Genomic DNA, 57,671 nt, shown 5'->3' with positions numbered 1-57,671 from the left:
CGAGGGCAAGGTGGTCGTCGAGATCGACGGCTACAGCTTCCATTCGTCCCGCGCCTCCTTTGCTACTGACCGCGACCGCGATTACCACCTGCTCATCAGCGGCTTCCTCGTCCTCCGTCTCCCTCACGATGAGGTTGTTCAAGACAGCTCTCTCGCCCTCGACAAGATCCGCGACGTCGTCCGATTCCGCCAATCTCAGCAATCGCCCAGGAGGACCCAGGAATGAGCTATGCACCGGAACCGAGCGACCGAGCCCTCCTCTGGCGCCTCGCGGTCATCGGTGGCGAATCTCCACTGAACGGACTCGACAAGCCCAAGGTCGACCCCAAGGTCCGCAAACGACTCAAAGCGGCAGGGTTCACGGAAGAAGAAACACGAAAACCACCAACAGGCGGTCGCGGTATCCTTCATATCTCCATTTCAGAGAAAGGCTGGAATTACCTCGCCGAACACACCACCGCCCCTCTTTCTTCCCGCGCCAACGTCGTCCCCGTGTTGCAGGGCTTTCTCGCCCAGCTCGACCGCTTCTTGACAGCCCACAACCTGAGCCTCGCCGACTTCTTCCGCCTCAAACCCCAGTCGAACCCTCCCTCTGAACCCACCGCTGATCCTCAACGGAACGGCACTCCCCCCCCAACGATCGCCCTCACGCAACGCATCCTCGACGCCTACAACCGGCTCTCCGGCGGTCGACTCAACGTCCGCGTTCGGTTGGCCGATCTGCGCGAGGCGCTGGCCGATATCCCTCGCTCCGCGCTCGACAACACCCTTCTTCAACTGGCAACCAGCGGCCAGGCCGCACTCTACCGGCTCGACAACCCTCTTGAGATTCACGAGCGCGACCGCGAGGCCGTCCTGCTGACTCCCGCCGGTGATCCCCGTCACGTCATTTATCTGGGAGGACAGGGGTCATGACCACCCCCGCAACCGCGACGGCCGAGTCTCCCCTCCAACAGAAAAAACGCGACGTCCTCCGCCAGGTCGACTTCGACTGGGCCATGCACCTATCCAGTATCTGGCGCGATTCGGAGAGTGATGTCCCCGGTTTGCATGAGAACCTTCGCCGCGAATTCACCGCCAAGATCGACGCGATCGCCCACTCAAAGCTGTCACACTCTCCACTCGGCTGGGTCATCACCGGCAGCGCGGGCACTGGGAAAACCCACCTGCTCGGATCGTTCCGTCGCAAGGCCGCCCATCGACGCGCCGGATTCGTCCTGGTCGACATGACCGACGTCCGAGACTTCTGGGAAACCGTCCTCCAGGGCTATGTCCTCTCCCTCCAGGTCCCCTACGAAGACGAGACCTTTCAGCATCAATGCCTGCTGCGCAATTTGATCAGCCGACTCGGACCCGATAAGCCCGTCAGCGAGGTCCTCAAGCTCATGGCCGATCGCCCCTCGGCCAACCTGAAGAACGACATCCAGAAGATCCTCACGGTCCTCCACAAAGTCTACCCGCAAGAAATCCTCAAATATCAAAATACGATTCGAGCGCTCGCCTGTCTCAACTCGACCGACTTCCACATCGTCAACCTCGGGATGACCTGGCTCCAGTCTCAACCCCTCGACCCCGAGGAACGCACCCCCCTCGGCTACACCACCGATCGCGAGGAGCCGAAAAAGATCGTCGAAGCCATCTCCTGGATCATGAGCCTCTGCGGTCCCACCGTCCTGGCCTTCGATCAGCTCGATCCCATCGTCACCGAACTCGCCTATCGAGAACGCTCCGACGAATCCCCCGAAGGATTCAACAAGGCCCGCGCCATCATCTCACACATCGGCAGCGGTCTCGGCGCCATCCGAGACACGACCCGCCGAACCCTCGCCATCGTCAGTTGTATTGAGGCCACCTGGAAACACCTGGAACAGACCGTCCTCCTTTCCGCGATTGACCGCTTCGAACCCCCCAGACGCCTCGACGTCGCCCCATCCGCAGCCATCAACGAGGCCATCGTCCGCAGCCGCCTTTCCCTCGCCTTCCAGACCGTCGGCTACACTCCCTCACCCGGCGACTCCTGGCCCTTCCATCCCAAAGCCTTCGCTTCAGTTGGCGCAAGCACCCCCCGCGAAGTTCTTCAAAAATGTGAACAATGCCGGATTGCTCTGTTGCATTCCGAGAGCCTTGCAGAAATCACCGACCTCGGCCAATGGTCCAATTCTGTCGAACCCCCAGACGACCTGAAACAGATTGACGATCACTTTGCTCAAGCTTGCTCGACCATCAACCTCCGCTCCCTCACCGACGACGAATCCCTTGCCCCCTTGTTCCAGACGGCGCTCCAGTGCTTGCTCTGGGAGCGCGAGCCAGGTTGGCCACCCGAGGTCGACACGATCATTGACACCGACTTCGCTGGCGGCAAAACCACCAAACCGCTCCACGCCCGCTTACGACTGATCTTTCAAAACGAAAATGGCCGAGAAGAACACTTTTGCATGCGTGTGATTCAACATGAACGTGCAATCGCCTACCAATCACGCCTTCAGCTCGCCATGACCCAATCGGGCATCGATCGCGATCTCCCATTCCGCCACCTGCGAATCATCCGCACCCATCCCTTCCCCGGAGGAGAAAAAACCACCAAATTAACCGAGTCGTTCGAAACGACCGGCGGAAAATTCCTCAAGCCGACCGAGAACGACCTCCGCACCCTGGCCGCACTTCATCAGCTCAAACGCAAAGGAGTCGAACACTTCCGACCCTGGCTCCAGAGCCGCAAGCCCCTCTCCTCTCTTGATCTGATCAAGAAACTTGTGCCAAGCCCACTTCTTCTCGGCATCCCCGTTTCCAAGGAATCCTCACCTGAACCATCCAAGCCCCTCGACACTCCAGCCCAGAGAATCCCACCCAAGATTCCAGGAACACCGCTCATCTCAGCAACAGAGAATGGCAGGTGTTCCCAATCCAGGCCTGACTCAACCACCGTTTCGTCCCATGCTCGCGTTCCAGAGCCGAAACCTCCCAGCTCGAAGCAGCAAATGGCCACCGACACCATCCCGCTCGGCTGGCGTGTGCAGGGGGATTCGACGACCGATCCGGTGACGATAGCGCTCGGGAGCCTCTCCAAGCATACGGTCATCCTCGCCGGCGCAGGTTCAGGGAAAACAGTCCTCGTCAAGCGGCTCGTTGAGGAGGCCGCCCTGGCGGGCATCCCGTCAATCGTCATCGATTGTGCCAACGACCTGGCCGCTCTTGACCAACGCTGGCCGTCACCTCCCGAAGGCTGGCGTCCCGACGACCCCGACCGGGCCAATCGCTACCATCAATCCACCGAGGTCGTCCTCTGGACCCCCGGCAAGGAGTCCGGCAATCCCGTCGCCTTCGAACCGCTCCCCGACCTCGCCGCCGTCGCCGACAACCCGGACGAACTCGAAAGCGCCGTCGCTATGGCCGCCGCCGCGCTCGAACCGATCGTATGCCCCGGGAACACTCTGAAAGCCAGGAACATGCGAGGCATCCTCTATCACTGGCTCCGGAATTTCGCCGCTCAGGGGGGCGGGCGGCTCGAAGCCTTTATCGCACTCTTACAGGATCTCCCGATCGATGGCGGGCTGGGACTGAACCGCGAGGCCGATCTGGGAATCGAGATGGCCGACGCCCTCAGGGTCGCGATCGCCACCAACCCCCTCCTGCGATCCCAGGGCACCCCGCTCGACCCAGCCGTTCTGTTCGGCGACGATCACCCCTCTGAGAAGGTCCGTATCTCCGTCCTCAATTTCATTGGCCTTGCCCATCTCGACGCACAGCGCCACTTCCTCAATCAGCTCGCCATGACCCTCTTCTCCTGGATCAAGCTGAACCCGAACCCCGGCTCTCGACCACTTCGCGGCCTGCTCGTACTCGACGAGGCCAGAGACTTCGTCCCTTCTGTCAAGGCATCGTCATGCAAGGATAGCCTGATTCGCCTGACCGCTCAGGCCCGCAAGTACGGACTTGGTCTGGTCTTCGCCACTCAGAATCCCAAGGACATCGACAATAAAATTATCGGCAACTGTTCCACCCACCTCTACGGCAAGGCCAGTTCACCGACGGCCCTCGACGTCATCCAGGAGCAAATCTCTCTGCGGGGCGGCGGCGGCAACGACGTCGCACAACTCCCAAAGGGACGCTTTTATGTTCACAATGCAGATCTTGGCCTCAAAGCTCCCATCAAGGTCGCGATCCCCAACTGCCTCTCTCAGCATCCTCGTAACCCGCTCGACGAAACCCAGATCCTCAGCAAAGCCTCTGCCAGCCGGCGAATCCTTGGTCGTTGAGCCGAGCTTCGGCCGCTTGCCGAGGGACTCAACGCCTGCACCAACTGAAGGCTAGTCTCACACGTCCCTTGGCGCTACAATCGTTGGAAGAAGTTGTCCACGCGGAACTTGAACCTCGGGAGTGTCTCCGAGAGCAATCCCCCGTGAAACACAATTGCCAACGAAGGAACTCGCACTAATGACCCGTCTGATTGCCCCCTGGGCTGCTTTGGCCCTGATGTTCGCCCTGGTCGCGGGATGCGGCCCGACCGAGGAGGCTCCGGTCGAACCGGCCGCGACGACGGACATGCCCGACGCCCCTGCCGCAGAGACAGCCGAGCCCGCCGAGGGCGAGCTAACCGCCGAGCAAATCGAGACGATCCGCCAGCTTCCGGAAGCCGATGCCGAGCTCGCCCTGGTCCAGAAGATGTGCCCCGTGTCGGACGAACCGCTCGGCTCGATGGGCGTGCCCATCAAGGTCACGGTCAAGAACCGAGACGTCTTTGTCTGCTGCGCCGGCTGCCAGGGATCGGTCGAGGACGACCCCGACACCTATCTCGCCAAGGTTCCCCAGGGCGGTCCCGAACTTCCCGCGATGGGCGGCCCTCGCTAAAGCGTCTTTCGTTTGTCTGTGGAGGGGCAGGGAAATGGGGACTGGCTCCGCGAGGTGCCTGTCCCCCATTTCCCTGACTCTTTCACCGGCCGATGCAACGCACGAACGAACAACGGCCCGGCTTCGATCCTGTTGGGGGGAATCGAAGCCGGGCCGTTGCGTTCTGGTCACGACACGCGGATCGCCCGGCCGAGGGCTCGATTGCCATCGGCCGGGGAGCAAGCAAGCGCGGACGGCCTTGCGATCAAATGTCGTAGTAGAGGTAGAACTCGTAAGGAACGGGTCGAAGGTTGACCTGTTGGAGTTCCCGCTCGCGCTTGTAGCTGATCCAGGTCTCGATCACGTCGGGGGTGAACACGTCTCCCTTGAGCAGGAAGTCGTGATCCTTCTCCAGGCTGTTGAGTGCGTCTGCCAGAGAGTGCGGGGTGCTCTTGATCTTCACGGCCTCTTCGGGTTCGAGGTCGTAAAGGTCGCGGTCCATCGGCTCGCCCGGATCGATCTTGTTCTGGATGCCGTCGAGCCCGGCCATCAACAACGCCGGGAAGGCGAGGTACGGGTTGCACGACGGGTCGGGGCAGCGGAACTCGATCCGCTTGCCCTTGGCGCTCTTGCTGTAGAGCGGAATCCGGATCGCGGCCGAGCGGTTCCGCTGGCTATACACCAGGTTGACCGGGGCCTCGTAACCCGGGACGAGCCGGCGGTACGAGTTGGTCGTCGGGTTCGTCAGGGCCAGCAAGCTGTCGGCGTGCTTCAACAGGCCGCCAATGTAGTAGCGGGCCGTGTCCGAAAGGCCGGCGTACTTCGTCTCGTCGAAGAAGAGGTTCGTGCCGTCCTTCCAAAGGCTCTGGTGCGTGTGCATTCCCGAGCCGTTGTCGCCAAACATCGGCTTGGGCATGAACGTCGCGGTCTTGCCGTGCTTCCGAGCCACATTCTTGATGACGTACTTGTAGTAGAGGACCTTGTCGGCCATCTCCCGCAAGGTGTCGAACCGCATGCCGATCTCGCACTGGCCGGCGGTGCCGACCTCGTGGTGGTGCAAGTCGATCGGAATGCCCAGCTCCTCCATCACCAGAATCATCTCGGAGCGCACGTTCTGCAACGTATCGGCCGGCGGTACGGGGAAGTACCCTTCCTTGTGCCGCAGCTTGTAGCCGAGGTTCGGCCCTTCGTCCTTGCCTGAGTTCCAGATCGCTTCCTTCGAGTCGATCTTGTAGAACCCGGTGCTGGACGATTGCTCGTAGCGCACGTCGTCAAAAACAAAGAACTCGGCCTCGGGACCCCAGTAGCTGACGTCGGCAATGCCGGTCGTCTTCAGGTACTCCTCGGCCTTGCGGGCGATGTAACGCGGGTCGCGGTTGTACGGCTCAAGCGTTACCGGGTCGTACACGTTGCAGATCAGGCTCAAGGTCGGCGCGGCCATGAACGGATCGAGCTTCGCGGTGCTCGGATCCGGCCGCAGCAGCATGTCGCTTTCCTGAATCTGCTGGTAGCCACGGATGCTCGAACCGTCGAATCCCAGGCCGTCCTCGAACAGGTCGTCGGTGAGGTTGCGCACCGGGATCGAGAAGTGCTGCCAGATGCCGGGCAGGTCGATGAACCGCAGGTCCACAATCTGGATACCGGCGTCCTTGGCCATCTTCTGAACGTCGGCGGGGGTCATAGCCATCGCTGGGAGGGACTCCGTGAGAGAGAGGGGAGAGGAGCGGGTCGGTCTTGAAGTTGGGGACGGTTATTTTCGAAAAGCGTGGCATTCTCCCTGCACGGTCGACAACGCACCGCGCGCAACCATGCCGTTTGGATTCGATCCTGGCTTGGAGCAATGAGATACCCGATCCGACCCGCCCAACGCAAGCACCTAGATTTCTGAGAGCCCCAGCCCCCCCCAAAAAACCGTTTGGAAAAAGAAGAAATTGTCCTGGCAGCGTCTTGACACCACTCGATCACTCCCGCTAGTCTCTCCTGAGATTGAGTCTCAGTTTCTTTTCGATCACCCAAGCCGCGATCGAATCCCGATTCAAGGGGCTCCACCCTGGCGGTGAACAAACACCACCAGGGTCCAATAAGCCCAACGCCTCACGCCCTTTTCGGGAAATCGAGAGAATCTCTCGGTCAATGTCCTCGACGTACGCTGGACGTGCTTGCAACCCTCGCGATGAGACTGAGTCTCAATATCACGCCATTCTTGATTGCAGGCGACGCGGTCCTGGTCCCACCGAGTCGTTGCAGAAGCCTTTCCCAATTCCACCCTTGAGGGACCTGATGCTTCCGACCACCTCCCGCCGAGCCTTCACCCTGATTGAACTGTTGGTGGTGATCGCCATCATCGGTGTGCTCATCGCCTTGCTATTGCCCGCCGTCCAGAGCGCCCGAGAGGCCGCCCGGCGAGCCCAATGCCTGAACAACCTGAAGCAGATCGGCCTGGCGCTGCACAACTACGAGTCATCGCAGGAGGTCTTGCCGGCCGCCATCCACGGCGGCATCGGCCGGGTCTACATGAATTTCACCGGGTTCCATTCGCTGCTGCCCTATGTCGAGCAGCAAACGCTCTTCAACGTCTTCAACTTCGACCAGTCGAGCTTCTCTCCGAGGTTCGGTCACTTCTACGGCTGGTCGACGGCGGCCCAGACGACCGGAATGGCCACCCAGGTCGGTCTGTTCCTTTGCCCGACGAACCGAACCGGAGGCGGCCAGGTCGGCATGTCCTTCCGCGGCTGGATGATCAACCGAGGGGCCGTGACCGACTACGTCTTCAGCGGAGGGGCCGACAACTACGTTGCCCCTCCCTTCCTGAACCGCAATCGTCGCGGGGTCTCCGGCATCGACGTCTTCAGCCAGATCTCCGAAATCCGTGACGGTCTCAGCCAGACGATCGCCTTCGGCGAGGCGTCCGGAGGCAATGAGGCCAACCCGTTCGTCGCCGAGGGCTTCGCCCAGGACCGGGTCTGCGTTCCTCTGGATCTCTATAGCCAGGCGAACCATTACGACAACTTCATGTTCATGGCTTACGGACGTCGGCGTTCCTGGGGCTCGGAGCATGTCGTCGGCGGCATCATCGGTACGACGACCGACCGGCTGGGTTTCTTCTATCCACTGAACGACTGCGGCTATTCCACGAACTCCGACCACTGGGGAGCGGCCATACCCTCCTCGGGCCAGACCCTGCCGAACTTCCGGAGCCTCCATCCGGGCGGCGCCAACTTCCTCTTCGCCGATGGCAGCGTCCGCTTCCTGAAGAACACGATCGCGCCGGAGCCCTACATGGCGCTCTCGACGGTTGCCGGGGGCGAGGTCGTCTCGGCCGACCAAAACTGATCCGCCCTTGTGAGGGGGGACCGGCCCGTCCGCCGTCCGCGCCTCGGGAGGCCGACCGGGCCGATCCGCCCGTCCCCCCTCATTCCTCCCTGATCGCCACTCGCTGTCCCGAGTTCATCCCCGATTGAGGACTTCGATGTCGCCACGAACTGATCAATCCTTCCGATCCCTTCTCTCCGTCGGTTTGCTCGTCGCCACCCTCTCACCCGGCTGTGGAGCCCCATCGAACGACAACCTCTCCACCTCCTCCAAGGCCAACCCCGAGCAGGCGGCCCGAGCCCGACAGGCCGCCGACGCCGCCCGCGATGAGGCAATCAAGGCGGAGCAAGCCGCGATCGGCGACCTGGGCATCGAAGAACAACCCTGAGACACCACAAACCCATCGAATGAGCACCATGTCACACCACCGTTCCAGAAGAATACTCGCAGTGAGCCTGCTGCTCGTCGGCTGCGAACCCTCTCCGAGCAACCGATCGCCAAGTGCCCAGGACAACCCTGAGCGAGCGGCCCGGGCGCGTGCCCAGATGGAGGCCGTCGAGCAAGCCAATCGCGAGGCCGAGGCGGCCTTCTACCGATCGCTCCGCGTCGAAACCGTGCCCGAGTTTGAGGAGGCCGTACCCGAGCAGGAAACGGCCGCCGAGGCTCCCGGGTAATCCCAATCCATTCCGCCTCCATTTGACCCCCTCAGTTCCACCGACGCGAGCACGAGGACCTTGCCGCCGATGTCTCCTGCCAATCACCTGTCTCGACTTTGCCTGACCTTGCTCGAGGAAGGCCGATCCGACGAGGCCGATTCCCTAGTCTCCGCCACGCTTCACTCGAACCCGAACCTTGGCGTCCTCTGGCAGCTCCGAGGGCTCTTGCGACGCCAGCGAGGCGAGCTGATCGCCGCCAGGGGCGACCTGGAGACGGCATCGGCCCTGATCCCGCTCAATCCCGCGGCCCGCTGCGCCCTGGCCGACTGCTACGTCGCGGCCGAAAAGCCCGACCTCGCCGGCCTGCTCTATCTCGGTCTGGCCGAGGACCCCCGCTGCCCGACCGATCTGCTCGCCCCAGTGGCCGCCGGGCTCGGAACCGTGGGAGCGTTCGCCGCCGCCCTCGCCACCTGCCGAGAACTGGCCCGCCGCGAACCGGAACGCCATCAGGCCCACTTCGGCATCGCCTTTTACCTCCGAAAACTCGGTCATCCCGTCGAGGACGTGCTGGAACCCATCCACCGCGCCTTCGAGCTCGCCCCCGGCTCGACGCTCTACCGGGTCACGCTCTCGGCTCTGCTCGACCATCTCGGCCGCCGCGCCGAAGCCTGCTCGCTGATGCGAGACGTCGACCCGGCCTCGATCGAATGCTCCTGCTGCCTCCGACGCGTCGCTACCCTCTTCCGCCAAGCCGGCGACCAGGGCCGGGCCGAGCAATGGACCGAGGCCGGCTGACCCCCACCTCGATCGGGGCGGGGCAGCTCGCCCTGCCACCCTTTTTCTATGATCAGATTATCGGAATTGAGTTCATAAGAAACTTTTTTCAAGCATATGTTTTCGAAGAAGATTCGCCCCTGTGCTGCCTCGCCCAGGAAGACAGGAGGACCCGATCGACTCCACCTTCGAGCCAGGCAGAACGCCCGGTCCCACGCCGCCCCGCCCGGTCCCCCAACCCCACCTCGGGTTTCAGGAGTGATTTCGGATGAGCGTTTCGAACGACGTAACGGCACCCGCCCGATCACCTGCGCCGAAGGCACGACTTCGGACTCGATACAACGCCGCGATGAAGGTTGCCCGCCGCATTCATTTGTATGCCGGGCTGTTCATGACGCCCTGGGTCCTGCTCTATGGCGTCTCGGCCATGCTCTTCAACCATCCCGACGCCTTCCCTGACCGCGAGATTCGGCACTTCGGGCCGGAGCAGGGCATCGGCACTCCTCTGGAAAAGTTCCCCGGGGCTGTCCAACTGGCCGAGCGCGTCGTTGCGGCCATGAACGCAGACCACGGCGGTGAAGCACCGTCCGCCAGGGCTACCCAGCCCTATCGACTCGTCCGACCCAACGAGGCCCGATTCACCCGAGACCTTTTCGGTACCGTCGCGGGAGAGCACGGCGCGGAGCACTCGATCCGGGTCGATCTTCTCTCCGGCAAAGGTCGCGTCCGGCTCGGAGAACCCGAGGAGCCCTCCTCCGACCAGGCCGAGGCCCCGTTCTCGACCGACACACCCCTGCCCATCGACCCGTCTCCAAGGCAGCTCCTGAAGGATGGGCTGCCGCTGGTCCTCTCTCGACTCGGCCTGCCGGGAGAGGTCACGATCTCCCCCCGCCTCAGCCCCGACCTGGAGTTCTTCGCCGAGGCCGCCGACGGCACCGTCTGGAAAGTGTCCTATCCCATCACCCGAGGAACCCTCTCCGGCCGACCCGCCGACGCCCCGGGCAACTCCCTCTCCACCCGAAGCTTCATGCTCCGCCTCCACACCGCCCACACCTACCCTTCTCGCATCGACGCCCGATGGTTCTGGGCCCTGGCCGTCGACGCCATGTTCCTCTCAATGGTCGGATGGGTCGCCACCGGCCTGTTGATGTGGTGCCAGATGAAAAACGTTCGGCGCGTGGGAGCCTTCGTGCTGGTACTCAGCGCGATCGCCGCAACAGCCGTCGCGCTGGGAATGCACCATGCGTTGACCTCGTGACCCCGTTCGATCGGTCGATCGGTCAATCGGTTCGGCTCCGAGGCACCCCGCCCGCGCAAACTTCCGTTACTCCAGCGTCTCGAGCACCCGATCAACCGCCGCCTTGACCGCATCGAGCTGACGCCGCAACGTCGACTGAAGCGCCTCGGCCGAGTCCAGCCGCATCCGACGCGCCAGTTGAGCAAAGTCATCCGATTGAGCAAGCGGAACCGTCAAATCCTCCGCGTTCCCCCGCACCACCCGCAAGGCTCCAATCAACGACCGGAAGAACCGGCAGCCCTCGCTCAGGGTCTTCGCCGTCGCTCGGTCAAGGTGCCCGGCCTCGCAAAGCGCTTCGATCGCCTCCAGCGTGCTCGGACATCGCAGGGCTGGATTATCCCGACCGTGGGTGATTTGCAGCGCTTGCACGGCATATTCAATATCGACCAGGGCACCCGGACTGAGCTTCGCGTTGATCGTCCCCGGTCGGATGAGCTGCCGGAGCTGCATCGACCTCATTTTTCGCAGGGCCTCGTGATCGAGCGGCTCGGGACCGTACACGAAGGCGTCGCGATGCCGTTCGAGCAAGTCCCCCAGCTCCCGATCACCGGCCACCGCTCTCAGCCGAATCAAGGCTTGCCGTTCGTAAGCCCAGGCCGCTCCTCCGGCCCGGTAGTACGACTGGAAGAGCGACAACGCCGTGGCCGGCGGACCTCCTTTGCCATACGGCCGGAGCCGAAAATCAGGCTCGAAGGTCGCCCCGTGCCGCACGCCGAGCACCTGCCGAAGCGTCGTTACAATCCGGTCGAAATACTCCGAGGCCGGCGTCGCCTGGGACGAAGCGTCAAGATCGCGGTCATCCCAGACGACCATCAGCTCCAGATCCGACGCAAACCCGAGCTCTCGGCCGCCCAGCTTCCCCAGCGCGCAGATTGACACAGGAACCGGGCTCCCATCGCTCCGCTGAGGCCGATCCGTTCCCAGGCGTTCAACGCTCAGCTCCAGGGCGGCGGCGATCACCACCTCGGCCACATCCGTCAGCTCGTCGGCAAACCCCTCCGGGCCGCCACTCAGCCCGAGGATCGTCCGCACGTCGGCCCGGAAAATCTCGCGGTCCTTGAAGCGTCTCAGGGCTCGGATCCGATCATCGAGGTCGGCGTCTCGGGCCAGGCGATGAGACAGATCGCGGGCCAACTCGTCGCGGTCGGGGCTGCTCCGCCATCGCAGCGGATCATCGATCAGGGGCAGGATATTTTCCGGCTGCGACTGAAGAAAATCCTCCCACAAGAACCGGCTCTCGCCCAAGACCCGAACCAGGGCATCGAGCACCTCCGGCCGATCCAGCGCAGCGAACTCCTTCGCCCGATCCGGCCGGGCCATCAGGTCGTTCGCGAATCGGCTGAAGTGGATCAAGGCCGACTCGGGATCGGTCGCTCGGGGCAATCGGGTACTGAAGTGCTCAATCAGAATCAAGGCATATTTCAACGCCAGCAGCCGATCGGGATCGAGGATCGGCCGGCCCGATCGGTCGATGATCCAAAGCGTATCCTCGGCCCAGCCGTAATCGGCCACCGTGCACACGTCGGCCCGGACGATCCGAAAGCCGCTCAACGCCAGCGCCGAGGCCGTCAGCGACAAAAAACCGAAACTATCCCGTGCCCTCACATCAATTCGGGTCGGCTTATCCGGCCCTTCGGCCGAGATCTCCAGCAAGATCGAATCAAGCGGCCCGCCGATTGTCCGACGATCCCCCAGCGCCGCCGCAAACCGCCGAATGAGCCGATGATGCACCTCGTCATGCTGCCCCTGGCGCAACAACTGGGCCAGATCCGACAGCTCCTGCTCAAACGCCTTCCAGTCCGGAGACTCGCTCCCGGCCGTCGGCCTGACCGTGAAAACGTCCAGAATTTTCCGCCTGCGATCCGGGGCGCCCGACGATCGCTGCGGCCGAGACACCCCCGGCCTCCAGAACCCCGATCGGCCCGCCCCGGCCATCGTCGGCCTCGGTCGAGACGCCGCGGAAACCGGCTCCTCGGGAGGCGGATCCGACGTGAAGATGCTCGCCTCGACAATCGACAGTCGAGCCACCGTCAGCAACATGCAGACGGTCGAGAACAACTGAAACGCGTCGTAACCGGCAATGTCAACCCGCCAGGTCTCCGGTTCCTCGGGCAGTCGCTCCGCCCGTAACCGTACCGGACGATCGACTTCCAGCTCACGGATCAATCCCAGATGTCTTGAGATCGCCTCGGCATCGAACCGTTCACAATACTCCGGCGGGAACGACCCGAGCAGATGATCCACCCAGGCTTCGGGATGCTCCCGTACCAGAGACCGGCGCAGCTCGGCCGGGATTGGCGTGGCCATGACTGAGGTCCCGGACGATAATGATTCCTGAGATCATCGGCCTTTCCCCGCGCACGATCGGGGGCCGGCGAACGACGAGTCCCTTGGAGTTTACCAGGAATCCGCCCCGACCGAATCGGGGAGGTCGTGGTCAGTGAACGGAACACGATGAAAATCGGTCTGCTCGGCGACATTCACGGAGACACCCGAGCCCTGGAGTCGGCCCTGCGGCACCTGGAAGCACTGCGCGTCGATCAACTGCTCTGTACCGGCGACCTGATCGGCTACGGCTACCAGTCCGATGCCGCCGTCGCTCGGGTCCAGAGTTTGGCCATCCCCTGTGTCCGAGGCAACCACGATCGCTGGGCCCTCGAACGCCGACAGCTCATCGGCCCTCGGGGCTGGCGACCGGCCACCCTCCACGACACCACCTGGGACTTTCTTGAACACCTGCCGGCCTCACTCTCCTTGACCGTCGAGGGAATCACCATCGAGGTCCACCACGGCTCTCCCGCCAGCGATACCGAGTTCGTCACTCCTTACCGCCCATTGCCTGACTCCGTGACGCAATTCTGGGACCATTCCGACGCCTCGGTCCTCGTCCTCGGCCATACCCACCTGCCCATGATCGACCGCCAGCTCGGTCGGGGAACCGTCGTCAACCCCGGCTCGATCATGGGAGTCCCCGGCATCCAGACCTCCTACAGCTTCGCCGTCCTCGAAGTCCCTTCGCTCGCCGTCCGCGTCTTCGAGGTCCGCACCGGTCGCGAAATCCGCCGCGACCCCGTCTTCCTCAATGGCGATCCTGTCTAACCGTTCTGTCCGACCCTGCCCAAATCCTTCCAACCCGCACTTCCCACCTCAAGTCTGCAGCCCGCGCAACCGATCCTTAGGATCTGAGGCATTTTGTGATCCTCGCCCTCAAAGATCCGAGACCCCTTCCCATGGGATCGGCGCGTTGATGGTTGATCGCTCTGTCCTGATCTGTCTGCTGATTCTGGGACTCCCTGGCCTGCCCGCATCGGCCTTGCAGGACGACGATCCGGCTGCTGATCCCCCCGTCTCCGACCCCTCGCCCGTCCCGATCCCCGAGTCCGAACACCTTCCCCCCATCGACCCCTCCGCCCAACCCGTCACCACCCCTCCCCAGACCGACCCAATCGACCGCCTCGAAGCCATCGAGGCCCGCCTCCGCGCTCTCGAAGATCAGAACCGAAAGCTCACCGAGGAAAATCAGGAACTCCGACGCCTCATCGCCACGCCCTCCCCAACACCTCCCGATCCGAACCCCGCCCCGGTCCAGCCCCCCAGTTCGGGCACCCGATCCCTCGCCGATACCGTCGGACCCACCTCGCCCTCAACTCCCAGCCGCACCGACGCCTCGCTCGGCAACCCTCCCGATTCCCCTGTCCCCGGCAACGTTGCCGTCTCTCCCGGCCGGCCCGGAGCGCGCATTCCCATCCTTGGCAGCTTCGGCCAGGGTTTTCTGTTCGAGAGCGAGGACGAGGAGTTCCAGCTCCAGATCCATCTCGAAAGCCAGAGTGATTACCGCGCCTTCAATCCCAGCGGCGACGGCCTGGCCCGAGACGGCTTCTACCAGCCTCGAAACCGAATCATTTTCGGCGGCCGGATGACCCGATCGGTCGAATATCTCTTCTCGATCAACCGCGGCTTCAGCGATCTGAACCTCCTCGACAGCTTCATCAACGTCGGCTCCGACGAACGCCTGATGTTCAAGATCGGCCGCTTCCAGTCGCCGCAAAACTACGAGCAGTTCGCCATCCAGAACATGTGGCTCATCGCCCCCGAACGCTCCCTGTTCACCTCCAACCTCGGCCTCAACCGCCAGGTCGGCGCAATGTTCTGGGGAACCGTCCTCGACGATCGCCTCGACTACGCCCTTGCCGCCGTCAACGGTCCCCGCAACTCCTACGAGGATTTCAATGATGACAAGGACTTGATGACCTATTTCAATCTCCGCCCTTTCCAGGACCAGCCCCGCGGCAGCCTGTTTCGCCTCCTGAACCTCGGCGGCTCGTTCGTCTATGGCACCCAGGACAACCCCCTCGTCCCCCGATCCTTCCGCGTCGCCACCAACGCCTCGAACGCAGGCACCGCCGACCGCGCCGCCCCACCGTTCTTGATCTTCAACCCCGGCGTCATCGAACGGGGCCAGCGGGCCTTCTGGTCGGCCCACATGGCCTACTTCTACCGCTCGCTCTCGATCTTCGCCGATTACAACGGGGCCATCCTCCGCTACGCCCCCAGCATGTCGGCTCCCAAGTCCGCCGTCTTGCCCGCTCATGGCCTTTCCATCGCCGCCGGCTACTTCCTGACCGGCGAGGAACTGGAACGCCGCACCCTCGTCGAACCGCTCCGCCCCTTCAGCCTCAAGCGAGGCTCCTTCGGCCCCGGCGCCATCGAACTTTTCGGACGCTACAGCACCTTCGACATCTCCTCCAACATCTTCGACGCCGGCTTGGCCGACCGAAACCTCTGGAGCAACAGTGCCGCGATCACGAACCTTGGTGTCAACTGGTATCCGAACCGCTTCGTCAAGGTCCTCCTCACCTGGCAGTACGCCTCCTTCGGCTCCCCCGTCTTCTACGCCGAACCCGATCAAAAGATGATTGACAACAACATGCTCTGGCTCCGCTTCCAGCTCTACTACTGATCTGATCTTCCCTCGCCAGGCCCTTCCGCCTCCCCTCGGGCGTATCGACTCTCCGAGAACAGACCGAATCCCCGGAGCGGATCATCCACACGAACGGCCTTCCCTGATCACCCAATGGCATTCTCCCATCATTCACCGTGACCTGGTTCGCGAGGGAGCAAATGGGGCTCGAGCTGATCCTCTTCACGTATGCGGTCGGCCTGATCCTTTTCCTTTACGGGGTGTCTGTCCTCCTCGTGGGTCGCATCTTCCTGAGCCCCCGAAGCGCCAGGCCCATTCGAGGGCTTGAGGCCCGCGCCTGGGAACTCCTTTGCGTCCTCTTGTCCGTGATTTGGTTCCTCACGATCACCTCGGCCTGGGGAGCCTTGAGCCGAACCTAGCCGGACCATCCCCCAGCGTTTCTAACCGCTCCATTCTTCCTCCCTCTCCCCGCCCGGCGGGAAGCGAGCCAAGGTGAGGGGTCTGTGTTCGGATCGCGAGGCCTCGCGTTCGAACCACCGCCCCCCGATCCTGGCCTTCGGCCCCCCTCTCCCCGCCCGCGGAGGCGAGCGTCGAATGTCTTCCTCCCTCTCCCCGCCGGGCGAGGAGAGGGCCGGGGTGAGGGGTCCGGGCGTTCGAAACAGAGCCTGGCTTCTCGTCCAATTCCCCCCCACCCGGTCACCCTCCGCCATCACTCCCTCCCCGCTTCCCTTCCCATCTGTGTTCTATCCGTGGCTCACGTCCTCCCGTTCCGATCACACTTCTCAAAAAAAACGCAATTAAGCCTCCCGCGTTTCCAGATGCTTAAAGACATGCGGTCTTCACTCGCACCGTTGCATGTTCTCCCTTTGGAAAAAAAAGGCACCATCCGATGTCCACTTCCTTGAAACAGACCCTCGCCAACCGCCTCAACGCCCTCCGCTCGACCGGCCCGACAACGATCGAGGGCAAAACCCGATCGAGCCAGAACGCCCGGACGCACGGCCTCTCCCGAGTCGGCCTTCACCCCCCGGCCGACATGGCCGAGGCAATCGAAACCCGCCGATCCCTCTGGCGATCCGACTACCACCCGACCGGATCCGCTCAGGAATGGCACTTCGACCGCCTTGTGGCCGAATCCGTCCGCCTCGATTGCTGCGAGGCCCGCATCGTCGCCGCGCGCTCCGAACACGCCACCCAAGCCTCCGAATCATGGGACGACGATCAGGCCGCCGCCATCGCCCAGCGTGCCGTGATGCTTTCCAAACGCCCTGAACTCATCCAGCCCATCCTCCTGCAAACCAAGCACGGCGTCCTCTGGCTCCTGGAACGCTGGGACGAGGTGCTCGAATCGCTCCAACGCCTCGACGGCTGGACCCCCGAAACCTGGAACCTCGCCCTCGACCTGCTCGGCGTTCCCCTCTCGGCCCGAGACGCCTCCGGCCCCTGGGATCTCCACCCCGACGACTCCAGCGCCGCCCCCGGCCACGACCTCGTCGCCCAATCGACCGCCGCCCTCCGCGACCGTCTCACCACCTTCCTCAACGCCCGAGATGAGCGAGCCCGCACCGACGCCTGCCTCGGCCTCAACGCCGACGAGCCCCCCGCGATCCGCCTCCTCGAACGCTACGCCGCCGACGCCCGCCGCCGTTTCTCATTCTTCCTCAACGGCTTACGACGCCTCCAATCCCAAACCCCTGAGACGACCTCCGTCTCCCCTGCGACCGGCCCTCCGTCCCCTCGGCCGGTCCGATCCGCTTCCCCTCCCGAGCCCTCCCCACCGCCTGCCGCCCTCGACCGCTCCCAACCTTCTTCCCCTCTCACAGCCGAGCCACTTGCCGCAGGCACACTCCACACGTGCGCTCAACCCTCGCCCCCGCCTACGGGGGACCGGGTGGCCGCTGGCCGGGTGAGGGGGTCTGACGACCTCGACTCGCCCGACAAATCGGCCATGACCCCGGTCCCGGCCCTTGCAACCGAAGCGACGGCGGCCCCCACAACCCGGCTCCCGGGCCCCTCGCTCGCCGCGACGCTCCGCGATCGCCTCAACGCCCGAGCCCCTTCGCTCAACAACCGCCGCGCTCGACGCGCCCGAGCCGCCTCGGCCCGACGCTCCTGAGCCAGGCCCGCTTGTCCCGGCGATCCGCGCTCCGTTCGGATCTGCCCCCCGACCGTTCCCAACCCTGAACCGACACCCCTCGATCGGCCCCGGTCCCCCGATCGCCGCTCTCCGTCCGCCCCTTGCCTCCAATCTCCCGATTTCCCGAGCCCGACCATGCCCCCAATTCCGCTCCTCCTCCGCCCCATCGCTCCCTCGATCCTCTGTGCGCGAATCGAACCCAATCCGCCCACCCGCTCACCTGATCGACGGTTCCTTCCCGTCCTGCTTCCCCTTCCTGGCCGGTCGGTCCTGTTGTCAGAGAGCCGCCATCGCACTCAATCGGAATGGGATCGTCTCCAACAAAAGCCACCCACCCGCCAGGAGAGACTCGACACGCGTTCCCGCTCCGGGGCGTGGCCGACGAGGCGAGGCAATGGTATGACAGTGATCGTGAGGGCAGGCCTCGGCCTGCCTGTGACCCAAAGGCAGGGCAGGGCGTCCTGCCCATCCCATCGTCCCGATTCCCGACGAGGTGCCGCCGTGTCGAGTCATTCTTCCAAGCCCTTGACCCTGGGCGTCTGTAGCTGGAGCCTTCAGGTCACCAGCATCCCCGAGCTGAACCGCCTGCTCGCCGAGCTGGGGGTCAAGGCCACCCAGATCGCCTGCGGAGACCCGCACCACGCCGCCTGGGACGAAGGGGACGCCATGCCCCAGGCCGCCCTGACCGCCGATTTCGTCATGACCGGCGCCATGCTCGGCTTCCCCGGCGAGGACTACACCACCCCGCAAACCATCAAGGACACCGGCGGATTCGGTCCCGAAGACCTCCGCGCCGAGCGCATCGAACGCCTCAAGTGGGCCTTGAGCCGAACCAAAGAACTGGGCCTCACCCACCTGATGCTCCACGCCGGCTTCATCCCCCATTCCGGCGACCCCGGCCGCCCCGCCTTCCTCGACACCTTACGTGAGGCCGGCCGACTCGCCGCCGAGCAAGGCGTGACCCTCGCCTTCGAGACCGGCCAGGAACCGGCCGACCTGCTCCGCCAGACCCTCGACGAGCTGGCCTCACCCACCCTGAAGGTCAACTTCGACCCGGCCAATATGCTCCTCTACGACATGGGAGACCCGATCCGGGCCGTCGAGATCCTCGGTCCCGACATCGTCAGCGTCCACCTCAAGGACGCCCGACGCCCGACCACCCCCGGCCATTGGGGAGAGGAAGTCCCCCTCGGCCAGGGAGAAGTGAACATCCCCCGGTTCCTCGACACCCTGAAGGCCGTCGGATACTCCGGCCCCCTGATGATCGAACGCGAGGTCGGCGACCAGGCTGCCCGCATCCGAGACATCGGCCTCGGCCTTGAGGTCGTCCGGGACCACCTCGCGAAAACGCCTTGATTCCCCCGTTCCGAGTTCCCCGACCCTCGTGTGTCGAGGGGCGTCAGGTTGCTCTCGGTACTCAAGATGCCGTCGATCCTTCAAGATCCCGCCGATCACCCATCGAAGCTCAGTGATGCATCTTCGAAGGCTCGACGGCACCCGACGAGCAACGATCCTCCGGAAGAACATTGAGACGGCGTTGGCATCAGGCTTGCTGATCTTGTCCATCAACCACGATCGATCCGGTCCCGGATCGAGCACCCGCCCGTTGGGAAGGTTGACCGGATCGAATTTTCAAGGAGCGTCCAGATCATGCAATCGCGTCACCCCATGTCACTCGTTCCGGCGGTCATGCTTGGCGTCGGGCTCGTTCTGACAACCCTTCCGTCCCCTTCCTTTGCTCAGGACACCGATCCCCAGGATCAGGGCGTCGCCGAGCGTGCCGGGGCTCAGCTTGATCGGTTCCTCAATCGCTTGCAACGCAACTTCCAGGATCTTTCCGAAGACGTCCGCCGCCGCGCCGCCGAGGTGCAGCAACGGGTCGAGGACCTCGGCGTCGAGGCCCGCGTCTACAGTCGGATCCGCTGGGACAAGGCACTGAGCGACGCCGAGATCGCCATCGAGGCCAAGGAAGGGGGCGTGGTTGTCCTGCACGGCACCGTTCCCGACGCTGAACTGCGCCGCAAGGCCGTCCGCCTGGCCGTCGAGACCGTTGGCGTCGAACGAGTCCAGGATAACCTGACCATCGGAGCGCGACCGGCCGAGGAATCGAGTCCGGCCCCTTCGTCTCGCTAATCGAGTCCCGGTTCACCCGCCCGGCCTCGGCTCCTGCGACTCATGGCCCCGAGGCCGGCACCCTCAAGCCCATCCCAGCACCTTCGCAGTCAAAGAAAGGAGCCGTGATGCCGAAGGAACCCATTCAGCAACACGGCCTTTCATGATCCAGACACAATAGCATCACCAACGAGAACAGCAAAAGGAACAGGAACAAAAAGGGGGGGAAAAACGTCGGCGATCCAGATGATCCCTGGCCAAACGGGGGTGATTAGACGATGGCGTCGATCACCTGAGCCAGTTCTCGGCCGGCATCGGTCAGGTAATAGAAATTGTGCTTGCCCGTCCGTCGGGGCTCGATCAACCGGCCATGCCGAAGCAGGGCAAGGTGATGGCTGACGGCAGGCTGACTGGTCGAGCCGAGGTCGGTGCAGAGCTCCGAGACATTGCGTTCCTTTTCGGTCAACAACATCAAGACTTGCAACCGTGTCGGATCCGACACCTGTTTGAGCAACTCGGCGGCCTGTCGAACGTTGGCCGACGGCCCTTTGCCCCGCTTGGGAGCAGGGCGGCGAGCCGGAGCGGTCGCGGTCGCGGAGGCCGAAGACTTCGACGCGCCGGCAGACTTTGTCGCGGTGGTCGACTTTGAAGGCATGTGCGGAACTCGGACATCGTTCAAAAAGGGGAAATGACTCGCGACCCCAAAACGTCGCGAGCCAGAAACGAAGGATGGACGCGCATGCATGCGCATTCCGCCGTAATTATACGTAACTCTCCGGGCAGTCAAGCGAATTTGCAAAAGATGTTCGTCATGAGCAACCGTCACAGCAGTACTCCTACTTCGTAAGCATTGCCAGATTGCAAGCGATCGTTGATGTGCGGCAGTGACTGCCGGCTGCCCGACGTTGGGCCGATCGCGTCTTTGCCTTGGGTCCCGGCGAAAACAGGGAACAGGCTTGCATCAGAACGGGTGTTCAGTTTACAATCCGCTCGGCCCTGAGGTCTTGTCCCCTTTGGCCCCCGAGGACGCAGGAGGTCCCGCACCATGTTGGTCTTGAGCCGCAAGATCGGGGAACGGATTCGGATCGGAGACACCGTGACCTTGACCGTGGTCCGCGTCCACGGCGACAAGGTTCGCCTGGGCATCGAAGCGCCCGAGAGCGTGACCATCCATCGCGAGGAGGTCTACCAGCGCCTGCAACGCGAGCCGACGGCCGCGTCTTCCCCATCCGACGACGACCGGGCACTCGCCCGCTCCGATGCCGAGTCGAGGACCGACGCCTCCTTGTCGAGCGCCCCCTCGCGTCGGTAGAGTAGAATGGATTGGCGACCTGGCACACGGCCCACTCGAACGCGTTCCTTTCAGGGCCGACCCGGTCCGCCGGATCGGGGCAGAGAGGGTCGCTCGGTCACTCGACCATCGTGCCACGCCGCCAATCCGCTCGGAACGCCGCGAGGAACGCCGCGATGACCGTCTCGACCTCGACCCTGCCTCGAACCGACACCGATCTGGCCTATCAGCGCTGCATCAATCCGCGTTGCGGTGTCACCCTACCGGTCGATCGTGCCGTCTTCTCCTGTCCCGACTGCGGCGACCTGCTCGACGTCATCTACGACTGGGACCGCCTGCCGGTCCCAGCCCGTTTGAGCGACTTCGAGGCCAAGTGGTCGCGCCGGCTCGACCCGCTCTGCTTCTCGGGCGTCTGGCGGTTCCACGACCTGATGCCCTTCGCTCCGCCGGAGAAGATCGTCACCATCGGTGAGGGGCAGACCTTGCTCCGACCCTCGACCAAGTCCGCCCAGTATGTCGGCGTCCGCGAGGGGAACCTCTTGCTCCAATATGAGGGGATGAACCCCTCGGGCAGCTTCAAAGACAACGGCATGACCGCGGCCTTCAGCCACGCCAACATGGTCGGCGCGCGGCGGGTCGCCTGCGCCAGCACGGGCAATACCTCGGCCTCTTTGGCCGTCTTCTGCTCGGCGACCGACTTCGGCTTCAAGGCGATCATCTTCATCGGCTCGGGCAAGATCGCCTACGGCAAGCTCGCCCAGGCCCTCGACCACGGCGCCCTGACCATCCAGATCGTCGGCGACTTCGACGACGCCCTCGCCCGGGTCCGCGAAGTGGCCGACCGGCTCGGCATCTACCTGATGAACTCGGTCAACCCCTTCCGCCTCGAAGGGCAAAAGGCGGTGATGCTCCGGGTCCTCGAAGCCCTCGGCTGGGAGGTCCCCGACTGGATCGTCGTGCCGGGCGGCAACCTCGGCAACTCCTCCGCCTTCGGCAAGGCCTTTCAGGAGCTGCACTACCTCGGTCTGATCGACCGCATTCCTCGCCTGGCGGTCATCAACGCCGCCGGCGCCCAGACGCTCGACCAGCTCGTCCGCTCTCATGGCCTGAGCTGGAACAGCGGCTTACCCGATGAGTCGATCCCGAAGGCCTATTACGACCACCTCGACCACGAGCACATCCGGGCCTCGACCATCGCCTCGGCCATCGAGATCAACCGGCCGGTGAACCTGAAGAAGTGTCTCCGGGCGCTCGACGTCTGCGACGGCGTCGTCCGGCAGGTTTCCGACCAGGAGATCATGGACGCCAAGGCCCGCGTCGGTGCCGGCGGCCTGGGATGCGAACCGGCCTCGGCCGCCAGTGTCGCCGGGGCCAGGCGGCTGCGTGAGGAGGGGATCATCGCCCCCTCCGATCGGGTCGTCTGCATCCTCACCGGCCACCAGCTTAAAGACCCCAACGCCACGGTCGCCTACCACTCGGCCGACCGCGAGGAGTTCGACCGCGTGCTTGGCTCGCGAGGGGTCAAGCGGGCCGGTTTCGCCAACCGTCCGGTCGTCGTCCCGAACGAGCTGGACGCGATCATCCGGACCATCGGCCTCTACTCCGACGCCCCGCCGACGGCCTGAGCCATCGCTCCATCATCCCCTGGGAGACGACCGATCGTGAGCCTCGGACCCTTGAACCTTGCCATGCACGGCGCGACCGGTCGCATGGGCGCTCGCATTCTCTCGCTGATCGACGAGGCCGACGACCTGACCCTCGCCGCAGCCATCGAGCGAGCCGATCACCCCCGGATCGGCGGCGATGTGGGGCCGATCATCGGCCTCGGTCCGCTCGGCATAACCCTGAGCAGCTCGATCAACCCCGACACCCCGGTGGATGTGGTCATCGACTTCTCGGTCCCCGAGGCCTCGCTGAACATCGGCCGCTGGTGCGGCGATCATGGCGTTCCGCTGGTCGTGGGCACGACCGGCTTCGAACCCGCCCAACGGACCGAGCTGGAGCAACTGGCAGACCGAATTCCGATCCTCATCGCGGCGAACTTCAGCAAGGCCGTCAACCTGCTGTTTCACCTCGTCGGTTTGGCGGCTCGTTCGCTCGGGCAATCGGCCGACATCGAGATCGTCGAGCGGCACCATCGCTTCAAGAAAGACGCGCCGAGCGGCACGGCGCTCCGCCTGGCCGAAGTGGCCGCCGAAGGAATTAACACAGACAGATTTATTCATGGAAGACATGGATTGATCGGTGAACGGCCGACCGGAGAGATTGGTCTGCACGCGTTGCGGACCGGAGACAATCCGGGCGAGCATACCGTGGTGTTCGGGCTGATGGGCGAATGCCTTGAACTGTCGCACCGGGCCCTGAACCGGGACGGGTTTTCCCGGGGGGCACTCGACGCTGCCCGGTATCTGGCCGGCAAGCCCCCGGGTCGCTATGCCATGGAAGATCTGCTCCAGCTCGGAGGGGGTTGATCGGATGCGATCGTCTCGGTTCGTCTTGTCGAGCGCCCCTCGCCTCGCTATCGTGTCTGCGCCCGAAGGTCGGGTCGAGAAAACGCATCACGGAGGGTTCGGACGTGAGGACGGTGATCACTGGCGGGGCGGGCTTTGTGGGGTCCCATCTCTGTGAGCGGTTCCTGGCCGAAGGGCACGAGGTCGTCTGTCTGGACAACCTCCTGACCGGCCTGGAACGGAACATCGCCCACCTGCGCAACGAGCCTCGTTTCAGCTTCGTGCTGCATAATATCTCCGAGCCGGTGACGATCGATGGCCCGGTCGATCACGTCTTGCACTTCGCCAGCCCGGCGAGCCCGGCCGATTACCTGGCCCACCCGATCCCAACCTTGAAGGTCGGCTCGCTCGGCACGCACAATGCGCTCGGCCTGGCCAAGGCCAAAGATGCGCGATTCCTGCTGGCAAGTACCTCGGAGGTCTACGGCGATCCCGAGGTCCACCCTCAGCGCGAGGATTACTGGGGACACGTGAACCCGATCGGCCCCCGAGGGTGTTACGACGAGGCCAAGCGATTCGCCGAGGCGATCACAATGGCCTACCACCGTTACCACGGGGTCGATACGCGGATCGTTCGCATCTTCAACACCTACGGCCCCCGGATGCGCCTGAACGACGGCCGCGTCCTGCCGGCCTTCATGAGCCAGGTCTTACGCGGTGAACCGTTGACTGTGTTCGGCGAAGGGCAACAGACGCGCAGTTTTTGCTATGTCGATGATCTTGTAGATGGAATTTATCGGCTCTTGCTCTCCGATGAATCAATGCCTGTAAACATCGGCAATCCATCAGAAATCACCGTTCTGGAACTGGCCGAGGAGATCATCGCGATGTTGCCCAACACCAAGAGCACCATCGACTATCGGCCGCTGCCGCAGGACGACCCCAAGCGACGACGGCCCGACATCACCCGGGCCCGCGAGATTCTGGGCTGGGAGCCGAAGGTCGATCGGGCCGACGGCCTGCGACGGACGCTGGAGTTTTTCCGGTCGGTCGTCTGATTCGGAGTTACTCCTGAGCGATCGGCTTGGCCATCCCCGATCGTTGCCTCGTCTTTGCCCCGGGCACGGTTGCTCAGCGAGCACGCGCGCGGAGCGAGATGGCGGTCGGGCGGTCAGTCTGAATGCGAAGAAGCTGGGTGGATTCGTCGTACCAGAGCGAGACGACCGCCGATGGATCGGCCGTGCGGACCTCGGCCGGGAAGCCGGGGGGAAAGACCAATCGGGGAACGAAAACCTCGGTTTCGCCGCGATTGGGATCATGAATCCAGTCGTAGTCAAGCGTGCTTGTCTTGAATCGTGATGAACCGCGATTGAAGGCGAAGCGTTTGGGAACTCCGGCGGTGGCTCGGGGATACGGGCGGGGCCGAAAATTCGAGCGGATGCGGCCGGAGGGGTCGAGGATGCTGAAATCCTCGCCATTCCAGCCGTCCTTGAGCTGTTCGGTCCAACCGGGGGTCAGATTCCAGTGGGCTCCGGAGGCAAATGCGGCGTCGAGGCGGTCGTACACCTCCTCGACGTAAGCGCCGCTGCCGGTCACGCGGGCGTCCATGCCGAACTCTCCGACGAACAGCGGACAGTTCCAGGCCTCGGCGGTCGAGGTCATGTGGTGGAAGGCCAGGTCCATCGTCGTGGTCAAGCCATGCCAGTGACGCAAGACGATGGTGGACGGGTTGTAATAGTGAGGGGCATAGACCGCCGCATCGAACTCGGGGCGGGGTAGGCGGGTCTGGATGCCGGTGTTCGTTTTGACGTGCCCTTCAAGAAACAGGATCGCCGAAGGATGCACCGACCGGACGACGGCGGCGGCATCTCGATAAAGTGGGGCAAGCTCGCGGCGCTCGTCTCCCCAGGGTTCGTTGATGAGATCGTAGCCGATGACGCCGGGGATCGTCGCAAAGGATGATGCGACACGCGAGATCATGAGCAAGTATTGTGAACGAAATCCGTAGGTATCGGCGTAGAAGTCGGCAAAGGACAGGTGAGTGGTCGGGTCGAGGGCCATCATCAGGGGCCAGTCGGAGCTGAGCGGCCCGTTGTTGGGGGTCGAAGGACGCCCCCGGGGAGAGACGGCCCAGCGGGGGAAGCCATCGCCAGTGCCGTAGGACGCGTGTCGCGAGAAACCGTCCTGGTGAAAATCGACGATGGTGAACACACCACGCCGGGAGGCCTCGGCCGCAACGGTCATGACCGAGGCAAGATAGGCCTCATCGTAAACGCCGGGGCTTGGTTCGTATGCTTCCCAGACAAAGAGGAGGCGGATCACGTTGAACCCGAGTTCAGCGACGCGGTCGAGATCGACCGGGCCGACCCGCGGAGCAAATGGGGGAACCTTGGAATCACCGGCCAGGTTGATCCCGCGCAGGAGGATCACTCGACCGCTCGCATCCCGAAAGGAAGGCCCGGAAACCTGCAAAGGGCCGGGAGGGACGACGCATTGAGGAGACGGCCGAACAGGATCAGTGCCATTGCCTGTTCCCCAAGCCGTCTCAGCCCCAAATTCCAGTCCCAGACCCAGACCGAACAGAATCGCCGCGAGTGCCCCGAACCTTTGACGGCCCCGGAGTCCCGAGCATGTCATTCACGACCTCCGTGTCGTCGCTCGATGGCACACGATAACGTGACCCGATCGGACCCCGTCGTGAGATCCCAACCGCGCCGGGCCAGTTCCCCCCCCGAGACGCCGAGGGGGGTCGTCTTCCTGGACCTGTTCGTGACGAGAGACCGAGTATTCGGTCGGTCTCGCTCACGATTCCCGTAGAGTCGATCATCGGTCCTGAGAATCGGGAAGCGTCTCCCGATTGGCGGCCGATTGCGGTCGCTCGCTCCGAAGACAACGGCCGTGCGCATCGCGACGATCAACGCGACACGATGCCCGATCGCCACATAGTGATCTTTTGGTCAGGTTGCAATCAACAAACACTCAGTGTATCAATTTGCATCATACTCGACAGATGATACGCTTCAGAATGGGCTGTCTCCGAGCCGATGTAGAGGAGATGGCATATTGAGAGAGACGTGCGCTTTGGACCTAGCGCGATCGACCCTCGCACCCGGCACCCTTAGCCCCGAGGGGGAGCGACGTACACCATGGCCAGCGGAATCGAAAGCTCGGTGATCCGGCTCGGCGACTTTCAAGACGGCCAGGAGGCCGAGTGCTTCGCCGTGCTGGTGAGTCGTGACAAGGGGACGACGAAGAAGAACGAACCCTTTGTGAAATGCTACTTCCGCGACCGGGATCAGACGGTCGAGGCCCCCTTGTGGGCCGATCACCGCTTGCTGAAGCAGTCGGACGGATGGACCGATGGGCTGGCGTATCGCATCCGGGCGCGGGGCGAGTTCAACGCCAAGTACGGCTTGCAACTGAAGCTGATCGACCTGCGGCCCGCCGGCGGGCCTGACGATGAAGCCGACGGGTTCGATTACGGTGACCTGGTCGAACGATCCAAGTTTCCTAGTGGGGATCGGCTGGGGAAGATTCTCGAATTCGTGGGGCGCTACATTGAAGATGAGAAACTTTCGGAACTGGTCCGGCGCATTCTCGAAGGGCACGCGAAGCAGTTGGAGCTGATGCCCGCCGCCTCTCACATGCACCACAACGTGACCGGAGGGCTGGTCGAGCACCTCTGGAGCGTGACGCGGGTCAGTATCATGCTGGCCGAGCATTACGGGCGGTATTACGACGAGCTGAACCCACCCTTGAACCGAGACGTGATTGTTGCTGCGGCCATTCTCCACGACATCGGCAAACTGAGAGAGCTGGAATATCACCCGATCGAGGCGAAGTACACGACTGAAGGGAATTTGATCGGGCATATCCTCATGGGACGCGATCTCGTGCGGGACACGGCGCGGGAGATCGGGGATTTTCCGGTCGAGACGCTGTTGCTGCTCGAACACGCGATCCTTGCCCACCACGGCAAGACCGAGTTTGGATCGCCGAAGCCTCCGGCAACGCTAGAAGCGATGATTTTGCATTATGCCGACGAGCTGGACGCGAAATTCAATGCCGTGGCCAAGGCACTTCGGGCCGAGAATGGCGACGACCTGTTTACCAAAAAAGTTTGGGCAGCGGAGAATCAACGCTTCTACCGGGGCACTCCGTTACCTCCTCCAGATCAAGACCAACCGCCCTTCTGATTTCTTCTTTTCTCGATGACATCAGATCAACGCCAAAGGCCCCGAAGGCGCGATGTGCGCGTTCGGGGCCTTCTTGTGGCGAGCGGCCAGTTATTGATTGAGAATCGTCAGACGGCAAAGGGCCGCATGTAATTTTCGTGCTCCAGGGGTCGGGGCAAGTCGGAGCATCCCATCAGGTCGCAGTCGATGGCCTGGGCGGCGTGGCGTCCTTCGGCGATGGCCCAGACGATGAGGCTCTGGCCGCGGGTCATGTCGCCGGCGGTGTATACCTTGGGGACGTTGGTGCGCTTGGTATCGGGGTCGGCCTTGACGTTGCCGCGCTCGTCGAGTTCGACGCCGAAGCCTTCAATCAGCTTATTGCGTTCAGGGCCGACAAAGCCCATCGCCAGCAAGACGAGATCGGCTGGGTAGACCTTCTCGGTGCCGGGAACGGGGTCGAAGGTCATGCGGTTGCCGTTGCGCTTCAGTTCGACCTGGACGGTTTCGAGCGCGGTGACGTGACCGTTTTCTCCTCGGAAGCGGACGGTGCTGATCGAGTACTCGCGGCCACCGCCTTCCTCGTGGGCGCTGGAGGTCTTGAAGGTGTTCCACCACTGCGGCCAGGGGTTGTTCGGATCGCGCGAGTCGGGGGGACGGGGGACGATCTCGAACTGGTGGACGCTGGCACACCCGTGACGGTGGACGGTGCCGAGGCAGTCGGCTCCGGTATCACCGCCGCCAATGATGACGACGTGCTTACCCTTGGCGTTCAAGGTCGGGTCATCGGAAACCGGGTCGCCGGCCACGCGTTTGTTCTGGGCCGGGAGGAAATCCATGGCGAAGTGAATGCCCTTGAAGTCGCGGCCCTCGATGGGGAGGTCACGAGCCTGAGTGGCGCCGCAGCAGAGGCAGACAGCGTCGTAGTCGGCGAGGATCTGCTGGGGATCGACATCGACGCCGATGTTCACGCCGGGACGGAAGGTGACGCCCTCGGCCTCCATTTGCTTGAGGCGAAGGTCGATCCGCCACTTCTCCATCTTGAAGTCAGGGATTCCGTAGCGGAGGAGGCCGCCGATGCGTTCGTCGCGTTCGAAAACGGTGACGTCGTGACCGGCGCGGGCGAGCTGCTGGGCGGCGGCCAGGCCGGCAGGGCCGGAGCCGATGACGGCGACCTTCTTCCCGGTCTTGACCTTTGGGGGCATGGGGGCGATCCAGCCCTCGGCCCAGCCGCGGTCGACGATGGCCAGCTCGATCTGCTTGATGGTGACGGGGTCGTCGTTGATGCCGAGGACGCAGCTTGCCTCGCACGGGGCGGGGCAAAGCGTGCCGGTGAACTCAGGGAAGTTGTTGGTCAGGTGCAGGCGGTCGAGGGCCTCACGCCACTGGTCGCGGTAGACGAGGTCGTTCCAGTCGGGAATGAGATTGCCGAGCGGGCATCCCTGGTGGCAGAAGGGGATGCCGCAGTCCATGCAGCGGGCCCCCTGGTTTTGCAGCTCAACGACGGGGAGGCTGGTGAAGACTTCTTTATAGTCCTTGCGGCGTTCCTCGATGGGCCGGTAACCGGCGGCGCGTCGGGGGAGTTCCATGAATCCGGTGGGCTTACCCATGATTGACCTCCAGCGTCAGGCGTGAGTCGCTCGGGCGGGGCGAGGTGTCGTCAGCGGTCTCGGCCCGCTTGCGCTGCAACAGGAGGCGGCGGTTCCCCTCGGGCAGCACCTTGACAAAGTTGGTGAACGGCCAATCCCAGTCGTGACCGTTGCGGGGGACGAGGACGCCGTCGACCTCGTCGAGTGTTTCAGGAAGGGCAAATTGCGTGAGCATATCTTCGACGAAGGCGAAATCGTTCGGCTCAGCCTTATGACGGAGGTCGTCGAGTTCGAAGTCGCCCTGGCGACGTCTCAGATCCGTGGCTTCCTCGAACAGGGAGGCCATGACCTGTTTCTGGTGGTCAAGCACGCGGCGGTAGTCGCGCGGCATGACCTTGACGAAGGAGGTAAGGGCGATCTGCCAGTCGTTGAGCAACTGCTTGGCAACCTCGCTGCCGGTGTAGCCGGCGTGCTGGATGAGGAGATCGCGGACGAGTTCCTGATCTTCCAGCTCGGTGAAGGGTTCGATCTCGACCATCTCGGGATTGCAGCGGGACTGGAAGTCGCCGTCTCGATCGAGGACGAAGGCCATGCCGCCGCTCATGCCGGCGGCGAAGTTGCGGCCGGTCGGGCCGAGGACGACGGCCACGCCTCCGGTCATATATTCACAGCCGTGATCACCAATCCCTTCCACGACGGCAAGCGCCCCGGAGTTCCGCACGCAGAACCGTTCGCCTGCGCGGCCTCGGAAGAAGGCGCGGCCGGCGGTCGCTCCGTAGAGGACGACGTTGCCGACGAGGATGTTCTCCTCGGCCTTGAACGTGGCCGATCGAGGCGGGGCGACGATGATCTTGCCGCCGGAGAGACCCTTGCCGGTATAGTCGTTGGCATCGCCTTCGAGTTGAAGGGTGATCCCTCGGGGAACGAAGGCGCCGAAGCTCTGACCGGCGGAGCCGTTGAAGGTGATCCGGATCGTGTCGTCGGGCAGCCCCGCGCCGCCGTAGCGGCGGGTGACCTCGGAGCCGAGGATGGTGCCGACGGTGCGGTTGATGTTGCGGATCGGCACCGTAAAGGCGACCGGTTCGCCACGTTCCAGGGCCAGCACGGAGCGGGGCACCAGAGTGGTGACGTCGAGCGATCGCTCAAGGCCGTGGTCCTGGGGGTGACGCTGGCGGACGCCGATCTCCGGAGCGACGTCGGGGCGGGCGAGGATCTTCGAAAAGTCGAGACCACGGGCCTTGTAGTGCTCAATGGCCTTGCGGACGTCGAGCAGATCGCTGCGGCCGATCATCTCGTCCATCGTCCGGAAGCCGAGCTGGGCCATCAGCTCTCGGATTTCCTCGGCGACAAAGTGGAAGAAGTTGACCACATGTTCGGCCTTGCCGGCGAACTTGGCGCGGAGCTTCGGGTTCTGGGTGGCAATACCGACCGGGCAGGTGTCGAGGTGGCAGACCCGCATCATGATGCAGCCCATCACGACGAGGGGAGCGGTGGAGAAGCCGTATTCCTCGGCCCCGAGCAGGGCGGCGATGACCACGTCTCGGCCGGTTTTCATCTGGCCGTCGGCCTGAACAACGATGCGGTCTCGGAGGTTGTTGAGGACGAGGGTTTGCTGTGTCTCGGCCAGGCCAAGTTCCCAGGGGATGCCGGCGTGCTTGAGCGAAGTGAGCGGGCTGGCCCCTGTGCCACCGTCGAAGCCGCTGATGAGGACGACATCGCTGTGGGCCTTCGAGACCCCTGCGGCGACCGTGCCGACGCCGACCTCAGCCACGAGCTTGACGCTGATCCGGGCCCTCGGATTGGCGTTTTTGAGGTCGTGGATGAGCTGGGCGAGGTCCTCGATCGAGTAGATGTCGTGGTGCGGCGGCGGGCTGATGAGGCCGACGCCGGGGGTCGAGAAGCGGACCTTGGCAATCCAGGGCCAGACCTTGCTACCGGGGAGCTGGCCCCCTTCGCCGGGCTTGGCTCCCTGGGCCATTTTGATCTGAATCTCATCCGCATTGACGAGATATTCACTCGTGACGCCGAAGCGGCCGGAGGCGACCTGCTTGATCGAAGACCGCTTGCTGTCGCCGTTGGGCAGGGGGGTGAAGCGGGCTGGGTCTTCGCCCCCTTCGCCGGTGTTCGACTTGCCGCCGAGGCGGTTCATGGCGATGGCGAGCGTTTCGTGGGCCTCGGCCGAGATCGAGCCGTAGCTCATCGCCCCGGTGGCGAAGCGCTTGACGATGGCATCGACCGACTCGACCTCCTCGATCGGCACCGGAGATTGCTGGCCGAACTTGAACTCAAAGAGCCCGCGAAGCGTGCAAAGCCGTTCGTTCTGCTCGTCCACGCGCTTCGTGTACGACTTGAAGATCTCGAACCGGCCGGACTTCGTGGCGTGCTGAAGGCGGAAGACGGTCTCGGGATTGAACAGGTGGAACTCGCCGTCACGGCGCCACTGGTACTGGCCGCCTTCTTCGAGCATGACCGGGCCGACCTCGCGTTCGGCGAAGGCGCGGCGGTGGTGGAAGAGGGTTTCCTCGGCGATCTCGGCGAGGCCGACCCCTTCGATCCGGCTGGCGGTCTTGTCGAAGTACTTGGCGACGAAGCCGGAATTGAGGCCGATGGCCTCGAAGATCTGAGCACCTCGGTAACTCTGGATCGTGCTGATGCCCATCTTGGACATCACCTTGACGACCCCCTTCTTGATCGCCTTGCGGTACTTGGCCACGGCCTCGGCGTGGGTCAGGCCGTTGAGCTGGTGGGTGGCGATCATGTCGTCGAGCGTTTCGAAGGCGACATAAGGGTTGATCGCCCCGGCACCATAGCCGAGCAGGAGGGCAAAGTGGTGCACCTCTCGGGCGTCTCCGCACTCGACGACGAAGCCGGCCCGCATACGGAGCCCTTCGCGGACCATGAAGTGGTGCAGGCCGGAGGTGGCGAGCAAGGAGGGGATCGGGGCCAGTTCTTTCGTGACGGAGCGGTGCGAGAGGACGATGATCGTCGCCCCGTCCTCGATGGCGGCCTTGGCCTCCTGGAAGATCTCCTCCAATCGACGTTCCATGCCGGCGGCCCCTTCGGCGGCGGGGAAGAGCATGGAGATGACGGCCGACTTGAAGCCTCGCCAGCCTTCAAGCTGCTTGATGGCGGCGGTTTCGTCGTTGTCGAGAATCGGGGTTTCCAGCAGGATTTGCCGGGCGTTTTCGGGGCCAGGGTTGAGCAGATTACCTTCGCCGCCGAGGCCGGTCTGGACGGAGGTGACCAGTTCTTCCCGGATCGCGTCGAGCGGCGGGTTGGTCACCTGGGCAAAAAGCTGCTTGAAGTAGTTGAAGAGCGGTTGCGGGCGGTCGGAGAGGACGGCCAGGGGAGTGTCGGTCCCCATCGAGCCGATGGCTTCCTCGCCGCGCTGACCCATCGGGGAAAGAATGAACTTGAGATCTTCCAGCGTGTAGCCGTAGGCAAGCTGGCGATGCAGGAGGGTGTCGTGATCGGGGCCGGGGACCTCGGGGGCCCGCGGAACTTCGTCGAGCTTCGGCATCCCTTGCTTGACCCACTCGCCATAGGGCTTGGCGGTGGCCAGGGCGTGCTTCAGTTCCTCGTCGCCGACGATCCGGCCGGCCTGCATATCAACGAGGAACATCTTGCCCGGTTCGAGGCGCCCCTTGTGCTGGACGTTCTCGGGGGCGATCTCGTCGAGCATGCCGGTCTCGGAGCCCATGACGACCAGGCCGTCCTTGGTGACGGTGTAGCGGCTCGGGCGGAGGCCGTTGCGGTCGAGGGTCGCGCCGATGACGCGGCCGTCGGTGCAGGCGATGGAGGCGGGGCCGTCCCAGGGCTCCATCAGACAGGAGTGATAGGCATAAAAATTCTTCTTCTCCTGCGACATGGTTTCATGGTTTTCCCAGGCCTCGGGCACGAGCATCATCATGGCGTGCGGGAGGCTGTAGCCGGCCTTGACGAGCAGCTCGATAGCGGCGTCGAGGGCGGCGGTGTCGGAGAGCCCCTCGCGAATGACGGGGCAAAGGTGGTCGAGATCGCCCGGCTCGAACAGGTTCGAGGCGAAGAGGGCCTCTCGGGCTCGCATCCAGTTGATGTTGCCGCGGAGGGTGTTGATCTCGCCGTTGTGGGCGATCATGCGGTAAGGGTGGGCCAGCTCCCAGCTCGGGAAGGTGTTGGTGCTGAACCGCGAGTGGAACATGCAGAGGGCTGAGACGAGGCGATCGTCGCCGAGATCGTCGGCGTAGTAGTCGATGACCTGCTCGGGGGTGAGCATGCCTTTATAGACGATCGTTCGGCAAGAGAGGCTGGAGAAGTAGAAGAAGGCACCGTCGTCGAGTCCAGCGGCTTCAACGGCTTGCTCGAATCGCTTGCGGACAACGAACAGCTTGCGCTCGAAGGCGTCGGTATCGTCGCCGAATCGAGAGCCGACGAAGGCGTGCCAGACGCTCGGCTCGACGGCCTGAGCGGTGGCACCGAGGGTCGAGTTGTCGGTTTTCAGTTGGCGCCAGCCGAGGAGGGGGAGCCGTTCATCCCTGAGAATCTGTTCAAAGATGGCCTGACCGGCTTCGCGGCGTTCCTTGACTGGCGAGGCGAACATGGCGCCGACGCCGTACTGGCCGGGCTCGGGCAGGGAGATGCCGAGGGCGTTGCAGCGTTCGGCGAGGAATTCGTGGGGGAGCTGAATGAGGATGCCGGCGCCGTCTCCGGTATTGGGCTCGGCCCCTCGGGCGCCGCGGTGGTCAAGGTTGCACAGGGCGCGCAATCCATCGCGCACGAGTTTGTGCGACCGTCGGCCCTGGAGATCCACGACGAAACCCACACCGCAAGCGTCGTGCTCATTCGCCGGATCGTACAGTCCCACAGGGGTCGGGAAACTCGTGCTCATCAGGTTTGCTCCCTCCAGACAGACGGCTCCGGTTCGGGAAGCGCCGGCCCACCGATCGGGTCCGCGACGTGCGGACCTCGGGGGCCGGTGCCCGGCCCCGAACCTCGGGCCGATACACCAGCAGCTCAATCAGGTTTTCTTGACGGCGGGGGTCCGGCCACTTCGGGAGGCGCCCCGGCCGTTCGGTTTCGGCTCGGAGGCCGAGGGGGCGGGGGACGACGCGGCAGTCGTCCCGTCCTCGGTTGTGGAACCGTCTCGCAAGGTTTCGAGGAACCGAGCCCCGGCCAGGCCCAGGGTGGCTTCGCCCCGGTGGACGATCGCCAGGGGACGGCTCAGGGGGTGATCGGTGATTGGGATTGCGACGAGACTTCCTGAAGCGACCTCGCGCTCCAGGGTCGTTCGAGGCAAGAGGGCCACCCCGGCGCCCACCTCGACAGCGCGCTTGATGTTCTCGATGCTGTCAAAGGCCAGGCCAGGTTCAACCTGAACACCGCGACGCTTCAAATGGCGGTCGATCGCGCGTCGGATCGGCAGTTCGGAATCGTAATGAACGAAGCGAGCCCCGTCGAGCCGCCCCACGCTGATCCCCTCGGGATCGGCCAGGGGATGCCCGGGAGGAGCGGCCACGACCATTTCTTCGTCTCGCCAGGCGACCACGTCAATTCCGGGCCACTTTTTCGGGAACGAGACGATGCCCAGATCGGCGCGACCGGTACGAACCCGATCGACGACCTCGCTGGGGTGCATGCACTCCAGGCGGCAGTCGGCCAGGGGGTGTCGGGCGCGAAATTCGGTGATGTGGCGGGTGAGCTGACCGAGGCCGACCGAGTAGATCGCCACGATCCGGACGGTCCCTTCAATTTGATCGGCCCGACCGAGCGCTCGGACCCGACGTTCCACATCCTGATACCGCTCAACCAGTTCACGACACCCTTCGTAGTACATCTGGCCGTAAGGTGTCGGAATCAAGGGACGCTTGGAGCGGTCGATCAGCTTGACGCCGAGACGCTCCTCGAGGTTATGCACGGCCTGGCTCGCCGTCGACTGCGAGATGCCGTTCTCGGCGGCACCACGCGAGAAACTCGCCCGGCGCACGACATCACAGAAGATTTTGAGCGCCTCGAACTGCATCGCCGTGGGGGAACCTCGATCGAGTGGCGGCCCTGTCGATGCCAGTCAGACAGAACCGCGGCCAGATGTTCAAATCGTCGGGGCGGCCCAACCGAGGCCGCCTCCGCTGTCTCCGGAATGCCCGCGCCATGGCCCCAAAGTCGAAGGCCATCTGACCCCGATCGCCTCGCACGCCATCGGGGGGAACGGTATTCGAGATTCCAATACTACACTCGGACATCAGCGGCTTCGTCAATAGCCTAACGCGCCGCGAAGGGATTTTTTCGAGAAGGAAGCCGATGGGTGCGTGCTAGGAACCAAACCCAGCGAGCGGGTGGTTCCGATCGGCCAACGGCAGGGAAACCGGGGCTCCGGCCCGTTGAGACGCATAGGTGGCGAGGATCATCTCGATCGATGCACGGCCATCGGCACCGGAGACGATCGGAGCACGATCGGATTCGACAGCGGCGATCAGGTCGGCGACGATCTGGCGATTCCCGGCGTTCAGGCCGCCGTCTTCGAGCGGTTCGGGCTGGCTGAGGCCGGCGCTGGTGATCCGTTCCCAGGAGGAACGATCGGGAGCGGCATACCACCGGGGATCGCGGACAAGATAGGCAGCAGGGAGCCACCCGAAGCCCATGACGATCGCGCCGGTTTCGCCAAAGATTCGGAGGTCGAAGCGATCGCCCGGCTGGGCAGGGCGACTGGTGGCGAAATGGGCCACGACGGGAGTGGTTTCGAAGCCATACATGGCATCGATCCGATCACCGGCGAGGGGGCCGATCCCTTCGGCGCCGTCGCGGATCTGCTCGGTGCCGATCGGCTGGCCGGAATCGGATACGCGGGCGAAGCACCAGGAAGCTTCACCGAGCAGAGCGCGAAACAGGTCCATTGTGTGAGAGCCGAGGACCATGAGGTCTTCACCGCCGCCGCGGCGGTCTTCCTTGCCTCGGCCTCGAACTTCGAGAACCGGGCCGATCGCGCCCTCGGCGATCAATGTCTGAATTTGTAGAAAAATGGGACTGACACGCGACTGGAAGGCCATGCTGATCTTCGTATGAGCGGCATCGCAGGCGTTGAGCATGGCGTCGCAATCGGCCGGGGAGGGGGCCATTGGTTTTTCGAGGAAGATGCCGCGGACGCCGGCCTCGGCACAGGCGATGACCATGTCGCGGTGGCCGTCGAGCCATCGGGGGCAGACGGCGACAAACTCGGGGCGCTCGCGATCGAGCATCTCGCGGTAATCGGCATACGCACGCTCGACGCCGAGCCGGGCGGAGGCCTGGGCGCGGCCGGCTTCGTCCTCGTCGGCCACGGCCAGGAGCTTGAGCTTCGGCTCGGCGGCGAAAGCGAGGTCGAGGTTATGACCGTAATTCCCTCGACCGGTTCGACCGATGACGGCGGCACGATACGGGGCCTGGAACATGACAATGCCTCGATGAGGTGTTCAACTGGCGGGCGCGTCCGGTCTGTACGACGCCTGCCAGCATGACCCAGCGAGCAAGCCGACGCAAGCCGCTCGCAGAGGCGGGGTTCGGGAGCGTGTTTGTGAAATTGACGAGGGTTGATGAGGCGGGCGCCCCACCGTAGACTTGGAACGATCATCGCCCGAAGGCCGACGGCCCGCGAGGCGATCCGGGGTCGACCGTGCTCATGAATGGGACCGATGTATGCAGACGCTCTTGATCGCCCTGGGTGCGGGTGTGGCTTTTCTGGTGGCGTATCACACCTATGGCCGATGGCTCGGCAGCACCATCTTCAGGCTCTCAGCCGACTATGTTTGCCCGTCGCACCGCCTGAGAGACGATGCCGACTATGTGCCCACGTCAAAGCCGGTCGTCTTCGGCCATCACTTCACGTCGATCGCCGGTACGGGACCGATCGTCGGGCCGGCAATCGCGGTGATGTGGGGGTGGGTCCCGGCCTTAATCTGGGTCTTGCTGGGGTCGATCTTCATCGGGGCGGTGCACGACTTCGGAGCGCTCGTCGTTTCGATCCGGAACAACGGGCAGACGGTGGGGGACATTGCCGGACGGTTGATCAACCGGCGGGCCCGGATCCTGTTCTTGCTGATCCTGTTCATGGCGTTGACGATCGTGCTGGCCATCTTCGGCCTGGTGATCGCGGCGGTCTTCCGGCAGTTTCCGGCGTCGATCTTCCCGTGCCTCGTGCAGATTCCGATTGCCGTGGGGATTGGCGTCTGGCTGCACCGCCGGGGGGCGAAGCTGGCGGTGCCGTCGCTCGTGGCGTTGGGATTGATGTACCTGTCGGTGATCTTCGGCGATCAGAACACGCCGGTCGCGGCGATGGCCGGGTTGCCGGAGTGGCTGGCGGGGGGAATCGGCTGGATCGAAACGACCCTGCACACGTTCAATACCACGCTGGCCTCCTGGCCGATCATCGTCTGGGTGGCGGTGTTGCTGATTTACTCGTATGTGGCTTCGGTGTTGCCGGTCTGGGTCTTGTTGCAGCCGAGGGATTACATCAACTCATTGCAATTGATCAGCGCCCTGGGGTTGATCGTCGTCGGCCTGGCCGTGGCCGCGGTGGCGGGAGGGGCGCCGGTCGGCGACCTGGGACGGCCCGAACTGGCGATTGCCGCTCCGGCGATCGATTTCAACCCGACCGATGCACCGTTGATGATCCCGTTTTTGTTCGTGACGATCGCTTGCGGAGCGATCAGCGGGTTTCACTGCCTGGTGAGCAGCGGGACGTCGAGCAAGCAGATCAGTCGAGAGCCTGATGCCCGATTCGTCGGCTACGGCGGGATGCTGACCGAGGGGTTCCTGGCGACGCTGGTGATCCTGGCCTGTGTGGCCGGGCTTGGCCTGGGCGTGGCGGGCGAAGGGGGGACGACCTTGCTCGGTCGCGAGGCCTTCCAGGCGCGATATGGGTCGTGGAATGCGTCGCAGGGGTTGGCCTCGACGGTGGCGGCGTTCGTGGATGGCTCGGCGAATTTCCTGCGGGCGATGGGAATGCCGACGGGGGTATCGGTGGCCTTGATGGGAGTGCTGGTCGCCTCGTTCGCGGGGACGACGCTGGATACGGCTTGCCGCCTTCAACGCTACGTCGTGCAAGAACTGGCCGCGGCCTTGTTGAGCCTCAGCCGACGAGATGAGGAGGAGGCCAGGGCGGGCGACGGCCTGTTCCAAGGGCAGCCGATCGGGCTTTCGGGCAATCCGCTCACCTGGCTGGCGAACAAGCACGGAGCGACGATTTTCGCCGTGGTGCTGGCCGGGGCGTTGGCGGCGTTTCCGAAAGCAGGAGACGCGTGGAGCTGGCAGACCGCGGGGCAGGGGGGGTTGATTCTCTGGCCTCTGTTCGGGGCGACGAACCAGTTGCTCGGGGGGTTGTCGTTCCTGGTGATCGCCTTTTATCTCAGGAGGCGAGGCTTGCCGAACTGGTTCCTGATCGGCCCGCTCGTCTTCATGCTGATTCTGCCGGCCTGGGCGATGCTCTGGCAAATCTTCATCGATGCCCCCGGCCCAGGAGGAAGCTGGCTGGCGGATCGCCAGTGGATTTTACTCGGGATCGGGCTGGTGACGATCGTGCTGGAAGCGTGGCTCGTGGTTGAGGCGGCCTTGCTCTGGCCCCGGATTCGAGGGGTGTTGGAGCAACTGATCGCTCCCGAGCCGGTCGCCCTGTCGCGCTCGAACGCCGCGGCGAGGATCGCAGTCGGCAGCGGGCAGTAGGCAGTGGACGGCTGTCGGACGCCAACGAGCAGAGGGCGGTAGGCAGCGGCCAACGGGCTTCTCCAAGTCATGGAGGGCCTTACGGATCGGAGTGTCCATTTCCGTCGAGACAGTCTCTCTCTTCTCCGTTCCTCCTCTTTGTCTTGCCCGCTGCCTACTACCTACTGATCTCTCGTCCGCAGTAAGGGCACGTACGGATATGGTGTTTCTTGCGCTTCTCGACTTCTTCGATGAAGCCGGAGCCGAGAATGGCGGTGGGAAGGGCGAAGAAGCCGATGCCGAGGATGGCGGAGAAGGAGGCGAGCAGGCGGCCAAGCGAAGTCACCGGATGAATGTCGCCGTAGCCGACGGTTGTCAGGGTGACGACGGACCACCACATCGCGGCCGGGATGCTGGAAAACGCCTCGGGCTGGGCCTCGTTCTCGGCAAAATACATCAGGCACGACGTAATCAAAAGCATCAGGCCAAAGACGCACGTAGTCAGAATTAGTTCCTCTCGCTTCTCGCGGATTACGTCACCAAACAGTCTGAGGGCGGAGATGTAGCGAGCGAGCTTGGCGGCGCGGAAGATTCGCAGGAGTCGCAAGGCGCGGACGAATCGCAGGTCGAGGCCGAACAGTGGCAGATAGGCCGGCAGCACGGCGATCAGGTCGATCAGGGCCAGGGGTGTGACCATGAACCGCAGGCGGCCCCGGATCGGCTGGGCAAAGCGCGGGTCGGCGGGAGCCGACCAGAGGCGCAGGAGGTACTCGGCCGAGAAAACCGCCACAGAGAACCACTCGAAGGCGTTGAGGGCCGGACCGACGCGGCGATTGATCGAGGGGACCGAATCCAGGATCACGGCCAGGATGTTCAGGACAATCAGGGAGAGCAAGACGATGTCGAACCCACGACTGACGTGATCGCCCGGCCTGGCGACTTCGAGAATGGCCCAGAGACGCTGTCGAAAGGATTGGCTCATCGGATCAAAAACCAGAACAGCGTGGACGACGAGGAAGGAGTTCCTCGGGATCGGGACGCGGCGTTGCGTTCCTGCAGCTCAGGGATAAGGAATCCATTGTAACCGGATCAAGGTCGAGGATGCTCGCGGTCGAAACGCGTCGTCGTCCGAGAGGGTGATCTCATGAGGAGGCGAACCAGGGGACGGACGGCCTCGTCAGCCCCCTGGCAGGTTGGGCTGGGATCTGCTATAGAGTCCGATCTGGTCAGGGATTGCAGTGAGCTGGCACGGGTTGGCCGAAGGGGGATGCATGGCAAAACATGAGCGTTGGGCCTCTCGGATCGGCCTGGTGCTGGCGATGGCCGGCAACGCCGTGGGGCTCGGGAATTTCCTGCGATTCCCGGCCCAGGCCGCCCAGAACGGCGGCGGGGCGTTCATGATTCCGTATCTGGTGTCCCTGCTGGTCATGGGCATCCCCTTGATGTGGATCGAATGGACGATGGGCCGGTACGGCGGGAGCCTCGGCCACCACTCGACACCCGGCATCTTCCAGTCGATGGGCAAGAGCCGAGCCTGGAAGTACCTGGGAGTGCTCGGCCTGCTGACCTGCCTCGGGATCGCCTCGTATTACCTGTACATCGAGTCGTGGTGCCTGTCGTACGCGATCTATTCGTTGCTCGGGGGCTTCGGCGCCGATGAGCCGGCGAGCTTCTTCGGCCGGATCACCGGGCAGAGCGACAATCAGCTCTTCGCGTTCAGCATCCCCGGCCTGGTGATGTTCGCCATTTGCATTGGCATCAATATTTTTATCCTCTCGCGAGGGGTGTCGGGCGGCATCGAGGTGGTGGCCAAGGTGGCGATGCCGCTCTTGCTCCTGTTTGGCGTCGTGCTGGCCGTGCGAGGGTTGATGAGCGATCCGATCTCGGACGAGGCGGTGAAGGAAAGTCCCTGGGTCGGCCTGAACTATATCTGGAGCGTGCCCGACTTCACGCAGATCGCGAACCCGGCGGTCTGGCTGGCGGCGGCCGGGCAAATCTTCTTCACGCTGTCGATCGGCATGGGATCGATCCATTGTTATGCGTCGTACCTGCGCAAGAAGGACGACGTGGCCCTGACCGGCGCGACCACGGCATGGACGAACCAGATGTGCGAGGTCGTGATCGGCAGCGCCCTGCTCTTGCCGATTGCCGTCAGCTACCTCGGCCTCCAGGGGGTCAAGGACAGCGTGGCGGGAGGCTCGGGCTTCGGCCTGGCTTTCTTCACCTTGCCGACCTTGTTCAACAACTGGGGGCCGCAGTTCGCGCCGCTGGCCGGGTTCCTCTGGTTCGGCTTGCTGTTCCTGGCGGCGATTACCAGCTCGCTGGCGATGGGACAGCCGGTAATGGCCTTTTTAGAAGACGAGTTCAAGCTGAGCCGGGTGAAGGCGTCGTGGGCCCTGATGGGGATGCTGCTGTTCCTGGCCGTGCCGGTGGCATTGATCCACGAACAGGGGGTCTTCAGCGACTTCGACTTCTGGGTCGGCACGTTCGCCCTGGTCGTCTTCGCCCTGATGGAGGTGATCCTCTTCGCCTGGGCCTTCGGCATGGACAAGGGGTGGGAGGAGCTGACCCGAGGGGCCGAGCTGAAGGTGCCGCGTGCCTTTTTCTACATCATGAAATATGTGACGCCAACGTTCATCATCGTCATCCTCCTGGCGGCGATCTTCAAGCCGAGCGTCGGCTGGGACGGCTTCTTCGGGTCGATCGGCTCGGGGCAGGGGGTGCCGGCCTGGGAATGGGACGCCGACAGTGTGATCGGCAAGATCCTGCACAAGGACCTGGTCACCCCCGAGGACGCTTCGCCCGAGGTTGTCACCTACTACGAGAACCTGCGGACGGTCCGCACGTACGACCGGATCGGCCTGCTGGCCATCTTCGCCTTCTTCTCAATCCTGGTGGCGATCGCCTGGCGTCGCAAGGGCAAAGGGGGGACCCCGTCATGAACACCACCGGCATGACCCCATCGGCCTGGATCTTCATGGGGATCGTCTGGACGGTCGTCCTGGGAATGACAGGTTACTGCTTCGCCAAGCTCCTAAGCTCGAAGCAGTTCACCGAGCCCGATCATGACCCGGATCACACCCCGACGTTCAAGCCCGAGGACGATGACTGATCAGCCGGGATCAGATCGTAAGGGATGGAACCGTCCCGATCACCGACAATCAGTGATCGGGACGATGTCGTTGGGAGCACATTGACCTTACTCAACGTCTCGGCCTTCAACCACGTCGGTGATCGACGGGGCAGCGTGGGGAGGGTCCATTTCGCCGGCCTTCAGGCGGCGAAAGTAGTCGTGGTAGGCGTTCATGGCCTGTCGGCCGAAGATGAGCATGATCGGGATGTTCGCCCAGAGCATCACGCCGGTGCCGAAGCTGGAAATGGTGTCGAGGGCGACGTCGGTCGTGATGAAGCCGGGGACGCAGGCGGCGACGATCAAGAGGCAGTAGACAAGCTTGTAGGGCAGGACGCTGCGGGAGCCAAGCAGGTAGATCATTCCCTGCTCGCCGTAGTAGCTCCACGAGATCATCGTCGAGATGGCAAAGAGCCACGAGGCGATCGTCACCAGCCACTTGCCCAGGCCGGGTTGGACCCGGTTGAAGGCGTGGCTCGTCAGGGCCGCGCCGGGGTAATCGCGGAAGACGCCAAAGCCCCCTTCAGGAAGCGGCTCGATGCGGGGCTCGGCCAGGCTGACGATGTCGGACCAGGAGACAAGGTAGCGGTTCTGATCGGGGTCGAACGTGACGTTGCCCATGACCCGGCGCGAGGTGCCGCCGGTCAGGCGGTTCTCGTCGGCCTGGACGACGAGGAAGACCATGTCGGTGCCGTTCTGCCAGCCGTCTCGGCTCGACTCGGGCAGCGGTCCGGTCTCGACACGCCAGTGGTCAAGCTGGTCGCCCTGGACGATGCGGGGGGCCTCGTCGAACACAGCGTTCGGCTCGCGATTCCAGGCGCCGGTGAGCAAAAGGACCAGGGCGGTCAGAGTGCAGACGACGATCGTGTCGATGAACGGTTCGAGGCCCGCCACGACGCCTTCGCGGACCGGCTCATCGGTCTTGGCGGCCGAGTGGGCGATGGGAGAGGACCCCTGGCCGGCCTCGCTGGAAAACAAGGCCCGCTTCATCCCCCAGACCAGAGCATAGCCGAAGGTCCCGCCGACGAACGCCCCCTGAGCCTCCAGGGGGCTGAAGGCCGTGCGGACGATCAGGGCGAGCATTGCGGGAACTTCGGTGATGTTCACCGCGATCACATACAGAGCCGCGAGCAGGTAGATGCCGCACATGAAGGGGACGAGGCGACCGGCGACGGCCCCGATCCGCTTGATGCCGCCGATGATCACCACGCCGACGATCAGGGCCATCACGATCCCGCTGAGGATCTGCGGGACGCCGAAATCCTTCTCGGTCACAATACCGACGTTCCAGGCCTGGAACATGTTGCCGCCGGTGACGGTCGAGATAAGCAGGGTGATGCAGAAAATCCCGCCGATGAACGATCCGACCGGGGCCAGCTTCGGCCCCATCGCCGAGAACCCCTGCTTGACCACCCACATCGGCCCGCCGTGGGGATTCTCGGGGTCGTCCGTGTTGCGGTAGAGCATCGACAGGGTGACTTCGGTCGTCTTCAGGGCCATGCCGACCAGCCCGACCATCCACATCCAGAAGACCGCCCCCGGCCCCCCGAGCGCGATGGCCAACGCCACCCCGGCAATGTTCCCCAGACCCACCGTGGCCGAAAGTGCGGCCGAAAGGGCCTGGAAGTGATTGATCGCGCCGGGGTCGCCCTTGTCGTCGTACTTCCCAAGAATGACCGGCGTGCCGTGCGTCAGGGCATGGAACTGAGACACCCCGCTCCAGATCGTGAACAGAAGACCGACCGCAAGCAAGAAGAACAAGACATATTCATGCCAAATGACATCATTGAGCGCGTTCAGCGTGTCCAGCAAGGGTTCCATCGTGAGTTCCACCTCTCGGAGTGGCCCGGTCGAAGGGTCGGGCGTTCGACGTGCGAGTGGTCAGACCGGCGCGGTCCGGCCCAGGGAAAGGAAGGGAATGGATAAGCCGGGAGAGGGGCAGCGTCTTCTGGTGGGATAACCCTAACGCGATGCCCCGGAATCCCTCGTCCGGGGCACCGGCTGGGGTCGTTTGTTGCGATCCTCGGCGACCGCGATCAGGGCAGTTCCATGACCTCGATCTTGCGCAGGGAGACGACGCTGCCCGGGTCGTGCCCCTGGAAGGCGAAGTGCCCCTGCTTGTACTGTCGGTCGTAGTCGAGCAGCTCGTACAGGACCTTGTCGTTAACCTTCACGGTGATCGACGTGACGACCTGGCCGCGGTAGTCCTTGTCGACCACCTCGACTTCCTGGGTGAACCAGGTGCCGGGCGGGACGAGTTCCTCATAGACGTGGACGCGGGTGTAGATCGATCCGGTCTTGATCGGGTCGCGGTGGGTGCTGTTAATCTGGGCCTCGTAGCCGCCGGAGAAGGTCGGGCCTTTTTCCGATCGGAAGTACATGCCCGAGTTGCCGCCGTCGTTGATCATGATCTCGGCGCGGAAGCGGAAGTTGGTGTAATCCCCCTTGGGGCTAAAAAGCATCGAAGGATCGCCCCGGCCGACGATCACGCCATCTTCGACCGTCCAGCTGCAGTCGCCGTCGGGCCGGAGCTTGATCATCTCCCAGCCGCTGAGGGTTTCGCCATCGAACAGAGAGGTCCATTCCTCGGCCTTCGGCTCGGCCGCGCAGGCCGCCAAAGGAACAAGCAGGGCGAGCGTCGCCGCCGCGCAGCAGGTGCGGAGCATGGTCATCGTACCTCAGTGGTCAGCAAACGAAGAGGAGAGAAGAACCAAGTGGGCTTGGCCGGCCTGGTCCGATCGAGGACCATTCCGGACAGAATGCCGGATCTTACGTCACCCGAAGGCCCAATGCCAGCACTGCGCGCCCGGCGATCGCCGCGCCTGCCTCGCTGTTGAGGACCATCGCTCATGACCGCTGCCGAGGCCATCCTCTGCCGCCAATCGGTCGTCCGGTTCGATCCTGATCGGCCCGTGTCCGATGCGATCCTGGTGCGAATGCTCCGCCTGGCGGGCCGGGCACACTCGCCGCACCATCTCCAGCCCTGGCGGTTCCTGGTGATCCGGGATCAAGGGAACCGTGATCGGCTCCGTCGCGCGGCGTTTCATCACCCTCGACTGGGTGAAGCGCCGGTGGCGATTCTCGTGCTGGGCTACCATCATCCCGATCGGAGCCACTGGCAGGTGATCCGGGATCAGTTGTCATCGGCCGTGCCGCTCTCCGCCGAAGATCTCGGCCGGATCAACGCGGAGGTCCGCCGCGACCTGGCTGCCGAGACGGATCGCGGCATCTGGGCCTGCCGACACGCCAATGCCGCCGCGACCACCCTGATGATCGCCGCTACGGATCTTGGCCTCGCTTCGGCACAAATCGACCGCTTCAATGGATCGTTGATCCGGGACATCTTCAGCATTCCACTCGATCACTCGCTCTGCGCCGTGATGGCGATCGGCTATGCTGTGGGCGAGCCTTCCACCGTCCCGTGCCTTCCACTTGCCGAGCTTTGCTTTCTGGAACACTTTGGCCAGCCCTGGACGCTGGGTGAAGGGGACGATCGGGCGTGATGAGGTGCGCGGGTCTCGTGTGATTGACGCATTTCCGATCTCGTTCTACGATCACGCGATGACCCGTTTTCGAGCGATCCGACGTGTCTTGATTCTGCTTGCCGTCCCGAGCCTGATCGCCGGGATGACCGTCTCCCACTTCGCCGCCCTGGCTGGTCGGGAGCCGGATCGGCGATCGCCAACGCGACCGATTCCCCGGCCCGACCTGCCAGGCTGGCTCGAACAGCACACTCTGATGGTCGAGCAGGCGATGATCGGACAGATTGACCTGCTTTTTCTGGGAGACTCGATTACTCGGGGGTGGCTCGGCCAGGGCCGCAATCCGTTCGAAGGGGACGGCCTCGACCTGTGGCACGAACGATTTGCCCCCCGCCGCGCGGCCAACTTCGGCATCGGCAGCGACCGGATCGAGCACCTACTCTGGCGGATTCGACACGGCGAGCTATCGGGGAGGATCGATCCGAGGGTCGTCGTCCTGATGATCGGCACGAACAACATCGGCCTCGACCCTCCGGAGGTGATCGCCGACGGAATCGCCACGGTGGTCGATGAGATCCGCCGCCGATTGCCTCGATCAGTGATCGTGCTGATGGCATTGACGCCCCGAGGGGTCTCGCCCACGCTCTCCTCGCCCCCGACCCACGACCAGGCCCATCCGGACGTGGCTGAGGTCAACCGCCTGATCGCGCCTCTTGCTCGCTTGCCCCGCGTCGGGTTCATCGACTTCGGATCGTCCCTGCTCGACGCCGACGGTCTGGTTCCCCGCGCCCAGTTTCCGGATTACCTGCACCTGAGCCGATCGGCGTATCAAGTCTGGGCCGAGGCGATCGAGTCGATCCTTCAGATCGTGCTCGGCGCGGTTCCCGACACGGACGACTCAGCGCTCTCGATCTCGGAGCAGGCCCCGGAAGATCGCCTCGGCCAGGGGAAGATCCTCGCGCCGGGTGATCTTGAGATTCAGAGGCGATCCGAGGACGATCCGGCACGGATGGCCGATGGCCTCGACAAGCTGGGCATCGTCGGTCACGGGCACCGAGAGATTGATCCGGTTTGCATGGGCCTGGCGAAGCAGGTCGAGCCGAAATGCCTGCGGCGTTTGCACGGCAAAGAGGCCGGCTCGGGAGACGGTTTCCGTGATCACGCCGTCGTCTCCGGCCCGTTTCAAGGTGTCGGAGACCGGCAAACCGGGCAAGGCCGCGCCGAATGCTCGGGCGGCCTCGAAGACGCGGTCGATCACGGCTCGGGTGGGGAACGGTCGGGCTGCGTCATGGACGGCGACGAACTCGCAACGCGGATCGATCCGATCGAGACAGGCCGCCACCGTGTCAAAACGTTCGGCTCCACCCTCAACCAGGGTAATCCTCAGTTCCGCCAGCTCGGCCTGATAGCGATCCTCGAACTGCTTGCGGTCTTCGGGAGCGACGGCCAGAAGGAGCTGCGCCACGTCGTTTCGCTCGGCGAACGGCTCGACCGCCCAGCGCCAGACGGCTCGGCCGTCGATCTCATGGTCCACTTTTTTCCGGGTCGCATCTCCGAACCGCCGGGACTGTCCGGCGGCCGGAAGGATGACGGCAAACGGGCCCATGAGCGGCCCTCCTTCGGGGTTCGAGACAGTACGACGGCCAGGGCCTTTATCTTGGGATCGACGGCCGAGGATCGTCAACGGATCGCAAACGTCAAGGCCTTGCAGCGATCGCCGCATCCCTGGGTGCTCGCCCCGACGACCCAAAGGAGACACGAACGGATCAATGTTTGATTCTTCGGATCGAATGCCCTAGGAACGAGGGCTTGAGCCGCGATGCCGCGCCAGGCCACCAATCGTCCTCGCTCGCTCAAGCGGAACTGCCTCGGAGCCGGAATCAATCATGGATACGATGCTCGAAACGCTTCTACCGACCGTTGTGGTGGGCATTCTCGTTGTGGTCGTGCTCTGGCGCCTTGGCAAACACATGCTCGGCTCGAATGACGCCACTCAGCCAGGGGGTGATCCGGAGATGGGGTGGATGAGCCGTCTGGCGCTGGGAGCCGCGGTGATCGGGCTGACGATCGGCGCCGCGGTGTTCAGCTCATTCGGCATCGACCAAATCCGCCGGCAACGTGATCTGGAACGCGTCCCTCGGACCGAGGTCGTGGCGGCTCTGACCGGCGAGATCAACCTGGTCGGCTCGGCGGTCGAAGACCCGGCCACCGGGGTCGTCATCGCCCCTCGAACCGGCACACCTTGCCTCTATTTTCACTACACCGTCGAGAAAAAAACCAAGGATTCCGAAGGCAAAACCAAGTGGAGCACCATCGAACGACAGGAGCAGTGGGCCCCCACCTTTCAACTGGTCGACGATTCGGGGTCCATCACCATCCGACCGTCCGATGCGGACCACTTCCACACCACGAATCGCGACCATTTGGAGACCGTCGGCGACCTGCGCTACCGAGAATGGCGGATCGATCCCGGCCAGCGTGTGTTTTTGTTCGGATTTGCACAGGTCGATGCCGAAGGGCAGGGATCAGTTGGGTTCAGCGAGCCAGGACGCTACACCCCGATGATCTCGGAAGGCAACGAACTGGCCGAACGCCGATCGATGGCCGTGGGTGCGGTCTTTCTTTGCTGGGCGGCGCTCGCGTCGCTCTCCTTCGCCGTTTTCTTCGGGTGCTGGATGGCCCGGCTGCACCAGACTCCGTTTTACCTGGCTTTGATCGCAACGCTCATGATCGGCGGCTTAACCTACTGCGGCCTTCGGATGATGCACGCCGACCTGACCGGAGCGCGGGACCGGCTGCATCGGGTACGCTCCTCGGCTCGCGAGGCGGTGACCGATCTGCTCAATCACCGCAGGATTCGCTGGGATGGAGACTGGTCGAACCTCGGCCGATTCGATGATTCGTCCGTCTTCGCCTCGCTCGACGATCGCGAGAGGCGGCGCCTGACCCGAATTCGGATCGATCTGGCCCGCGCCGTCTTGCGAACCAATTCCATCCGCGACCGGTTTCCGGAACGGATGCTCGCCCCTTTCTGGGGAATTCATCGCGAGCCGACGATCGGCCTGCCGGAAGCCGACCAGGCGACCCTCGCGCAACTTGATGGCGAATTCGAGGTCGCTCGCTTGAGTCCCGGCCTGACCGGGATCGCCAGCCCGGTGGCCCTGGTGATCGCGATCGTCGGCTCGTGGTTTGGCCTGAAAAAAATCAAGGAAAAGCGATACATCGAAAACGTGCCGACCAGCCCGACGACCGGCGTGGCGGTGGGATTCACCGAGATCATGGGCACGATCGTACCGACGGAAACGGGCACAACCCTCTCGGGTCCACTCTCGAACCGGCCGTGTGCCCAGTTCCATTACACGGTTCAGGAGCGTCGAGGCAGCGGCAAGAACGCCAAATGGGTCACAATCGAGGATCGCAAGGAACGGATTCCCTTCCTTTGCCAGGATGACCACGGCCATTTACTCGTTTTGCCGGAAGGGGCTGAGATTCTGACCCGGCACCAGGATTCCAGTCGATCGGGCAAGCTTCGCTACAGCGAGACACGCCTGGAAATCGGCGACCCCCTTTACGCGCTGGGGACGGCGACGATCGAGCCCGTGGAAATGGCATCGTTGCGGCTGGAACGGGGTGACGAGCGATCGCTTCCTTACGTGCTGAGCAACTATTCCGAGTCGACCTTGATGCATCGTAAGGCGCGGGTCGGGCAGTTCTGGATCACGACGGCCGTGGATGCCTTGATCTTGCCGACGCTCCTGATTTTCGGCCTGTACGGCTCGTTTCAGGCGACCGACTTCCTCGCGGCCACGCTGGTGGCGATCGGCTACTTCGTGCTGGCGGTGACGATTCTCCTGTTCAACGACCTGGTGTTTCTTCGGAATCGGGTCCAGCGCGCCTGGCACAACATCGAGGTGTCGCTCAAGAAGCGGGCCGACCTGGTGCCGAATCTTCAGCAGGTTGTTCAGTCCTACCTGGCTCACGAACGCGGGGCGCAGGAAGAGCTCGCCCTGATGCGCCAGGCCTACGGCGGCGGTGCCATGCTTGACCTGACACACGCGACCGAGATGCTCACGGCCGAGCGATCGCTACTCGACCGCATCATCGGTCTCCGGGAAGCTGCGCCAGACCTCAAGGCAGATCAGTTGACCGGCGATCTGATGCGTCGATTGACCTTGCTTGAAAACGAGATCGCCTTGATGCGACAGGGCTACAACGACGCCGTGGAACGCTACAACACGCGGATCGCCCACGTTCCGGAGGTCCTGCTGGCCGTGATCTTCCGGTTCACGGAGGCGTCATACTTCCAAGCGCCAGTTGAGGTTCACGAGACCCCTCGACTCGACTTCAGCACCGGTTCGGCCTGAGCTGCTCAAGCGACCTCCACGCCACGATCCCTTTCGACGCGCCCGGCGATCGGGGTACACTGGATTTCCTCTGGCAGACCTTGTTCAAGACGCCCCATTCTATGAGATCCGAGAACCACGAGATGAGCTATCATTCCTCCAATGCTCCTCCTCCTCCGCCTCCCGGCCAAACGATCGTCCTGGAGCGTCGCGAGCGCAACGGTTGGTTCCGTCGCCTCTTCTGGCCCGTCTTGATTCTCTCGGTTCTGATCAACTTCACGCTCCTCTCGCAACGCACGGCTGGGCTACGGCCCGATCCGCTGGAGGAACAGTACGTCGTCGGCTCGCTGAACCCGACGGCCGACAAGATCGCCATCGTGCGCGTGGAAGGGCCGATCGCGCTGAGCAGCGTTGATTTCGCAGTCGAGCAGATTCGCCAGGCCCGCAACGACAAGCGTGTGAAGGCTGTCGTCTTGCGCGTCGATACCCCCGGTGGGACCGTGACCGGCTCCGATCAGATCTGGCGCGAAGTGGCCTTGCTCAAACAAACGGGCAAGCCGGTGATCGTGTCGATGGGAGGGCTGGCGGCCTCGGGTGGCTATTACGTTTCGGCTGCTGCCGATGAGATCATCGCCGAACCGACCACCACCACCGGCTCGATCGGCGTGGTGATCGAGCTGCCAAACGCCTCCGACCTGCTCGACAAGGTGGGATTGCAGTTCCAGTCGATCACCGCCGGCGAATGGAAAAACATGGGTTCACCCTATCAACCGCTCGAAGAACGCGACCTCGCCCGCTTCCAAGAACTGGTGGACGACACCTACTCCCGCTTCCTCCGGATCGTCGCCCAGGGACGCAACCTCTCGATGGACGAGGCCCGAGCGGTGGCCGACGGCAAGATCTACTCGGCCGATGAGGCACTGGCCATCGGCCTGATCGACCGCCTCGGCTACCAGGAAGATGCCATCGCCGAGGCCGCTACCCGAGCCAAGCTCGACTCCCCTCGGGTCGTTCGCTACAGCAGGCCGCTGAGCCTGGGAAGCCTTTTCGGTCTTTCGGCCGCAGCCCGGTCGAACGCCTTGATCGACGAACAAACCCTCATGGAGTGGCGGACCCCTCGCATGATGATGATTCTGCGCTAATGATTCGCCGCTGGGATCGCGGTCTCCTGCCGGACCGTGGAGCATCGGCACTGGCGAAGGTCAGGACCGCAAGGACTTCCGGTGATCGCGACTCCGACGATTGCCACATTCTGATAACAGCCTCAGCCCCGGGAGCCCCCCCGTGCAAACCGACATTCGCCTCGGCACCTTCGACCTCGACGCCTCTCCTCCGATGAATCACTCGCTCTGTGGAGGATGGATCACCCCGGTGGTCGGCCAGGATGATCCGCTTCGCCTTCGGGGGATTGTCATCCTGGGTGCAGACGCTCCGATCGTCCTCGCCTCGCTTGACTGGACCGGAGTGCTCAACGAGTCGCACCGTCTCTGGACCGAGCAACTGGCCGAGGCGGCCGGCACCACCCCCGACCGGGTGGCTTTGCACTGCGTCCACCAGCATAACGCCCCGTTCATTGACCATGAAGGAAACCGTTTGCTCCGCGAAGCCGGGGCCGATCGCCTCCTCTTTGATGAACCGTTCGTTGCGGATCTGATGGCGCAATCAGCCGAGGCCGTCGGTGCCGCGGTACGCGCGGCCGTGCCGGTCGATCGGCTCGGAGTGGGTGCGGCTGAGGTCACCCAGGTCGCCTGCAACCGCCGGGTCATCGGCCCCGATGGCAAAATTCAGTACACCCGCACCAGTGCCACCCGCGATCCGGCCGCTCGGGCCGCTCCCGATGGCACCATTGACCCCATGCTGCAATCCCTCTCGTTTTACCGCGAGGGATTCCCCGTCGCCCGCCTCTATTACTACACGACTCACCCTATGAGCTACTACGGCGACGGCCGAGTCTCGGCCGACTTCGTCGGAATCGCTCGCGCCAATCGATCGGCCGACGAGGAGGGGACGCTTCACCTCTACTTCACCGGCGCGGCCGGCAATGTAACCGCCGGAAAATACAACGACGGTTCACCTGAGAATCGCCCGATTCTTGCGTCGCGGATCTATCAGGCGATGGCCAGCGCTGATGCCACGGCCGAGGACCACCCGCTCGACCACCTCTCCTGGACCACCGTGCCCATCGAGTTCAACCCTCGCGAGGATCTCGACCTCGACCGCCTGAAGGCCATTGTCGCCGACCCGAACGCCTCGACCGTCGACCGCAATCGGAATGCCATGACCTGCGCCTGGCTGATGCGCCTGGAGACGAAGCGGCCGATCCTCCTCGGCCGGCTCGACACCAACGCCAACAGCGTCTTGCACCTGCCGGCCGAGACGTTCGTCGAGTACCAGCTCTACGCCAAATCGCTCGCCGGCGGCGTCCCCCTCGCCGTGGCCGCCTACGGCGACGGCGGCCCCTGGTACATCCCGCTCGAACGCTCCTACGCCGAAGGAGGCTACGAGCCCTCCGTCTCCTGGGTCAGCACCATGAGCGAACCAATGTACAAGTCCAAGATCGAGGAACTGATCCGCAAGTCCTGAACCTCGATCATCTCGTTGTTTGGGGGAGACGTCCGATCATCCGTGATGCCGGTCGGACTTCGGGCGGAATCCCACCGGGTCCTCCCGACCGGGACGATGGGGACGGCCGACGGGATCAACGGGAGATTCTCGGCACTCCCTCCCCGTCCCTCGGCGGGTGAGCCATGGAATCGACGGATGCCGACGATCACCCCAACGGCCCCGGGGCCGAGGACGGGTCCACGAATGCGACCCGGATCCCTCCTCTGGGACCAAGCCTGCACGCGGTCGACAAACACGCGGTCGACTTCAGCGGCGGGTTGATCCGGTTTTTTCGAGCAGTTTTTTTGATCATTCGTGATTGCTTCAGAGAGGTTGTCAGCCGAGGAATCATTGACCTTGCACCTGTCGAATCGTCGAGCAGAAGTCATGCGTCGGCTCTCTCGACATGCCAATCTCCGCCCTCGTGTTGATCCGTGCGAGGATCGCTCCCCGGCTTCCGTCCTGATGCCTGTCCCTCTGCCGTTGTGGGCGAGGCCGATCATCACGACGATCCATCCGCCCACGCAAGCCCCTCTGCTCGCGATCGGCCATGAGGTTGAGTCGTTCGCGGAATCCGCGACGAGGCCATCGACCGAGGCGGGCCTCTCCCTTCCGAACCCCGACCAACGCCTGCACGATCACGGCCCGGTCCGTCCCCCTGACCCCGCCGATCCACGCACCGCGCAGGATACTCAAGAATCGACGGGCCGAGAGGGGGCCAGGCGGCTCGTCGGGGTCCTCCACGGGGGGCAGATGACGATTCCCGTCGAGGCGGCTGGCTGGACACCGTCGAACCCCACGCCCTCGCCGTCACACAAGAGTGGACCCGTCGACCAGGCGGCGATTGCCCACCTGGGTCCGCAATCGCCGGCGCCCGACGAGGACGGCGTCCGCCCCATGTCGCTCCCTCCGACCTCCCCTTCGTTCCTTGGAACCGCCACCCAATCCGATCCGGCGGTCAGTCCGAGTGACCTCAAAGGGGCGGTGGCCGCGCACGGCTACTTCGACGGCTCCGGCGGCGGTGGCGGCTATCCGGATCAGCATCCGGGCATCCACTTCTCCGGCGCGAGTTACCATGAGGAGGTGACCGGCCAGTATGTCGTCGACGACGACATCCCCGTTGGCTTCGTAACTTATATCGACGTCTTCGAGCGCGAGCCCGAATACAACATCGTGTCGACCAGTATCTCGTGGTCCGGGGGGACACCCTACAGCAGTGATTTCGCCGGCGGGCCATGGTCTGCAGCACCACAATCGATGAGCGTCGGGATGGACGTCCAGACCAACGATTGGGTCTATTCCTTCATCGCTGACCCGATGCCCCGCGAATACACGGTGTCCCTCTCGGTGCAGTACGACAATGGCGCGTCGGGAAACTCAACCGTCCGATTCACTTCCGCCCGGCCGTCCGTCAGCATCATCGGCTGCTGACGGTGATGGACTTCGATCGCGGGGAGGTGGTCGGGCAACTCCAGACCGAGCCGGGGTGATCTCCGGCAGCCTTCACCTGCTGGCGTTCAGCCTGGACGGCGCCAGAGTGGTGTCGGCGGGCGACAGGGCCTTCCCCCCGGGCGAGGATGTCATCCTCCAGGTCTGGGACGTGGAGAGCGGGCGTAAGCTCGGGGCGTTCCTGAGGCGTCAAGCCGCATCGGCCCGGGCTCGGCAGTGGTCGCCGGGGGCGGCGGAACCGGGTTGCGCCCGACTCTTCCAGGACATCGCATCAGGCCGGCACGCATACGGATCGGAGACCGCGCCTGTTGCAAACGGCAAGACAAAGGAGCGACCCTTGATCTGAGCACCCTGCTCACTCGGCAGTCTCGTGGCGGGGCACCCCGGCGCGGAAGTTCCCGACGGCCTCGGAGGTCCGCAAGGGACGATCGTAGACCCGAACCGATCGGAGTTCTCCATAGAGTCGCGAGGCCAGGATGGCACGATCTCGACCGTTGAGGTCGCCCAGCTCGGGAAGGAAGCGTCCCCAGCCGTACTGACGGATCGCGCCGCCATCGTTGAAGATTCCATCAACAACCACACTGATAATCTGGGGTCCGGCATCGACCGTAACGACGATGTGCTGCAAGTCGCCGACCTTCAGGGTGCCGGGGCCGGTGCCGGGGTCGCTGTCCCAGGTGGCCTCGTGATCGCCGTCGCTGAGGGTGACGCCGAGCGTCGATCGCCCCGTCGTGAACAGGTGCAAACCGCGGCCGGACTCGTCCCGCGAGTCGAGGAGCGACTGCCCCTCGGTTAACTCTCGGAACCGAACCCAGAGGCCGATCGAGAACCCTCCTCGGTCGCCGAGGTCGGGCAGAGGGGGCATGGCCGCCTCTGTGCCGGCCGCGATTGGGTCGCCGGCCAGTTCGAGGACCAGGCCGGAACGCTCGACCTCGCGGCGATCGAACTGACCCCAGAGGTCGTCAAGCAAGGTCGGGTCGACCCGGTGGACGCGGGCGATTTCTTTCTGAGTCTCGGTCACATAAAGTTCGCCGTCATCTTCGATGAAATCCGGATAGCTGATTCGGACGTTCGGATCGTCGTCGTAGAGCAGAATCTCCGGCTCAGACCAGTGAATCAATCCATCGCGCTCGATACCGCCAAGCACCCAGGCCGGGTTCCGCCCTTGATAAGGGTTCCAGTCGTCCCGATGAATCTGCTCACCCCCATGATTATGGAACCAGTAGAGATATTTTCCGTTTGAGAATTTCTTCACAAAGTTCGCGGCGCGGGGATGCTTCACCCGTCGTCCTTCGGGGCCGTAGGTCATGTACGCCGAGGGGGTCCAGGTGCGGCCGCCGTCGCGGCTATAGGCATGGCACGGGTAGCCGTCGATGGTGCGATAGGTCGCGAACAGCGAGCCGTCGGACAGCGCAACCAGATTCGCCTCGTCGGACACCGGCCCTTTCGGGGCCCGAAGCCCCTCGTCATCCTCGGGGAGCAATTCCCAGCGGATGCGGCTCGGGTCGGGTTCGGTCAGGATGTTGTCGCTTCGCATGAACACGCCTTGCGACTCGACCATCCCGCCGGGGACTCCCCACTTGCCCACCTTAGCGAAGCCGAAATAGGCAACGTCGTTGGTCGTGATCGGCTTGCCAACCCCCCAGAAGAACAGGGTCTCGCCGCCGGTGGTGTTCCCGCGGTCGATCCGCATCGGTCGCATCGGAATTTCCAGGCGATCGTCCGACCAGGTCAGGCCACCGTCGTCGCTCCACTTGAAGGCGTAGGCCCCCAGGGTATCCACCCGACGCCCCACGCTTGGACTGTTCGAGGGAACCTCTCGGAGATTCTCAGAGTTATACGTGTAGAATGCATAAATGCGTCCGCCGGGAACCTTCAAGGGCATCACCCAGGAGGCTTCCGGCCCGTCACTCGGCTCAATCGGGATCAAGTCCGACCAGGTCCGTCCTTTGTCGTGACTGATGGTGGCGACAATGTGCTGACCAACGGCCCCTTCCTTCCCCTCGCCGGTCGTCATCGTGCAGAGCCAGTGTCCCTGATCAGTGACGATCACGTAGGGCTGATCGCAGTATCCCTCGTCGGGGATGGTCCAGCCATTGCGAATCCGTCTCGGATCGTCATTCGCGCGGGCGACATCCGGAGCAACCAGCAACGCGGGCGCACTGACACAAAGAAGAACGAACAGCCGGGACAGCATGGCAAGACCTCGAACCTCGGTGGGGAAGAGCTTCGAGTTCGAGGGTATCGATCCTCGACAGGGGTCGCAAGCCACAGGCCCTTGCAACCCCTGATCGATCAACTCAATCAGCGGCCGTTCCGCTCGAAGACCGGGTAAACGCGATCCTCTGCCCGCTGATAGCGAATCCTTCCATCAACGATGGCGGTTTCAACATACGTGCGGTAGTCGAGCGGACCACCATCGAGAATGAGCAGATCAGCATCCTTGCCTTCCTCGATGCTTCCAATTCGGCCGTCAAGCCCAAGGATGCGGGCTGGAACGATGGTCAGGGCAGCCAGCGCGGTCGATTCGTCAGCCCCCCCCCGGACGGCAAAAGCCGCTTCCAGCGGCAGACTCGTCAGGTCTCGACCGGCCAGACCGTTGAGGCTCACCCCGCTCGATAGTGCCGTGACCGCAAACGACACCGAAGCTCGCTGGAGAATGCCGGGAGTCTCGATGGACGTGCCGGTCGAATCGTCCCGACCGGGCTGCGGACGACGACGCGATCGAGGAGTAAGGACGACCGGCACCCCGGCCTTGCCCAACTCCTCGGCCACCACCCACGACTCGGCAGCGCCGTCGATCACAAGCCGATAATCCAGTTCCTGGGCAAGGGCCACCATACTCCGAATGCCATCGGCGGAATCGACGGGAATTCGAAGCGGAATCTCCTTCTTGACCAGCCGGATCAAGCCGTCATCGACCGGTTTGCGAGGCTCCTTGATGCCTTTCTTTCCGGCCTCCTTATCAGCCTCGTATTGCGCAAGTTCCTCAAGATAATTCCGAGCTTTCTTGATGTTTTCTCGCCAGCTATACAGATTAAACGGCCCCACCAGCGACGACGGGGGAAGGCTATAGAAGGGATCTTCCGCGACAAGCATCCCGGAAATCTCACCGTAGGTCAGCTTGATCACCGCGTGGTTATTCGGACGCGGACGAACCGGCGACGGAGGGGCAAGCGGTTCGGGAAGCGTTTCCATGACCGTGGCAGAGCAATGGGCACAGGCTCCCGATCGATCGATTTCGCTGAAGAAGCGATTATCAAACGGCGAGACCATTCCCGGGCCGTCACCTCCCGCAAACAGGCCGAGTGATGCGCCTTGAGCCTCTTCCTCGGCATGATCATGTTCAGAAGCATGACCAATCAGGTGATCAAGCACATCCTGTCCGATCTGACCTTCGTGGTACAGCGTCATCAGGTCTTCGAGGGTCAGCTCGATCGGGCCGGGATCGGCGGATCCGGGGCCGCTCTCGAACCG

The 57,671-nt window shown here is 63.7% G+C and carries 42 protein-coding genes and 1 pseudogene (2 of these 43 running past the window's edge); 29 read left to right on the top strand and 14 right to left on the bottom strand.

The genetic code is table 11. From position 1 onward, the window contains the following. The 4 genes from HG800_RS08305 to HG800_RS08290 all read left to right on the top strand — a co-directional run. Nucleotides 1-226 carry the 3' portion of an endonuclease domain-containing protein gene (locus HG800_RS08305; RefSeq protein ID WP_169975722.1) on the top strand. The gene continues 848 nt to the left of window position 1, outside the view, so the window shows 226 of its 1,074 coding nt (coding positions 849-1,074); its start codon lies off the left edge, out of view; its stop codon occupies nt 224-226. Next, complete coding sequence (locus tag HG800_RS08300) at nt 223-915, top strand: hypothetical protein (protein WP_169975719.1); 693 nt, start codon at nt 223-225, stop codon at nt 913-915. Before HG800_RS08305 ends, HG800_RS08300 begins: the two co-directional genes overlap by 4 nt. Then, nucleotides 912-4,256, top strand: a complete 3,345-nt coding sequence (locus HG800_RS08295; RefSeq protein ID WP_169975716.1) for a helicase HerA domain-containing protein — start codon at nt 912-914, stop codon at nt 4,254-4,256. The genes HG800_RS08300 and HG800_RS08295 overlap by 4 nt, the downstream gene beginning before the upstream one ends. A gap of 178 nt (nt 4,257-4,434) precedes the next feature. Further along, nucleotides 4,435-4,848 carry a hypothetical protein gene (locus HG800_RS08290; RefSeq protein ID WP_169975714.1) on the top strand — a complete coding sequence of 138 codons (414 nt, stop codon included), beginning with the start codon at nt 4,435-4,437 and terminating at the stop codon, nt 4,846-4,848. 244 nt (nt 4,849-5,092) lie between these two features. Here HG800_RS08290 and glnA read toward each other — a convergent pair whose 3' ends face one another. Then, on the bottom strand, nt 5,093-6,508 hold the full coding sequence (gene glnA, locus HG800_RS08285; RefSeq protein WP_169976312.1) for a type I glutamate--ammonia ligase: 1,416 nt from the start codon (nt 6,506-6,508) through the stop codon (nt 5,093-5,095). 599 nt (nt 6,509-7,107) lie between these two features. On the opposite strand from glnA, the gene HG800_RS08280 reads away from it, so the two are divergent. The 5 genes from HG800_RS08280 (at nt 7,108) to HG800_RS08260 (ending at nt 10,827) form a co-directional block, all read left to right on the top strand. Further along, nucleotides 7,108-8,160: a DUF1559 family PulG-like putative transporter gene (locus HG800_RS08280; protein ID WP_169975712.1), complete on the top strand. Its 1,053-nt coding sequence runs from the start codon at nt 7,108-7,110 to the stop codon at nt 8,158-8,160. A 136-nt stretch (nt 8,161-8,296) separates the two neighbouring features. After that, a complete protein-coding gene (locus HG800_RS08275; RefSeq protein WP_169975710.1) occupies nt 8,297-8,527 on the top strand; it encodes a hypothetical protein in 231 nt (76 codons plus the stop codon). Nucleotides 8,528-8,588: 61 nt separating this feature from the next. After that, nucleotides 8,589-8,813, top strand: coding sequence for a hypothetical protein (locus HG800_RS08270; RefSeq protein WP_169975708.1), 225 nt, complete (start codon nt 8,589-8,591; stop codon nt 8,811-8,813). A 69-nt stretch (nt 8,814-8,882) separates the two neighbouring features. Beyond that, entirely contained in the window at nt 8,883-9,590 is a 708-nt protein-coding gene (locus HG800_RS08265) for a tetratricopeptide repeat protein (protein ID WP_169975706.1), read from the top strand. Nucleotides 9,591-9,837: 247 nt separating this feature from the next. Then, nucleotides 9,838-10,827 (top strand): hypothetical protein, encoded by a 990-nt coding sequence (locus tag HG800_RS08260; protein ID WP_169975703.1) that lies wholly within the window; start codon nt 9,838-9,840, stop codon nt 10,825-10,827. A 66-nt stretch (nt 10,828-10,893) separates the two neighbouring features. On the opposite strand, the gene HG800_RS08255 is transcribed toward HG800_RS08260, so the two are convergent. Continuing rightward, a complete protein-coding gene (locus HG800_RS08255; protein WP_169975701.1) occupies nt 10,894-13,173 on the bottom strand; it encodes a [protein-PII] uridylyltransferase family protein in 2,280 nt (759 codons plus the stop codon). Nucleotides 13,174-13,320: 147 nt separating this feature from the next. Between HG800_RS08255 and HG800_RS08250 the strand changes: the two genes are divergently transcribed. The 6 genes from HG800_RS08250 (at nt 13,321) to HG800_RS08225 (ending at nt 20,057) form a co-directional block, all read left to right on the top strand. Beyond that, on the top strand, nt 13,321-13,965 hold the full coding sequence (locus HG800_RS08250; RefSeq protein WP_169975699.1) for a metallophosphoesterase family protein: 645 nt from the start codon (nt 13,321-13,323) through the stop codon (nt 13,963-13,965). Between the two features lie 148 nt (nt 13,966-14,113). Continuing rightward, a complete protein-coding gene (locus HG800_RS08245) occupies nt 14,114-15,826 on the top strand; it encodes a porin (protein WP_169975697.1) in 1,713 nt (570 codons plus the stop codon). A 161-nt stretch (nt 15,827-15,987) separates the two neighbouring features. Beyond that, entirely contained in the window at nt 15,988-16,206 is a 219-nt protein-coding gene (locus HG800_RS08240; protein WP_169975694.1) for a hypothetical protein, read from the top strand. A gap of 470 nt (nt 16,207-16,676) precedes the next feature. Then, nucleotides 16,677-17,903: a hypothetical protein gene (locus HG800_RS08235; protein WP_169975692.1), complete on the top strand. Its 1,227-nt coding sequence runs from the start codon at nt 16,677-16,679 to the stop codon at nt 17,901-17,903. Nucleotides 17,904-18,425: 522 nt separating this feature from the next. Beyond that, the gene (locus HG800_RS08230; protein WP_315851996.1) at nt 18,426-19,280 is read left to right on the top strand and encodes a sugar phosphate isomerase/epimerase family protein; all 855 of its coding nucleotides are present in this window, start codon (nt 18,426-18,428) and stop codon (nt 19,278-19,280) included. 294 nt (nt 19,281-19,574) lie between these two features. Next, nucleotides 19,575-20,057 (top strand): BON domain-containing protein, encoded by a 483-nt coding sequence (locus HG800_RS08225; protein ID WP_169975688.1) that lies wholly within the window; start codon nt 19,575-19,577, stop codon nt 20,055-20,057. A gap of 250 nt (nt 20,058-20,307) precedes the next feature. Here the strand turns inward: HG800_RS08225 and HG800_RS08220 are convergent, their stop codons facing one another. Next, complete coding sequence (locus HG800_RS08220) at nt 20,308-20,691, bottom strand: ArsR/SmtB family transcription factor (RefSeq protein ID WP_169975686.1); 384 nt, start codon at nt 20,689-20,691, stop codon at nt 20,308-20,310. Nucleotides 20,692-21,081: 390 nt separating this feature from the next. Between HG800_RS08220 and csrA the strand changes: the two genes are divergently transcribed. From csrA to HG800_RS08200, 4 genes are all read left to right on the top strand, one after another. Continuing rightward, nucleotides 21,082-21,348 (top strand): carbon storage regulator CsrA, encoded by a 267-nt coding sequence (csrA, locus tag HG800_RS08215; protein WP_169975684.1) that lies wholly within the window; start codon nt 21,082-21,084, stop codon nt 21,346-21,348. A gap of 155 nt (nt 21,349-21,503) precedes the next feature. After that, nucleotides 21,504-22,952, top strand: coding sequence for a threonine synthase (thrC, locus tag HG800_RS08210; RefSeq protein ID WP_169975682.1), 1,449 nt, complete (start codon nt 21,504-21,506; stop codon nt 22,950-22,952). 36 nt (nt 22,953-22,988) lie between these two features. Beyond that, nucleotides 22,989-23,798 (top strand): 4-hydroxy-tetrahydrodipicolinate reductase, encoded by an 810-nt coding sequence (dapB, locus tag HG800_RS08205; RefSeq protein WP_169975680.1) that lies wholly within the window; start codon nt 22,989-22,991, stop codon nt 23,796-23,798. 104 nt (nt 23,799-23,902) lie between these two features. Further along, nucleotides 23,903-24,835, top strand: coding sequence for a UDP-glucuronic acid decarboxylase family protein (locus HG800_RS08200; RefSeq protein WP_169975678.1), 933 nt, complete (start codon nt 23,903-23,905; stop codon nt 24,833-24,835). Nucleotides 24,836-24,908: 73 nt separating this feature from the next. On the opposite strand, the gene HG800_RS08195 is transcribed toward HG800_RS08200, so the two are convergent. Next, the gene (locus HG800_RS08195; RefSeq protein WP_169975676.1) at nt 24,909-26,414 is read right to left on the bottom strand and encodes a cellulase family glycosylhydrolase; all 1,506 of its coding nucleotides are present in this window, start codon (nt 26,412-26,414) and stop codon (nt 24,909-24,911) included. A gap of 509 nt (nt 26,415-26,923) precedes the next feature. On the opposite strand from HG800_RS08195, the gene HG800_RS08190 reads away from it, so the two are divergent. After that, entirely contained in the window at nt 26,924-27,973 is a 1,050-nt protein-coding gene (locus tag HG800_RS08190) for a 3'-5' exoribonuclease YhaM family protein (protein WP_169975674.1), read from the top strand. 107 nt (nt 27,974-28,080) lie between these two features. On the opposite strand, the gene HG800_RS08185 is transcribed toward HG800_RS08190, so the two are convergent. The 4 genes from HG800_RS08185 to HG800_RS08170 form a co-directional block, all read right to left on the bottom strand. Further along, nucleotides 28,081-29,559, bottom strand: coding sequence for a glutamate synthase subunit beta (locus HG800_RS08185; protein ID WP_169975672.1), 1,479 nt, complete (start codon nt 29,557-29,559; stop codon nt 28,081-28,083). Continuing rightward, nucleotides 29,552-34,405: a glutamate synthase large subunit gene (gene gltB / locus HG800_RS08180; protein ID WP_169975670.1), complete on the bottom strand. Its 4,854-nt coding sequence runs from the start codon at nt 34,403-34,405 to the stop codon at nt 29,552-29,554. The genes HG800_RS08185 and gltB overlap by 8 nt, the downstream gene beginning before the upstream one ends. A gap of 129 nt (nt 34,406-34,534) precedes the next feature. Beyond that, complete coding sequence (locus tag HG800_RS08175) at nt 34,535-35,536, bottom strand: LysR family transcriptional regulator (protein ID WP_169975668.1); 1,002 nt, start codon at nt 35,534-35,536, stop codon at nt 34,535-34,537. A 289-nt stretch (nt 35,537-35,825) separates the two neighbouring features. Further along, nucleotides 35,826-36,941: a Gfo/Idh/MocA family protein gene (locus tag HG800_RS08170; RefSeq protein ID WP_169975666.1), complete on the bottom strand. Its 1,116-nt coding sequence runs from the start codon at nt 36,939-36,941 to the stop codon at nt 35,826-35,828. A gap of 244 nt (nt 36,942-37,185) precedes the next feature. Here HG800_RS08170 and HG800_RS08165 point away from each other — a divergent pair, with 244 nt between their 5' ends. Beyond that, nucleotides 37,186-39,207: a carbon starvation CstA family protein gene (locus HG800_RS08165; RefSeq protein WP_169975664.1), complete on the top strand. Its 2,022-nt coding sequence runs from the start codon at nt 37,186-37,188 to the stop codon at nt 39,205-39,207. 157 nt (nt 39,208-39,364) lie between these two features. Here the strand turns inward: HG800_RS08165 and HG800_RS08160 are convergent, their stop codons facing one another. Continuing rightward, a complete protein-coding gene (locus tag HG800_RS08160) occupies nt 39,365-40,168 on the bottom strand; it encodes an ion transporter (RefSeq protein WP_169975662.1) in 804 nt (267 codons plus the stop codon). A 289-nt stretch (nt 40,169-40,457) separates the two neighbouring features. On the opposite strand from HG800_RS08160, the gene HG800_RS08155 reads away from it, so the two are divergent. Then, entirely contained in the window at nt 40,458-42,128 is a 1,671-nt protein-coding gene (locus HG800_RS08155; protein ID WP_169975660.1) for a sodium-dependent transporter, read from the top strand. After that, nucleotides 42,125-42,298, top strand: a complete 174-nt coding sequence (locus HG800_RS08150; protein WP_169975658.1) for a hypothetical protein — start codon at nt 42,125-42,127, stop codon at nt 42,296-42,298. Before HG800_RS08155 ends, HG800_RS08150 begins: the two co-directional genes overlap by 4 nt. Nucleotides 42,299-42,385: 87 nt before the next feature. On the opposite strand, the gene HG800_RS08145 is transcribed toward HG800_RS08150, so the two are convergent. Together HG800_RS08145 and HG800_RS08140 are read right to left on the bottom strand one after the other, a co-directional pair. After that, nucleotides 42,386-44,137 (bottom strand): alanine/glycine:cation symporter family protein, encoded by a 1,752-nt coding sequence (locus HG800_RS08145; protein WP_169975656.1) that lies wholly within the window; start codon nt 44,135-44,137, stop codon nt 42,386-42,388. Between the two features lie 215 nt (nt 44,138-44,352). Next, on the bottom strand, nt 44,353-44,988 hold the full coding sequence (locus HG800_RS08140) for a 3-keto-disaccharide hydrolase (RefSeq protein WP_169975654.1): 636 nt from the start codon (nt 44,986-44,988) through the stop codon (nt 44,353-44,355). A gap of 177 nt (nt 44,989-45,165) precedes the next feature. Between HG800_RS08140 and HG800_RS08135 the strand changes: the two genes are divergently transcribed. Both HG800_RS08135 and HG800_RS28185 read left to right on the top strand, forming a co-directional pair. Beyond that, complete coding sequence (locus HG800_RS08135; protein WP_169975652.1) at nt 45,166-45,819, top strand: nitroreductase family protein; 654 nt, start codon at nt 45,166-45,168, stop codon at nt 45,817-45,819. Further along, nucleotides 45,710-46,636: pseudogene (locus HG800_RS28185) on the top strand (GDSL-type esterase/lipase family protein); the annotation flags it as partial. The gene HG800_RS08135 and the pseudogene HG800_RS28185, both read left to right, overlap by 110 nt. 60 nt (nt 46,637-46,696) lie before the next feature. Here HG800_RS28185 and ispD read toward each other — a convergent pair. Then, a complete protein-coding gene (ispD, locus tag HG800_RS08130) occupies nt 46,697-47,404 on the bottom strand; it encodes a 2-C-methyl-D-erythritol 4-phosphate cytidylyltransferase (protein ID WP_169976310.1) in 708 nt (235 codons plus the stop codon). Between the two features lie 280 nt (nt 47,405-47,684). Between ispD and HG800_RS08125 the strand changes: the two genes are divergently transcribed. The 4 genes from HG800_RS08125 (at nt 47,685) to HG800_RS08110 (ending at nt 54,176) form a co-directional block, all read left to right on the top strand. Next, the gene (locus HG800_RS08125; RefSeq protein WP_169975650.1) at nt 47,685-50,162 is read left to right on the top strand and encodes a LemA family protein; all 2,478 of its coding nucleotides are present in this window, start codon (nt 47,685-47,687) and stop codon (nt 50,160-50,162) included. 122 nt (nt 50,163-50,284) lie between these two features. After that, entirely contained in the window at nt 50,285-51,283 is a 999-nt protein-coding gene (sppA, locus tag HG800_RS08120) for a signal peptide peptidase SppA (protein ID WP_169975648.1), read from the top strand. Between the two features lie 142 nt (nt 51,284-51,425). Beyond that, nucleotides 51,426-52,724: a hypothetical protein gene (locus HG800_RS08115; RefSeq protein WP_315851995.1), complete on the top strand. Its 1,299-nt coding sequence runs from the start codon at nt 51,426-51,428 to the stop codon at nt 52,722-52,724. Between the two features lie 408 nt (nt 52,725-53,132). Beyond that, nucleotides 53,133-54,176 (top strand): hypothetical protein, encoded by a 1,044-nt coding sequence (locus tag HG800_RS08110; protein ID WP_169975645.1) that lies wholly within the window; start codon nt 53,133-53,135, stop codon nt 54,174-54,176. 373 nt (nt 54,177-54,549) lie between these two features. Here the strand turns inward: HG800_RS08110 and HG800_RS08105 are convergent, their stop codons facing one another. Both HG800_RS08105 and HG800_RS08100 read right to left on the bottom strand, forming a co-directional pair. After that, entirely contained in the window at nt 54,550-56,391 is a 1,842-nt protein-coding gene (locus tag HG800_RS08105; RefSeq protein WP_169975642.1) for an exo-alpha-sialidase, read from the bottom strand. Between the two features lie 107 nt (nt 56,392-56,498). Then, nucleotides 56,499-57,671 carry the 3' portion of an amidohydrolase family protein gene (locus HG800_RS08100; RefSeq protein ID WP_169975639.1) on the bottom strand. The gene runs 477 nt beyond the window's last position, so only the last 1,173 of its 1,650 coding nucleotides appear in the window; its start codon lies off the right edge, out of view; its stop codon occupies nt 56,499-56,501.

Source organism: Tautonia rosea (assembly GCF_012958305.1).
GTDB lineage: Bacteria > Planctomycetota > Planctomycetia > Isosphaerales > Isosphaeraceae > Tautonia > Tautonia rosea.
The sequence above is the reverse complement of the archived record's forward strand: the minus strand, read 5'-3'. Positions and strand labels throughout refer to the sequence as shown.

Excerpts from the sequence above, each read along its gene's own strand:
- HG800_RS08300 (WP_169975719.1), top strand. The coding sequence starts at position 223 with ATGAGCTATGCACCGGAACCGAGCGACCGAGCCCTCCTCTGGCGCCTC.
- HG800_RS08295 (WP_169975716.1), top strand. The coding sequence starts at position 912 with ATGACCACCCCCGCAACCGCGACGGCCGAGTCTCCCCTCCAACAGAAA.
- HG800_RS08290 (WP_169975714.1), top strand. The coding sequence starts at position 4,435 with ATGACCCGTCTGATTGCCCCCTGGGCTGCTTTGGCCCTGATGTTCGCC.
- glnA (WP_169976312.1), bottom strand. The coding sequence starts at position 6,508 with ATGACCCCCGCCGACGTTCAGAAGATGGCCAAGGACGCCGGTATCCAG.
- HG800_RS08280 (WP_169975712.1), top strand. The coding sequence starts at position 7,108 with ATGCTTCCGACCACCTCCCGCCGAGCCTTCACCCTGATTGAACTGTTG.
- HG800_RS08275 (WP_169975710.1), top strand. The coding sequence starts at position 8,297 with ATGTCGCCACGAACTGATCAATCCTTCCGATCCCTTCTCTCCGTCGGT.
- HG800_RS08265 (WP_169975706.1), top strand. The coding sequence starts at position 8,883 with ATGTCTCCTGCCAATCACCTGTCTCGACTTTGCCTGACCTTGCTCGAG.
- HG800_RS08260 (WP_169975703.1), top strand. The coding sequence starts at position 9,838 with ATGAGCGTTTCGAACGACGTAACGGCACCCGCCCGATCACCTGCGCCG.
- HG800_RS08255 (WP_169975701.1), bottom strand. The coding sequence starts at position 13,173 with ATGGCCACGCCAATCCCGGCCGAGCTGCGCCGGTCTCTGGTACGGGAG.
- HG800_RS08250 (WP_169975699.1), top strand. The coding sequence starts at position 13,321 with ATGAAAATCGGTCTGCTCGGCGACATTCACGGAGACACCCGAGCCCTG.
- HG800_RS08245 (WP_169975697.1), top strand. The coding sequence starts at position 14,114 with ATGGTTGATCGCTCTGTCCTGATCTGTCTGCTGATTCTGGGACTCCCT.
- HG800_RS08240 (WP_169975694.1), top strand. The coding sequence starts at position 15,988 with ATGGGGCTCGAGCTGATCCTCTTCACGTATGCGGTCGGCCTGATCCTT.
- HG800_RS08235 (WP_169975692.1), top strand. The coding sequence starts at position 16,677 with ATGTCCACTTCCTTGAAACAGACCCTCGCCAACCGCCTCAACGCCCTC.
- HG800_RS08225 (WP_169975688.1), top strand. The coding sequence starts at position 19,575 with ATGCAATCGCGTCACCCCATGTCACTCGTTCCGGCGGTCATGCTTGGC.
- HG800_RS08220 (WP_169975686.1), bottom strand. The coding sequence starts at position 20,691 with ATGCCTTCAAAGTCGACCACCGCGACAAAGTCTGCCGGCGCGTCGAAG.
- csrA (WP_169975684.1), top strand. The coding sequence starts at position 21,082 with ATGTTGGTCTTGAGCCGCAAGATCGGGGAACGGATTCGGATCGGAGAC.
- thrC (WP_169975682.1), top strand. The coding sequence starts at position 21,504 with ATGACCGTCTCGACCTCGACCCTGCCTCGAACCGACACCGATCTGGCC.
- HG800_RS08195 (WP_169975676.1), bottom strand. The coding sequence starts at position 26,414 with ATGACATGCTCGGGACTCCGGGGCCGTCAAAGGTTCGGGGCACTCGCG.
- HG800_RS08190 (WP_169975674.1), top strand. The coding sequence starts at position 26,924 with ATGGCCAGCGGAATCGAAAGCTCGGTGATCCGGCTCGGCGACTTTCAA.
- HG800_RS08185 (WP_169975672.1), bottom strand. The coding sequence starts at position 29,559 with ATGGGTAAGCCCACCGGATTCATGGAACTCCCCCGACGCGCCGCCGGT.
- gltB (WP_169975670.1), bottom strand. The coding sequence starts at position 34,405 with ATGAGCACGAGTTTCCCGACCCCTGTGGGACTGTACGATCCGGCGAAT.
- HG800_RS08175 (WP_169975668.1), bottom strand. The coding sequence starts at position 35,536 with ATGCAGTTCGAGGCGCTCAAAATCTTCTGTGATGTCGTGCGCCGGGCG.
- HG800_RS08170 (WP_169975666.1), bottom strand. The coding sequence starts at position 36,941 with ATGTTCCAGGCCCCGTATCGTGCCGCCGTCATCGGTCGAACCGGTCGA.
- HG800_RS08165 (WP_169975664.1), top strand. The coding sequence starts at position 37,186 with ATGCAGACGCTCTTGATCGCCCTGGGTGCGGGTGTGGCTTTTCTGGTG.
- HG800_RS08160 (WP_169975662.1), bottom strand. The coding sequence starts at position 40,168 with ATGAGCCAATCCTTTCGACAGCGTCTCTGGGCCATTCTCGAAGTCGCC.
- HG800_RS08155 (WP_169975660.1), top strand. The coding sequence starts at position 40,458 with ATGGCAAAACATGAGCGTTGGGCCTCTCGGATCGGCCTGGTGCTGGCG.
- HG800_RS08150 (WP_169975658.1), top strand. The coding sequence starts at position 42,125 with ATGAACACCACCGGCATGACCCCATCGGCCTGGATCTTCATGGGGATC.
- HG800_RS08145 (WP_169975656.1), bottom strand. The coding sequence starts at position 44,137 with ATGGAACCCTTGCTGGACACGCTGAACGCGCTCAATGATGTCATTTGG.
- HG800_RS08140 (WP_169975654.1), bottom strand. The coding sequence starts at position 44,988 with ATGACCATGCTCCGCACCTGCTGCGCGGCGGCGACGCTCGCCCTGCTT.
- HG800_RS08135 (WP_169975652.1), top strand. The coding sequence starts at position 45,166 with ATGACCGCTGCCGAGGCCATCCTCTGCCGCCAATCGGTCGTCCGGTTC.
- ispD (WP_169976310.1), bottom strand. The coding sequence starts at position 47,404 with ATGGGCCCGTTTGCCGTCATCCTTCCGGCCGCCGGACAGTCCCGGCGG.
- HG800_RS08125 (WP_169975650.1), top strand. The coding sequence starts at position 47,685 with ATGGATACGATGCTCGAAACGCTTCTACCGACCGTTGTGGTGGGCATT.
- sppA (WP_169975648.1), top strand. The coding sequence starts at position 50,285 with ATGAGCTATCATTCCTCCAATGCTCCTCCTCCTCCGCCTCCCGGCCAA.
- HG800_RS08110 (WP_169975645.1), top strand. The coding sequence starts at position 53,133 with ATGCGTCGGCTCTCTCGACATGCCAATCTCCGCCCTCGTGTTGATCCG.
- HG800_RS08105 (WP_169975642.1), bottom strand. The coding sequence starts at position 56,391 with ATGCTGTCCCGGCTGTTCGTTCTTCTTTGTGTCAGTGCGCCCGCGTTG.